Source organism: Streptosporangium sp. NBC_01469 (assembly GCF_036227305.1).
Taxonomy (GTDB): Bacteria; Actinomycetota; Actinomycetes; order Streptosporangiales; family Streptosporangiaceae; genus Streptosporangium.
Window position 1 is genome coordinate 9364092 of record NZ_CP109465.1, and the last position, 57671, is coordinate 9421762.

The following is a 57671-nucleotide window of genomic DNA, read 5'->3' on the forward strand; positions in this document are numbered from 1 at the left end:
CCTGCTTTGGAGCGGAGTTCCGGTCCGGTCAGCCGGGGATGAGTCCGGCGCTTGCATGGCGAGGATGCGAGCACAGCGCGTTTGCCCCGGTCAGGCCGGGCTGAGAAAAATTTCATGTCACCTCCTCCAGGACCTCTCGGTTACTCCTGGCTACTTCGCCCCTGCCCGTAGCTTCGGAATCTCCGGGCCCTCAGGAAGGGGAGCGCAGGACCAGGAGGCCCCTGCAATTGCGCCGGGTTCAGTGTGGTGGCGGTGTGAATGTTTGTCAGTGGGCTCGGCTTGGATGGGGCCGTGTATGTCTATGAGGTGACCCGTCAACTACCCGCGATCTCAATCGTTCGGGATCGCTCCCGAGCCATGGCCATGTTGGACGCCATCATGAGCCCGGAGTGGGAGTACCGGTTCTACTCGTTCGACTCCCGGTGGTCACCTGTCGAGGAGATGGCCTCGATGCGGGATGGGTGCGGCAATGACTACTCGATCGTCTTCTCACCAACGGGTGCGTATGCCCGCGGCTTCGATCATGAGTCGCCGATGAGCCCGTATCGGGTCACTCCCCCGGTTCCGTGGCCTGGCCTGTTCGACAGGGTGCCTGAGGCATTCCACCCCCTTGTCACAGAGCCCGCGTTCAGCGACCAGGATGGGACGCCGCAGGCAACGGTGTGTTTCTGGCGCGAGCAGGCTGATACGGAGTGGAGGTCTGGGGCCATCGAAGCCCTGCCAGAGGGCGTGAAGGACGATCGCAGCGCTGAGTGGCTGTTTGACGTCTTGGTTGATGGCCGGCCTGAGGCGTACCAGCAGTTCGCGGAGGACTACTACGAGGTCGCGGTGGACATCGAGGCCGTTCGTCATATCTATGCCTTACAGCCCCTCACCCAAAGTGTCGTGTCATCGCTGAATCCAGATGTCGACCTTTCCAGCCTTGAAGGAGACCTTGCCCAGATCGGATACCCCGTGTACGGGTGACGACCTGTCCGGAAAACGCGAGGCACATCACTCCGGACCGCCTGGCGCAACCAGACCCACGCCGAATCACCCGGAGCTCCACCGAACCCGTGAAACTTCGGCATGACCTCGCACACGTTCACGCGAACATGTGCGCTTTGCCGAAAGACTCGTTGGACGCGATGGCGACGGAGGCCTTCTCCTCGCGTTCGGTGAGGACCTGGAACAACAACCAACGTGTTAAATGAAGCGGGACTCACGCTCTGCTGTCAAGGGAGGCGTTCACCGGGCCGATCGGTCGAGAAGAGGCGGGAGCCGAGGAGTACGGCACGCGGCCAGACGGCGCGGCAGCAACGCGAACGCCCGCAAGGAAAGAAGAGCACGGGAACCACAGCATCCATCATGGACACGATCACCCAGTACGGCGACCGCGAGGCATATCGAGCACCATGGCCGAGTCGCCGAAGTCGGCCACGATCTTGAGCTGACCTCCGAGCGCCGTTACGTAAGCGGCCAGGGTGGCCACTTCGCTGATCACTCCGCTCTCGATCTGTGAGATGCGGGCCTGTGACACGCCCATCGCCTGAGCGACATCCTCCTGCCGCAGGCCAAGCTTGCGTCTGGCTTCAGCGAGTTGGTAGGCGCGCTGGCGAGCTACGAGCCCATCGCGGAGTTGGGCAACCTCCTGCTCATCGCTGGGCTGGACAAGCTCAGCACGCAGTTCCTCCCATGTCACCGCCTGATCGCTCATTGTTCCCTCTCTTTGAGGTACCGGGCAAAACGCACCTCTGCCGCTTTGATCGCCACGTCATACCAACCGCTCCAGTCGCCGGACTTGTCTCCGGCGACCAGGAACACTGCTTGACGCCAAGGGTCGAAAACGAAGAGCAGCCGCACCTCGCTCCGCCCGCTGGATCCAGGTCTCAGCTCCTTGAGGTTACGGATAGTCGACCCTTGAAGCGTGTCCACCAAGGGCCGCCCCAAACCGGGACCTTCCTCGGCGACCCGGTCCAAGGCCGCAGCGATCAGCAAGAGTGTCTGCCGATCCGCCTTCCGTAGCTCGTGAAGCCAGTCACGGACCTCTGGAACGATCACTATCTGCCAGTTCACTCCATCATAATAAATTTCTTATGTTGACCCAAGAGGAACTTTGGCAACTCAGCGTATCGCCAACGTCACAAATCTTGAGTCATGGGCCATGAGTGGATCAGGGGGAGAACCCGCCCGGAGTCGCCCACGTGGCCGGCTGACCCCGGGCGGCGACGCGATCGGAGTACTCTTCTCGTTCGATCACGATGCTTGCGGGTGCGCCTTCGCCGTGTTCGCTCAGCCCGGTCTGGCCTAGCGCCCCCGTCGAGAACACCTCGCGCCTCGTCGATCATCACAACGCGGTCATCACGGAAACCGCATATCGCGAGTAGATCCGCCCGGCGCACCTACAGGCGCGGAGGCGTTAGACGAAACCTTCAGGAGTTAGTCACCCAGTAGTCGCTCTCGCCCTTGCACCCAAGGTGAGGGAGGGGACGTTTCGCCTGGTGGACACTACTTACTGGTGGGCACTACTGGGTTCGAACCAGTGACATCTCGCTTGTAAGGCGAGCGCTCTACCGCTGAGCTAAGCGCCCGGGGAATCCCGTTGGACAGACGGGATAACACTTTACGCCACGCGGGGGGACTTCAGCACATCGAGAGACCACGTGGTTCCCGCGTCGGTGAAGCCGGCGGCGCGCCAGCCGAGGAGGGCGGCGCCGAGCATGCCGGCGGACATTCCGAGGGCGGCCTGGCGCAGGGGCGGGGCATCGCGGAAGGCGAGGCGTTTCTGGAGCCGCTCGGCCAGGGGGTCGGAGAGGAGGGGGCCCGCTTCCGCGAGGCCACCGCCAAGGACGATGGCGGAGGGGTCGAGGAGAAGCGTGTACGTGGCCAGGGCGAGGGAGAGCGCCTCGACCGCGTCGCCCCAGATCTCCGTGGCGAGAGGATCACCGGAGGCGGTCAGGGCGGCGACCTGCTCGGCGGTGACGGCGGTAGGGGCGACGGGAGCGGGGGCGACAACGGGGACGGGAGCGGCCTCCGTGGCGGGCGAGGTGGCGGCCGATGAGGTGCCGCGTGGGAAGGAGGAAGCGGGAGAGGAGGAGAAGGCGCGGGCGGAGTAACGGCGGGCCACGGCGGAGGCGGAGGCGTAGGTCTCCAGGCAGCCGAGCTGGCCGCAGGCGCACGGTTCGCCCGCAGGGAAGACCGGGATGTGGCCGATCTCGCCGCCCCAGCCGGCACTTCCGCCGTAGGGCTCGCCGTGCAGGATCGTGGCACCCGCGATGCCGGTGCCGATGGGCAGGAACAGGAAGTCGGAGAGCTCACGGCCGGCACCGAGGACGCTCTCGGCGAGACCGCCGGTACGGACGTCGTGTCCGAGCATGACGGGGACGTCCAGCGGGACGAGGTCCGTCGCCGGAACGTCGCGCCAGCCGATGTTGGCGGAGTACAGAGCCGCCTCGGCGGTGACCAGGCCGGGTACGGCGAGGCCGACCCCCTCGGGAGCGCCGCCTCCCGCGACGGCGAGGTCGTCGATGAAGGATCGGATCGTCGCGATGACGGCCGCCGGGCCCCTGTCGCGCGGGGTGGCGCGGCGGTCGGTGCGGATGATCTCGCCGGAACGGGTGACGAGGCCGCCCTTCATCGACGTTCCACCGACGTCAAGGGCAACAACGAAGGAGCTCATGCACCATCCAGCGGGTCGAAGGGGCGGGACCGAGCCCGACCCTAGCGCACGCCAGACGCGCCGGAATGGAGGGATCACCCCCATATGACCGGGACATCCGTGCGAGCCCCGCGGACCGCGCGTGACTTGGAGATCTCCCCCATATGACCGGGACGTCCATGCAGACCCCGCAGACCGCGCGGGACCTGGGGATCTCCCCCATGGCCGGGACCTCCGTGCGAGCCCCGCAGACCGCGCATCACCTGGAGATCTCCCCCATGGCCCGAAGGCACACGTGCGGCACGGCAGACCACGCGCCGCCCGAAGGGATCTTCCGCGCACGACCGGGACGCATCCGTGCTCCACGCCCGCGCCTGGAACCGCCGGGCCGGGCGGGATCGTCAGACGGGCGGGATCGTCAGGGGACCCGGCGCAGGACTCTGGCCAGGGCGGCCTCCACCTCGTCGGCCAGGCCGGGCGCGTGGGAGGCGACCAGTCTGCCGTCGCCTCGGGCGAGCCGTACCGAGCCGCAGGAGCGGCACTCCACCTCGCCCAACCGGCAGATGAGCGCGACGGAGCCGCACGAGGAGCAAGTGTCGAGGTCGGCTTCGTGGGTGCGCCGGCAGTCCGGGCAGATCAGCACCTGCGTCTCGTGGCGCACTCCGCGCGTCCACGGGCTGGAACCACGGATCGGGTCGGTCTGCCTGGCCCCGCAGGAGAAGCAGGGCATGATCGCCTCCGAGAGGTCGGACCGGCGGGCACCTCGCGAGCGGGCGTCCGCCGGATCACCGCTTAGGGAAGGTCGGCGAGCACCTTGCGGTACTCGGCGACGTCGCGGGCCTGCGGAATCGGGTTCACGACGCGCCAGCGGACCACGCCCTCGCCGTCGATGATGAAGGTCCCGCGTCCCGCGTAGCCCTTCTCGTCATCGAACACACCGTACGCCCGCGCGACCTGTCCATGCGGCCAGAAGTCGGAGAGCAGCGAGAAGGCATAGCCCTTCTGATCCGCCCACGCGCGGTGGGCGAAGATTGAGTCAACGGAGATCGTAAGAATTTTAACGTCTTCGGGCATGTCGACGACGAGCTCGTCGCGAACGGCGTCGAACTCGTTGCCGCAGACGCCGCTGAACGCCAGAGGGTAGAAAATCAGCACGATCTTTTTGCCCCGGTGCTCGGAAAGCTTGACCGGGGTGCCGTGCTGGTCCCTCAGCTCGAAGTCGGGAGCCTGGTCACCCACCTCGATCGCCATGAGCGGGGATCCTTTCCTCGGCTGACGGCAGGCGTCATCATCCTGCCGTACGGCCCGCGCGAGCCGTACGGCAGGGCGGACCCTTAGCGGCGCGCCTTGGGCGTCGCCAGACGCGTCCCCGACCAGTCGGGAGCGGCACTGATGCTGCTGGTCTGCGAGAGACCCGCAGTGGTGGCGTCTTCCCCGATGTCGCTCGGCTCCACGTGCCCGTCCCGGCCGGCTTTGGGAGTGAGCAGCCAGATCTGGCCGCCGTCGGTGAGGTTGGTCACCACGCTGCTCAGGGCGTCGAACAGATCGCCGTCACCATCACGCCACCAGAGCAGCACGACGTCGACGACGTCCTCGAAGTCTTCATCGACCAGCTCGTTACCGGTCAGCTCCTCGATGGAGTCGCGCAGATCGTCGTCGGTGTCCTCGTCCCATCCGACCTCCTGCACCACCTGACCCGGCTTGAGGCCGAGTCGTTCGGCCAGGCCGCGTTCGCCCTGCGCCTGACCCGCGGTCGCGCTCACGTTTGTCCCTCCTGCTTGAATGGCCCCGCAATCACACGGTGCTCAGAGTGCTTCGGCACAGTCCACACGCTGTGACCCTCAGTCGTCAACGGTCGCCACGGCAACGACTGGGCTACGTATGAATTAGTCCGACAAAAATGACAAACGGACCTGGCGTTCCAGATTGTCGACGTTGAGATCCACCACGGCGATGGATTGCCAGGTTCCCAGCGCGAGCCGTCCCGAGAGAACCGGGACGGTGGCGTACGGCGGAATGAGGGCGGGCATGACATGCGACCGTCCATGCCCTCGTGATCCGTGCGCATGCCTCCATCTGTCGTCGGCCGGAAGCAGACCCTCCAAGGCCGCGAGCAGATCGTCGTCGCTGCCTGAGCCCAGCTCCAGCAGCGCGACCCCCGCGGTCGCGTGGGGCACGAAGACGTTCAACAGGCCGTCGCCCCCACATGACCGGACGAAGCTCTCGCACTCGGAGGTGATGTCGTGCACCCGTTCCCGGGAACCCGTTACCACCTCGATCGTCTGAGATCTCACATACCGATCCTACGATCCATCGTGAGCTGCGATGACGACCGCACCCGGTCGCGGAGACGACGGGCGGTCCTCGCCGCCGCCCGATCTTCCCCCGGTACGGGGCCAAGATCGACGTGTCCGGCTCCCGGAATGTCCTCCCCTGGACCGTTCCCCGCCGGGAGAAGCCGGGGCGGGGCTTCGGACACGCCGGCCGGATGTGACGCGCGTCCGGGCCGCGGGGCCGGACGGCGGCCTCGTACGCGCCGGCTCCCGCCGGGGCCGCGATGATCGTGGAGACCGTCCTCCTCGTCCCGGCGTTCACCGGGCCGGATCGGTGGGCCGGGCACGGAAACAGGGCGGCCACGACGCGAAGGGGCTCGGCGCGGCCTTGGCCGAGATCTCCCTTTCCCGGCGGGCCGATGCCACCGATTCGCAAATTTTCCACCTCATGATGACAAGCCCGACCGGACTCAACCGGCGGGGGCTCGTCCGGGCGGGAGCCTCGCCGTGATCGCGTGCGGCCCGGGGACCGTTCGTAGCCCTCCGGTCCCGGCGCCGGTCACGGTACCGCTCACGGTTGGCGTGCGAATCGTTACCAGTTCGGCACGGAGCACCACGGGCCGGACGCCTTGTTTCCCACACGGGGAAGCGCGAGGAAGCCTCGGAGGCCCCCGCTCCGGCCGATCTTCCATGAGCCCCGTTCCGTCAGAACCGGGCCGCCTCCCGTGAGATCCGCGCCGTCCGAACCGGCCGCCTCCCGTGAGACCCGTTCCGTCCGAACCGGCCGCCTTCCGTGAGACCCTTTCTGTCCGAACCGGGCCACGTCGGCCCGGATCACCGTTCCGCCTCACGAACCGGGCGTCCTGCCGGTGCGCGGCCATCGGGTGGCGGACCCGGTGGCCGGGCGGGCGATCCGTCCTCCGCGTCCGGCGTATCCGACCCCGCGAAGACCCGATGAAGACCCGATGGAGGGCCTGCAGAGGGCGCGGCAGGGGACTCGGCAGGAGGAACGGTGCGAAAGATGGCGGGAAAGCAGCAGGAAACAGGGCGAAAAACGGTACGCGGGACGCCCCGAAGGGCACCTTCGGGGAGGATCATGCGTTGTATACGGTGAGGGTCCCGATCGCGCCACCCGGGCACGTCGGGTGGAGACGGGAGGGCACTCGGGGGACGATCTCCGAAGACCCTCTCAAAGGGACCCGAAGACCCCCTCTGGGGACCTCCGAAGGTCCTTGAGGGGTCTCCGAAGGCAGATGAGACGGCGGGTCTCAGATTCCCAGGGAGGGAGTCTGTAAAAAAGAGGGAACCTCGATGTAACCTTTGGTGGCGATTCGTCCTACCATCGGTGGTCTAGGCCACTTTCGTATCACTGCCAGCAGGGATCTCCTGGTTACCGGTAAGTAGAGATGCACTTTCCGGGGTAAGCGACCAGGATGGAAGACGACCTACACCAGACAAAAGTCCATCCTCGGAAGGCGAGACCCAGTGGCTTCCGGACGCCAGCGTTTCTCGATCATCAGCGACGGCCTACCAAGCCAGCTTCCTGATGTCGACCCCAGCGAAACCCAGGAGTGGCTCGAGTCGCTCGACAACGTCATAAAGACGGAAGGTCGCACTCGGGCCCGTTATCTGATGCTCCGGCTGTTGGAGCGCGCCCGCGAACACCAGGTCGGGGTGCCCGGCCTGCGCAGCACCGACTACATCAACACCATCCCGCCGGAGCGCGAGCCCTGGTTCCCCGGCGACGAGTACGTCGAGCGCCGGATCCGCGCCTACACGCGCTGGAACGCGGCCGTGATGGTGACCCGGGCCAACGCCCGCACCAACGTCGGTGGGCACATCGCCACCTACGCCTCCGCCGCGTCGCTCTACGAGGTGGGCTTCAACCACTTCTTCCGCGGCAAGGACCACGGCGAGTCCGGAGACCAGGTCTTCTTCCAGGGCCACGCCGCACCGGGCATCTACGCCCGCGCCTTCCTGGAGGGCCGTCTCAACGAGGCCCAGCTCGACGCCTTCCGCCAGGAGCTCTCGCACGGGTTCAAGGGCCTGCCCTCCTACCCCCACCCGCGCCTGATGCCCGACTTCTGGGAGTTCCCCACGGTCTCCATGGGTCTCGGCCCGATCGGGGCGATCTACCAGGCCCGGTTCAACCGCTACCTGCTTAACCGGAAGATCAAGGACACCAGCCGGAGCCATGTCTGGTGCTACCTCGGCGACGGCGAGATGGACGAGCCCGAGTCGCTCGGCGCGATCGGCCTGGCCGCCCGCGAGGAGCTCGACAACCTCACCTTCGTCATCAACTGCAACCTGCAGCGTCTCGACGGCCCGGTACGCGGCAACGGCAAGATCATCCAGGAGCTGGAGTCCTACTTCAGGGGCGCCGGCTGGAACGTCATCAAGGTCGTCTGGGGCCGCGACTGGGACCCGCTGCTCGCGGCCGACGTCGACGGCGTGCTGGTCAACAAGATGAACACCGTCCCCGACGGCCAGTTCCAGACCTACTCCGTCGAGACCGGCGGATACATCCGCGAGAACTTCTTCGGTGACGACCCGCGCCTGCGCAAGATGGTCGAGCACCTGTCGGACGAGGACATCCGCAAGCTGTCGCGCGGCGGCCACGACTACCGCAAGGTGTACGCGGCCTACAAGGCGGCCCGCGAGCACGTCGGCCAGCCGACGGTGATCCTCGCCCAGACCATCAAGGGCTGGACCCTCGGCAAGGACTTCGAGGCGCGCAACGCGACGCACCAGATGAAGAAGATGTCCAAGGCCGACCTGAAGGAGTTCCGCGACCGGCTCTACCTGCCGATCCCCGACTCCGCCCTCGAGGGCGACCTTCCCCCGTACTTCCACCCGGGCGAGAACGACCCCGAGATCCAGTACATGAAGGAGCGGCGCGCGGCTCTGGGCGGTTTCCTGCCCAAGCGCGTGATGCGTGCCAAACCGGTCACGCTTCCCGGCGACGCCGCCTACGCGCAGCTGAAGAAGGGCTCCGGCAAGCAGAACGTCGCCACCACCATGGCGTTCGTCCGCCTGCTCAAGGACCTCATGCGCGACAAGGAGATCGGTCACAGGTTCGTGCCGATCATCCCGGACGAGGCGCGCACCTTCGGTCTCGACGCGATCTTCCCGACGGCGAAGATCTACTCGCCGCACGGCCAGACGTACGAGGCGGTCGACCGCGAGCTGCTGCTGTCGTACAAGGAGTCGACCGAGGGTCAGATCCTGCACGAGGGCATCAGCGAGTCGGGGTCGATGGCCTCCACGATCGCGGTCGGCTCGTCGTACGCCACGCACGGCGAGCACATGATCCCGATCTACATCTTCTACTCGATGTTCGGCTGGCAGCGCACCGCCGACCAGATGTGGCAGCTCGCCGACCAGATGGGCCGGGGCTTCCTGCTCGGCGCCACCGCCGGCCGCACCACGCTGAACGGCGAGGGCCTGCAGCACGAGGACGGTCACACCCCGCTGATCGCCTCGACGAACCCGGCGGCGGTCTCGTACGACCCGTCGTGGGGGTTCGAGGTGGCCCACATCGTCAAGGACGGCCTGCGGAGGATGTACGGCGAGCAGCCGGAGAACATCTTCTACTACCTGACCGTCTACAACGAGCCCTATCTCCAGCCCGCCGAGCCCTCGGACCTGGACGTGACGGGCCTGCTCAAGGGTCTGTACAGGTTCGCCCCGGCTCCGGCCGTGTCCGGGCCGAAGGCCAACATCCTCGCGTCCGGCGTGGCCGGGCCGTGGGCCGTGGAGGCCCAGCGGATGCTGGCCGAGGACTGGGGTGTGGCGGCCGAGGTCTGGTCGGCCACCTCCTGGGCGGAGCTGCGCCGCGACGCGCTCGCCGTCGAGGAGCACAACATGCTCAACCCCGACTCCGAGAAGCGCGTGCCGTACGTCACGCAGGCGCTGTCGGCGGCCCAGGGGCCGTTCGTGGGCGTGAGCGACTACATGCGGGCGGTCCAGGACCAGATCGCCCAGTGGGTTCCCGGTGACTGGAGCTCGCTCGGCACCGACGGCTTCGGCCTGTCGGACACCCGGTCGGCGCTGCGCCGCCACTTCCACGTGGACGCGGCCTCGATCACCCTGGCCGTGCTCACCCAGCTGGTCAACCGGGGCGAGCTCGACCAGGAGGTGCTGGGCGACGCCATCTCCATGTACCACCTGAAGAACGGCGTGACCGAGGCCGCGGGCGCCGAGAGCAACGACACCCAGTCCATGGGAGTTTGATCGTCCCCGGGCGGGTTCTCCTTTTCATGGAGGGCCCGCCCGGTTAGTGTTAATCGCTCCCCCCGGCTACCGAATCCAGGGGGAGAGCGTTCCATGGCAAGAATCCTTAGGGCGGCCGCGACGGTCACGGCCCTGTCGACCGTGCTCTCCGCCTGCGGTGGTGGCCCCGGCGGGGGCGGTTCCCCCGGAGGCGGTCTTGTCGGAGGCGAGGTCGTCTCGGGTACCTCCCAGCCGACCCTCACCTCGACCGCCACCCCCGGGGAGGCGATCGCCTGGGGCCCGTGCACCGACATCAAGCGGCCCGGCGGCGAGGCCCCCGCGAAACCGAACCCCGCACAGCAGTGCGGGAAGCTCAGGGTCCCGCTCGACTACGCCAAACCGGACGGCGAGTCCATCGAGATGGCCGTCATCCGCGTCAAGGCCACGAACCCCGGCAGGCGGATCGGCTCGCTGGTCTTCAACTTCGGCGGCCCCGGCGCCTCGGGCGTCGACACCATGGCCCAGGCCGCCAAGGCCTTCGCCACCCTGAACAGCCGCTTCGACCTGGTCAGCTTCGACCCGCGAGGGGTCGGCCGCAGCGACGGTGTCAGGTGCGGCGACAACGCGGTGATGGACAGGTTCACCTCGATGGACACCCTGCCCGCCAACGAGACCGAGCGCGCCAGGAGCCGGGAGATCACCAAGGAGTTCGTGACGGCCTGCGGGCAGAGCTCGGGCAAGTTTCTGCCCTACGTCGGCACCGTGAACGCCGCCGCGGACATGGACCGCCTCCGCGCGGCCCTGGGCGAGAAGCAACTGGACTACTTCGGCATCTCCTACGGGACGCAGCTCGGCGCGGTCTACGCGACCAGGTTCCCGCGGAACGTGGGCCGGTTCGTGCTGGACGCCCCGCTGGACCCGGGCGTCTCCATGGCGACGCGCACGATGGTCCAGACGAAGGGGTTCCAGCACGCCTACGAGGCCTTCCTGAAGGACTGCGCGAAGCAGCCCCGCGAGTGCGAGATCGGCAGCGACGCGACGATCGCCAACAAGAACGTCATGAAGCTCATGGACGAGCTGAACGACAAGCCGCTCAAGGTCGGCGGGCGCCTCCTGACGCAGGGGCTGGCGGGCATCGGCATCGCCGCCGCGCTGTACTCGAAGATGACCTGGCCGCTGCTGGACCAGGCGCTGGGCCAGGCGATGAAGGGCGACGGGCGGATCCTGCTGGCGCTGGCCGACAGCTACAACGGCCGCCAGCCCGACGGGAGCTTCACGACGCTCATGAGCAGCTTCCCCGCGATCAGCTGCGTGGACACCGCGGAGCGGCCCACCCCCGAGCAGCTGACCGCGCTGGAGAACGAGACGCTGAAGGCCTCCCCGCTGTTCGGCGGCGCGGGGATGGGCCTGATCTGCTCGATGTGGCCGGTTCCCGGCAGCGACGCGGCCAAGCAGATCAACGCCACGGGCTCGGCGCCGATCCTGGTGATCGGCGGCACCGGCGACCCCGCCACGCCCTACGAGTGGGCTCCGAAGCTGGCGGGGGAGCTCAGGACGGGCGTGCTGGTGACCTACAAGGGCGAGGGGCACGGCGCCTACCTGTCCGGCAACTCGTGCGTCAAGAAGCTGACCGACGCCTACCTGATCGACGGGAAGGTCCCGGACAGGGGAATCATCTGCACCGGCTCGTGACGCGGTGGGGGCTCAGCAGGTCTCCAGGCGAGGCCTCGCGGTCTCGAAGCGGAAGCCGACCCTGCCCAAGTGGTTCTTGAGCAGGCGTTTCATGGTGCCGTCCGCGTACATCGACGTGATCACTTCGTTGATCTTCCGGCAGGCCACCGGGTCTCCTGGCCTGAGCGCGACGCCGTACCGCTCGGAGGTGAGCCTGAGGGACCCCTCGTTCACTGTGCTTTGCCAGAACATTACACACCCGGAAGGGCGGCGGACCTAAAGGTGAGTTAAGCGAATTCGCTTAAGGGGTGTTTAACAGGGTCTCCGCTATACCTGTTCCCATGCGAAGGGAATGGCGATGAACAAATATGTGACAGCGGTGGCGGCCATCTCCTTGGTGGCGCTGGCCGGGTGCGGGCAGACCGGGGGCGCGAAGGTCGCCTCCGCCGGAGAACCGGCCGCCTCGGCCACCCCCTCAGCGTCGTCGCAGGCCGACGGGCTGAAATTCGCCCAGTGCATGCGGGAGAACGGGGTCGACATGCCCGATCCCGAGCCGGGCGGTAACAACGTGATGCTGCGCGGAAAAACCGACGACGATACCCTTAAAAAGGCGTCCGAGACCTGCCGGAAATACAATCCGGTCGGCTCGGGAAAGAAAATGCTGAACGACCCGAAGACCCAGGACGCCCTCCTGAGGTTCGCCCGGTGCATGCGGGAGAACGGGGTCGACATGCCCGATCCCGAGCCGGGCGGTAACAACGTGATGCTGCGCGGAAAAACCGACGACGATACCCTTAAAAAGGCGTCCGAGACCTGCCGGAAATACAATCCGGTCGGCTCGGGAAAGAAAATGCTGAACGACCCGAAGACCCAGGACGCCCTCCTGAGGTTCGCCCGGTGCATGCGGGAGAACGGGGTCGACATGAAGGACCCCGACTTCTCCGGGGGCGCGGTCCGCATCGGCGGGGAGGGGATGGACCCGGAGTCACCGCGGACGAAGAAGGCCATCGAGTCCTGTCAGGAGCACCTGCCCGGCGGCCTCGGGAAGCGGCCGTGAGGCGGGGCGGGGTCCTCGCCGGGACGGCCGCGGCGGTCCTGCTCGGCGCGGGGGGCGTGACGGTGGTCGCGCTGACCGGCCAGGACGACGTCCCGGCGGCCGCCTCGGCGGCCCCGGCGCCACTGGCCGAGATCACCCGCTCGGATCTGGTGGACACCAAGGCGGTGGACGGCACGCTCGGCTACGCGGGCCGCAGGGAGTTGCCCAACCACGCTCCCGGAACGGTGACCCGGGTGAGGAAGACGGGCGCCGTCGTGCGCCGGGGCGGCTGGCTCTACCGGGTGGACGGCCGACCGGTGATCCTCATGTACGGCGACATACCGATATATCGCACTCTGTCCTCCGGAACGGGCGGCAAGGACGTCGAACAGCTGGAGCGCAACCTCAAAGCCCTCGGCCACGACCCCGGAACGGTCGACCGCGACTTCTCCTGGCGGACCGAACAGGCCGTACGGGAGTGGCAGGAGGAGGCGGGCCTGGCCGAGACCGGCACGGTCGGCGCGGCGCAGGTCGCGGTCGCCTCGGGTCCGGTCAGGATCGCCGGGGTGGCCGCCGAGGCCGGGACCACGGCCGGACGGTCCGTGGTGACCACGACGAGCACCCGCAGGGTCGTCCACGTCGACCTCGACTCCGACGACCAGCGGCTCGCCAGGATCGGCGCCCCGGCGACGGTGAACCTGCCGGGCGGCGGCCGGGGCAGGGGCCGGATCACCTCGGTCGGCACGGTCGCCGAGCCCGTGCGGGAGAACGGGCAGCCGACCGGCGAGTCCACGATCGACCTCGACGTCACCCTGGACGACCCCGGCGACCTCGGCCGCCTCGACCAGGCCCCCGTGATGGTAAACCTCCGCAGCGAGCGGCGCGCGGACGCGCTCTCGGTGCCGGTCGAGGCCCTGCTCGCCCTGCGCGAGGGCGGGTACGGCCTGCGGCTGGCGGGCGGCCGGACCGTCCGGGTCGAGACCGGCCTGTTCGCGGCGGGCCGCGTCGAGGTCTCGGGAGCCGGGCTCGCCGAGGGCACGAAGGTCGAGGTCCCGCGATCGTGAGCCGGAACCTCGAACGACCGTTCCTCCGCGCGGAACAGGTGCCCGCCGTACGGGCCGGGCGACACCCGGTGATCGAGCTGTCGGGGGCGGAGAAGAGCCACCCGGGCGGGGTCCGCGCCCTGCGGGGCGTGGACCTGCGCGTGGACGCGGGCGAGCTCGTCGCGATCGTCGGCCCCTCGGGGTCGGGGAAGTCGACCATGCTCCATCTGATCGGCACTCTCGACCGCCCCTCGGCGGGAACCGTCCGCATCGCCGGGCACGACGCCGGGACGCTCCCCGACAGGGAACTGTCCGCGCTGCGCGCCCGGCACATCGGATTCGTCTTCCAGCGGTTCCACCTGGCCGCCGGGGTGAGCGCGCTCGACAACGTCGCCGACGGGATGCTGTACGGCGGCACCCCGCGCCGGGAACGGCGGGAACGGGCCGCCGACGCGCTCGGGCGCGTCGGCCTCGGGCACCGGCTGGCCCACCGGCCGCACGAGCTGTCCGGCGGCGAGTGCCAGCGGGTCGCGGTGGCCAGGGCCGTGGCCGGAGGACCGTCGCTGCTGCTGGCCGACGAGCCGACGGGAAACCTCGACAGCTCCTCGGGCCGGGGCGTACTCGCGATCCTGCGCGAGCTCAACGCCTCCGGCACCACCGTGGCGATCATCACCCACGACGAGGAGGTGGCCGCCGCGGCCCCGCGCCGCGTCAGGCTGCGCGACGGCGTGATCGTCGCCGACGAGCGGTCCGCCGGCGTGAGCCGTGAAGGGGGCACGGCATGAGCTCCGGGACCGGGCGTGACCTGGTGCCCGGACGGCTCACCTGGGCGGACCTGCTGCGGGTGGGGGCGTCCGGGCTGCGGACCAGGCCGGGGCGGGTGGTGCTGTCGGCGCTGGGCATCGCGCTCGGCGTCGCCACCATGGTCTCGGTCGTCGGGATCTCCTCCTCCAGCAGGGCCAGGCTCCTCGACGAGCTTGACCGGCTCGGTACGAACCTGCTCATCGTCACCCCCGGCCGGACCCTCTTCGGCGCCGCGGCCGCGCTGCCCGAGAGGTCGGTCGCGATGGCCGCCGGGATCGGCCCCGTGACCAGCGCGAGCGCCACGGGAGACACCGGCGGGAGCGTACGGCGGACCGACGCGATCCCCCGGGAGCGCACCGGCGGCCTCGCCGTCCGGGCGGCCTCGCCGGACCTGCCGACCACGCTCCAGACCCGGGTCGAGCGCGGCGTCTGGCTCAACCGGGCGACGGGCGCGCAGCGGGCGGTGGTGCTCGGAGCGGTGGCGGCGCGGCGGCTGGGCGTGGGGAACGTGGGCGAGCAGGTCTGGATCGGCGGGCAGTGGTGGACGGTCGTCGGCGTCCTGGCTCCCTCGCCGCTCGCCCCGGAGATCGACCGGTCCGTGCTGACCGGCTTCGAGGCCGCCCGTACCCACCTCGGCTTCGACGGCCACCCGACCACGCTCTACACCCGCTCGGCCGACGAGGCCGTCGGCGACGTACGGGAGGTGCTGCCCAGGACCGTCAACCCGGAGAACCCCGAGGAGGTGGAGGTCAGCCGGCCGTCCGACGCGCTCGTGGCCAAAGCTGCGGCCGACGGGGCGTTCACCGGCCTGCTGCTCGGCCTCGGCGGGGTGGCTCTGCTGGTCGGCGGGGTGGGCGTGGCCAACACCATGGTCATCTCGGTACTGGAGCGCCGAGGGGAGATCGGCCTGCGGCGCTCGCTCGGTGCCACCAGGGGCCAGGTGCGCGCCCAGTTCCTGGCCGAGTCGCTGCTGCTGTCCGGCGCGGGCGGCGCCGCGGGGACGATGCTGGGGACGCTGGTGACGATCGGGTACGCGGCCGTGGGCGACCTGCCCGCGGTGGTTCCCCCCTGGGCCCTGGCCGGCGGTGCCGGGGCGGCTCTCCTGGTCGGGACCGTCGCGGGGATCTACCCCGCGATGCGCGCGGCCCGCATGTCGCCGACCCTCGCCCTCGGCACCGCCTGAGCGCCGCACCCCCTCCCCCGTGCCCCGCGTCCGCGCCTCGGGGCCGGGGGAAAGGGGCCGCCGACCGGGCAGGCACGGCCGGGGAGACACGGCCGGGGAGACACGGCCGGGGAGACACGGCCGGGGAGACACGGCCGGGGAGACACGGCCGGGGAGACACGGCCGGGGAGACACGGCGGAGAAGGAGCAGCCGGGGCGGGCCGATGCACGGGCCGGTGCGTGGGCCGGGGTCCTTTATCCGTTGTTTAGCCGCGGGAAAGCAGGATGACGCCCATGCGAGTGCTCATTGCGGAGGACGAGCGGGTGCTCGCCGACATCGTGGCGACCGGCCTGCGGCGGGAGACCATGGCCGTGGACGTCGTCTACGACGGCGACGCGGCGCTGGAGCGGGCGGCGGTCAACGACTACGACGTGATCGTGCTGGACCGGGACCTGCCGGTGCTGCACGGGGACGAGGTCTGCCGCCGCCTGGTCGCCGGCCGGATCCCCGCCAGGATCATCATGCTGACCGCCGCCGGTGACCTGCGCTCGAAGGTCGAGGGCCTGTCGATCGGCGCCGACGACTACCTCACCAAGCCCTTCGACTTCCCCGAGCTGGTCGCCCGGCTGCGCGCGCTGGCCCGCCGGTCCCCCCAGTCGGTGCCGCCGGTGCTGAGCAGGGCGGGCATCACCCTGGACCCCGGCCGCCGCGAGGTCTTCCGCGACGGCCGGTACGTGGCGCTGAGCCCCAAGGAGTTCGCGGTGCTGGAGATCCTGATGCGCGCCGACGGCGGCCTGGTCAGCGCCGAGGACCTGCTGGAGAAGGCATGGGACGAGAACATCAGCTACTTCACCAACTCGGTCAGGGTCACCGTGATGACCCTGCGCAAGAAGCTCGGCACCCCGCCGGTGGTGGAGACGGTGACCGGGTCGGGATACCGGCTTTGACCTCGCGGCGCATCTCGGTGCGGCTGCGCCTGACCCTGGTCTACGGCAGCCTGTTCTTCGGGGTGGGGGTCGTGCTCGTCGGGGTCAACTACCTGTTCGTGCAGGACGTGCTCTCCCGGCCCTCGAAGGCGGTCGTCCAGAAGCTCCCCGAGGCGGTGGCGGGTCTGAGAACGGCGCAGCCGTCCGTGGTGTCGCTGCCCAAGGACACGGTCTTCCTGCGGGCCATCAGCGACGTGCGGGCCCAGTACCGCGAGGACGTGATGGGGTCGATGCTCCAGTGGTCCCTGCTGGCGGTCGCCGTCGTCGGGGTGGCCGGGCTGGCGATCGGCTGGATCGTGGCCCGCCGGGCGATGGCCCCGCTGCAGACGATGACCGAGGCGGCCCGCCGCCTGTCGGAGAGCACCCTGCACGAGCGGATCGCCCTGGGAGGTCCCCGCGACGAGATCCGGGACCTGGCCGACACCTTCGACTCCATGCTGGAACGCCTCAGCCGCGCCTTCGACAGCCAGCGCAGGTTCGTCGCCAACGCCTCCCACGAGCTGCGCACCCCCCTGGCGATCAACCGGGCGCTGCTCCAGGTCTCCATGACCGACCCCGGCCTGCCCAGGCAGGTCAGGACGGTCGGCGCCGAGCTGCTGAACGCCAACGCCCGCCAGGAGCGGCTGATCGAAGGGCTGCTCCTGCTGGCGCAGAGCGAGCGCGAGCCCGCGGAACGCCTGCCCGTGGACCTCGCCGAGCTCGCGGAGAGCGCCATGACCTCGGCCCCCGAGACCACCGCCGACCTGCGCCCGGCCCCGGTGGAGGGTGACCCGGTGCTGCTGGAACGGATGATCGGCAACCTGCTGGACAACGCCGTGAAGTACAACGACGAGCGCGCCCTGGTCGTCCTGCGCACCCACAGGGACCGATGGGGAAGCGTCGTCACCGTGGAGAACACCGGCCCTGTCGTCCCCTCGGGCCGGGTCGAGGATCTCTTCGAGCCGTTCCGCCGTCTCGACCGCGACCGCACCGGCTCGGCCGGGGGCGCCGGTCTCGGCCTGTCCATCGTCCGCGCGATCGCCCAGGCCCACCGCGGCTCCGCCGAGGCCCGCCCCCGTCCCGGCGGGGGGCTGGTGGTCACCGTACGGCTGTGAACCCGGCGTCGGGGCGGGCCGGTGCGGCTCGTCCCGCCACCCCGCGCGGCACCGGCGATTCCCCCGAAGATCTGGATGACCGGTTGAACAGACAAAACCGCATCGATACCCTGTGGCGACGCATCTCATTGGAGCTCGATGGCCGCACGACCACAACACCCACTGGCCTCACCGCAGAACCCCTCCGGCAAAACGCCACCCAAGTCCTCGGGTTTCAAGGCCTCCAGGGCGATCACCATCACCGGGATCGGTGTCGTGTCGCTGCTCCTGGTCGGCTACTGCTCCGCGCAGGAGGACTACGAGGAGGTGGGCGCCGAGTGCGTCGACCTCAACAGCCGCCTGCCGGACGGCACCTACGCGGTCGTGGACGAGGACTTCTGCGACGACGACCAGCACTACTACGGGGCACGAGGCGCCTACGGCTGGTACTACGGCGGCGTCAGGTCCGGCACCCACATCCGGCAGGGCACCACCGTGCGCCCCTCGGACGTCCAGATCACCAGCCGTAAGGGCACGGTGATCCAACGGGGCGGCTTCGGCGGGCGCGGCGGATCGGGCGGCGGGAGCTGATCCGGCGCCGATGAGCAAGCCGATGAGCAACAGGTGAGCAGGAGATGAGACGCGAGACCTCGCTCCCCCGCGACGACTGGGAGAGCGTCATCGAGGGCCACGGCCTGGCCTACCACCGTTCGGCCCACCCCGAGGGCCTCGACCGCCCGTACTGGGACGAGACCGTCCAGTACGTCTTCTCCATGGACGAGGTCCTCGACCTGGAGAACCAGGTCGAGGAACTGCACCGGATGTGCCTGCACGCCGTGGAGCACGTCGTCACCAAGGGCCGCTACGCCGACTTCGCGATCCCGCAGTGGGTGGCCCCGGAGATCGCCGCGTCCTGGGAGCGGAACGACCCGCACCTGTTCGGCCGTTTCGACCTGCGCTACGACGGGACCGGCCCCGCCAAGATGCTGGAGTACAACGCCGACACCCCCACCAGCCTCCTGGAGAGCTCGGTGGTGCAGTGGTTCTGGCTGCGCGACCGCTACCCGGACGACGACCAGTGGAACTCCATCCACGAGCGGCTCATCGCCAGGTGGCAGCAGATCTCGACCGGCCTGCCCACCGGGCCCACGCACTTCGCCTGGACCAACATGGACGAGTCAGGCGAGGAGGTGATGACCCTCGCCTACCTGCAGGAGACCGCCGACCAGGCCGGGCTCAAGACCGTCGCGGTGGCCATGGAGGACATCGGCTGGGACGACCTCAACCTCCGCTTCGTCGACATGGAGCGCAGGGTGATCCGCTCGCTCTGCAAGTTGTACCCGTGGGAGTGGGCCGTCGCCGACCCGTTCGGGACGCGGGCGGTGCGCCAGCAGGTCTCGACGACCTGGATCGAGCCGCTGTGGAAGATGCTGCTGTCCAACAAGGCGCTGCTCGCGGTGCTCTGGGAGCTGTATCCGGGGCACCCGAACCTGCTGCCCGCCTATCTCGACGGTCCCCGCGACCTGTCCTCGTACATCGTCAAGCCGCTGCTCGGCCGCGAGGGCGCCAACATGCGGATCGTCAGCCCCGGCGAGCACGTCGAGACCCTCGGCGGCTACGGCGCCGAGGGATACGTCTACCAGGAGTTCCAGGCGCTGCCCCTCTTCGAGGGCTGGCGTCCGGTGCTCGGCGCCTGGGTCGTCCACGACGAGGCGGCGGGTGTCGGCATCCGCGAGACCTCGGGGTTCATCACCGACGACACGTCGTCATTCGTCCCGCACCGCATCGAACTCTGAGTCCCGGAAAGAGAAACAACACATGAGTCCCACCCCCGTGCCGACCACGCCCGTGCCCGTCATGCCCGGCGCCGAGACGCTCTCGCTCATCGAGACCCTCGGGCGCGGCGCGCTCGCGATCGCCTCGTACGCCGCGCTCGGCGTGATCCTGCTCATCATCGGCTTCTACGTGATCGACCTGGTCATCCCCGGCAAACTCAGCAGGCTCATCAAGGAGGAGCGCAACCCCAACGCCACCCTGCTCACCGGCTCCGGGCTGGCGGCCGTCGGGCTGATCGTGGCGGCCTCCATCTGGTCCTCCGGCGGCGCCCTGCACGAGGGCCTGCTCGCGACGCTGGTCTTCGGCCTGGTCGGCATCGCCGTGCAGACCGTGGCGATGATCGCGTTCGACAGGGTGGCGGGCATCTCGGTGCGCGAGCTGGTCACGGAGGCGGAGCTCCAGCCGGGCGCCCGGCTGCTCGCGGTCACCCACCTGGCCATCGGGCTGATCACCGCCGTCGCGGTCGTCTGAACCCGCGTACGGCCGCGCCCGGCGCGCCCCCGTCCCGCGCGTCCGCGTCCCGGTGGAAACATGGGATACGGACGCGCGGGACGGGGACGCGGCCGGACGCGCGGGACCCGGTCGTGCGGGACGTACAGGATCGGGAGGCGCACGCTGTCCGGAACCGCGGCTGGCGCATCTCGTGCGACCTGGCACTCTTAGTGGCGTGAGGGAGCGGAGCGAGCGAGTGTTCAGGCACAGCGACGTCGTGACCGGGAAGGACGGGAGGGATCCCGACTCCGACCGGGTCCGGGAGGACACCACGCGCCGGCTGGAGCGGGCCATGGGCACACTGGGCACGGCCGCCATGTCCCGCATGGACGACCGGCTGATGTGGTTCCGCGCCCTGTCGGCCGAGGACAGGTCCTGGGTCGGGCTCGTCGCCCAGGCCGGGATCGCCGCGTTCGTGGAGTGGTTCCAGCACGCCGGCGAGGGCCGCCCGACGCCCAGCATCGAGTTCTTCGGCACCGCGCCCAGGGAGCTGAAGCGGTCCATCTCGCTGCAGCAGACCGTCGACATCGTGCGGGTCGTGGTCGAGGTGGTCGAGGCGCAGACCGGGGAGCTGGCCGCGCCCGGCGGGGAGGACCAGCTCCAGCAGGCGATGCTCCGCTACACCCGCGACGTCGCGTTCGCCGCCGCGCAGGTGTACGCACGGGAGGCCGAGGCTCGCGGGGCGTGGGACGCGCGGCTGGAGGCGCTGATCGTGGACGCCCTGGTCAGGGGCGAGGTCGACGACGGCCTGCACTCGTGGGCCGCCGCGCTCGGCTGGACCTCCGCCCCCGTCGTGGTGCTGGCCGGGCAGACCCCGGACGACGACCCTCAGGCGGTCATCGACGCGCTGCGCGACCGGGGCCGCAGGTCGGGCCTGGACATGCTGGCCGGGGTGCAGGGCGACCGGCTGATCGTGATCGTGGGCGGGGCGGACAGCGTCGCCGCGGCGGCCAGGCACGTGGTGCCGCGTTTCGGCGCCGGTCCGATCGTGATCGGGCCCGAGGTGGCCGACCTGCACTCGGCCGCCAGCTCGGCGCGGGCGGCGATGGCCGGGCTGCGGGCCGCCGCGGGGTGGCCGGACGCGCCCAGGCCTGTCCACGCCGAGGACCTGCTCGCCGAACGGGCCATCGACGGCGACGGCGACGCCAGGGCACAGCTGATCGAGAACGTCTATCTGCCGCTGATCGGCACGCCGCTTCTCGACACCCTCGCGACCTACCTGGAACAGGGCACGTCCCTGGAGGCGACGGCCCGCCTGCTGTTCGTCCATCCGAACACGGTGCGCTACCGTCTGCGTAAAATCACAGAGTTGACCGGCTATCAGCCGACCGAGGGACGATCCGCCTTCACCCTCCAGGTGGGGCTGATTCTCGGGCGTCTGTCCGAAACGCCGGTGACCTAAAGCCCTTTACTTAATCTCCACGAAACTCCCACTGTAGGTTCCCTACAAAGAAGTGGGGACAAACTTCGTCTGGATCTCCATCCATGTATTGAACCTCTACAGGGCAGGCTGGATTTTGTGCTCGTCATCGTCGCTCCGGGCCAGGGTGCCCAGACTCCAGGCTTTCTCAGTCCATGGCTCGAACTACCGGGCGTGGCCGATCGGCTGACCGCTTGGTCGGAGCTGGCCGGCCTCGATTTGATCGCCTACGGGACCACCGCCGACGCGGACGAGATCCGTGACACCGCCGTCGCGCAACCACTCCTCGTAGCCGCCGGGCTGGCCGTCGCCGAGGTGCTCGGGGCCTCCCCCGACCTCGTCGCCGGGCACAGCGTGGGCGAGTTCACCGCCGCCGCGCTGGCCGGGGTGATCACCCCCGAGCAGGCCGTCGGCCTCGTCCGCGAGCGCGGCCAGGCGATGGCCAAGGCCGCGACGATCACCGAGACCGGCATGTCGGCCGTCCTCGGCGGCGTCGAGGAGGAGGTCCTCGCGGCCATCGCCGACAAGGGGCTCACCCCCGCCAACATCAACGGCGCCGGGCAGATCGTGGTCGGCGGCACGCTGGAGCAGCTGGCGGCCTTCAAGGCCGAGCCGCCCGCGCGGGCCCGGGTGATCGCGCTGTCGGTCGCCGGCGCGTTCCACACCGCGCACATGGCCCCCGCGGCCAGCCGCCTGCGCGAGGCCACCGCGGGTATCACCCCGGCCGACCCCGTCGTCACGCTGCTGTCCAACAGCGACGGCTCGGCGGTCACGAGCGGCGCCGAGTTCATGGAGCGCCTGGTCACCCAGGTCGCCAACCCGGTGCGCTGGGACGCCTGCATGGCCACGATGGCCGAGCGCGGCGTCACCACGATGATCGAACTTGTCCCCGGCGGCACGCTCACCGGCCTGGCCAAGCGTGCTCTGCGCGGGGTGACGACCGTCGCCCTGAAGACCCCCGACGACCTGGAGGCCGCGCGAGCCGCCCTTGAGTCACCTGAGGAGCGGTGATCGACGAATGAAGATCTCACAGGGCGCGCCCGGCGCGAGGATCCTGGCCTTCGGCCACTACCAGCCTTCCAACGTGGTCACCAACGACGACCTGTCGGCGACCATGGAGACCAACGACGAGTGGATCCAGAGCCGCGTCGGCATCAAGGAGCGCCGGATCGCCCCGGACAACGAGTCCGAGATCGACCTGGCCGTGCAGGCGGGCGGCAAGGCCCTCGCCGCGAGCGGCCTGGCGGTCTCCGACATCGACCTGGTGATCGTCGCCACCTGCACGCTGGAGACGCAGATCCCCAACGCCGCCGGCCGGGTGGCCACCCGGCTGGGCATCGACGCCCCCGGGGCGTTCGACGTCAACACCGCCTGCTCGGGCTTCTGCTACGCGCTCGCGCTCGCCAACGACGCGATTCGCGCCGGCTCGGCGACCAACGTGCTCGTCGTCGGCACCGAGAAGCTCTCCCAGTGGATCGACTGGACCGACCGGGCCACCGCGGTGATCTTCGCCGACGGCGCGGGCGCCGCGGTCGTCGGCCCCTCCGACACCCCGGGCATCGGTCCCGTGGTGTGGGGCAGCGCCGGCGACAAGTTCGACGCGATCATCATCAAGGACCGCGACTCCTTCCTGCACCAGGAGGGCCAGACCGTGTTCCGCTGGGCGACCACCGCGCTTCACCCCGTCGCCAAGGAGATCTGCGAGCGTGCCGGGGTGGACCCGGCCGACCTCGCGGCCTTCGTACCCCACCAGGCCAACCTTCGCATCATCGAGGCGATCGCCCGCAAGCTCGGCGCGGACAACGCCGTCATCGCCAAGGACATCGTCCTGGCGGGCAACACCTCCGCCGCCTCGATCCCGCTGGCCCTGTCCCGGATGATCGAGCGCGGCGAGGTCCAGTCGGGCGGGCTCGCCCTGCTGCTGGGCTTCGGCGCGGGCCTGACCTACGCGGGCCAGATCGTCGAGATCCCCTAAAGCTTCCGCGCGGCCCCGCCGCACGGGATACCAGAAGAACCACGATTCCAAGGAGAACACGCGACATGGCTCTGACCGAGCAGGAGATCCTCGCCGGCGTCGGCAAGATCATCAACGAGATCACCGGGATCCCGGCCACCGAGGTCACCCCGGAGAAGAGCTTCGTCGACGACCTCGACATCGACTCGCTGTCCATGGTCGAGATCGCCGTCGCCGCTCAGGACGAGTTCGGCGTCGAGATCCCGGACGACCAGCTCAAGCACCTCAAGACCGTCAAGGACGTCATCAACTTCATCCAGAACTGAGACGTCCCGGCTCTTTCCCCAGATCAGTTTGACCAGCGATTCACAAGGAGCGCAGCAGTGAGTACAGACCAGGTACGTGTCGTCGTCACCGGGCTCGGCGCGACCACGCCCCTCGGTGGAGACGTCGCCTCGACCTGGTCGGCGCTCCTCGCCGGTCAGTCGGGGATCAGCAACATCACGGCCGACTGGGTGGACTCCGTCCCGGTGAAGTTCGCCGCCTTCTCCGCCGTGGACCCGACCGAGGTCCTGCCCCGGCCGGAGTCGCGGCGGCTGGACCGGGCCGAGCAGTTCGCCCTGGTCGCGGCTCGCGAGGCGTGGGCACACGCCGCGATCGACAAGGTCGACCCCGAGCGGCTCGGCGTCGTCGTGGGCAGCGGTATCGGGGGCATCACCACGATCCTCGCCGCCTACGACACCTTCAAGGAGAGGGGCTGGCAGCGGCTCTCACCGTTCACCGTGCCCATGCTGATGCCGAACGGCGCGGCGGGCTGGATCGGCATCGAGGTCGGCGCGCGCGCCGGCGTCCACGCCACGGTGAGCGCCTGCGCCACCGGCGCCGAGTCGATCGGGTACGCCATCGAGATGATCCGTTCCGGCCGGGCCGACGTGGTCGTGGCCGGCGGCACCGAGGCGGCCATCCACCCGCTGAACATCGGGTCCTTCGCGGCCATGCGCGCCATGTCCACCCGCAACGACGAGCCGCAGCGCGCCTCCAGGCCGTGGGACAAGGGCCGCGACGGCTTCGTCCTCGGCGAGGGCGCCGGCATCGTCGTGCTGGAGTCCGAGGAGCACGCCCTCGCGCGCGGCGCCACGATCTACGCGGTGGCCGCCGGGGTCGGCTACTCGGCCGACGCCCACCACATCGCCCAGCCCGAGCCGAGCGGCGCCGGGGTCATGCTGGCCATGCGCCGCGTCCTGGAGAACGCCGGCCTCACCGGCCAGGACATCAAGCACGTGAACGCGCACGCCACCTCCACCCCCGCGGGCGACGTGGTGGAGACGAGGGCGATCAAGGAGGTCATCGGCGACCACCCGCTGGTCAGCGGCACCAAGTCGATGACCGGTCACCTGCTCGGCGGTGCCGGCGGCATCGAGTCCGTCTTCACCGTCCTCGCACTGCACGAACGACGCGCACCCGGAACGATCAACGTGGACGACCTCGACGACGGTGTCGAGGTCGACATCGTGCGCGGCGAGCCCCGCGCCCTTCCCGGCGGTCAGATCGCCGCGATCAACAACTCCTTCGGGTTCGGCGGGCACGACGTCGCCGTGGCCTTCACCAGCATCTGACAAGGGGCTCGTGATGACTGTGCTCGACAACGGGGTGGTGAGCGAGGACTCCGATCAGGAGCCTCTTGATCCCCGTGACCCTCAGGCGCGTCTCTCCGCTCTGCTCGACGAGGGGTCGATCCAGCTGATCTCGCCGGTCGACCGCAGTGGCATCCTCGCCGCGACGGGCCGCGTGGAGGGTGTGCCGGTCGTCGCGTTCGTCAGTGACGCCCGCGTCCAGGGCGGTGCGATGGGCAGCGAGGGGTGCGAGCACATCGTGCACGCCTACGACGTCGCGGTCCGCGAGCGGATTCCCGTCATCGGCGTCTGGCACTCCGGCGGCGCCCGCCTCGCCGAGGGCGTGGAGTCGCTGCACGCGGTCGGCCGCGTCTTCGCCGCGATGACCCGCGCCTCCGGCGTGGTCCCGCAGCTGTCCGTGGTCGTCGGCCCCGCCGCGGGCGGTGCCGCGTACGGCCCGGCGCTGACCGACATCGTGATCCTGGCCGACGAGGGCCGCATCTTCGTCACCGGCCCCGACGTGGTCCGCAGCGTCACCGGCGAGCAGATCGACATGGCCGCCCTGGGCGGCCCCGAGCCGCACAGCAAGCGCAGCGGCGTCGTGCACGTGATCACCAAGACCGAGACGGACGCCTACGTGCAGGCCCGCCGCCTGGCGGTGCTCCTCGGCCACCAGGGCCGGGTGCGCGCCGAGGTCGAGGAGGTCGACTTCTCCGGCCTGCTGCCCGACAACGTGCGCCGCGCCTACGACGTGAAGCCGCTCGTCACGGGCCTGCTCGACGAGCCGGGCGTGGAGCTGCACGCCAAGTGGGCACCCAACGTCGTCACCACCCTGGGCCGCCTCGGCGGCCGGACCGTGGGCGTGGTGGCCAACAACCCGATGCGCCTGGGCGGCTGCCTCGACTCCGCCTCGGCGGAGAAGGCCGCACGGTTCGTCCGGATGTGCGATGCCTTCGGGGTGCCGCTGGTCGTCCTGGTGGACGTGCCCGGCTACCTGCCGGGCGTCGGGCAGGAGCACGACGGCGTGGTCCGCCGCGGCGCCAAGCTCCTGCACGCCTTCGCCGAGGCCTCCGTGCCGCGGATCACCCTGGTGACCAGGAAGGCCTACGGCGGCGCCTACGTCGCGATGAACTCCCGCTCGCTGGGCGCGACCAAGGTGTTCGGCTGGCCGACGACCCAGATCGCGGTCATGGGCGCGGTCGCCGCGGTCCGTGTCCTCAAGCGCCGCGAGCTCGCCGCCGCCCCCGAGGAGGAGCGCGCCGCCCTGGAGACCAGGCTCGCCGAGGAGCACGAGATCCTCGCCGGCGGCCTCGACCGGGCCATCGAGCTCGGCGTGGTCGACGAGGTCATCAAGCCCGAGGAGACCAGGGGCGCCATCGCCAGGGTCCTGGCCCAGGCGACCCCCGCCAGGGGGGCCCACGGCAACATCCCCCTCTGACACCCCGACTTCCGACGAGCCCCCACCGGTCCCGCCGGCGGGGGCTCGCCCGCTTTCCCGCCGCCCTTCCCTCGCCGAGAACCTCCCCTTCGGAAATCTCCCTTCGGGAACCTCTCCTCGGGAACCTCTCCTCGGGAACCTCCGCTCGGGAGCCTCTCCGCCGATCCCCTCCGCCCGGGAGCCCTCACCGCCGGGAAGTCCTCCGCTCTTCCCCCGCGGAGGGAGTCCTCCACACGGTGACGCCGCCCCCGGAGCCGGACGGTCACGGCCCGGGAGCCCGCGGGAGCCTCCGTACGAGAGGCGCGGGGTGGTAGAGCGTCGCCAGGTGGGTCAGCTCGATCACCACCGCGGGAGCCTCCGTACGAGAGGCGCGGGGGCCGAGGGGCTCGACGGGCCGCGAGGACACCGCCGCGGGTCACCTCCCGGGGCGGAACGGCCGCCGGGCACGTTCCAAACCCGTGTCCGGGACGGCCCTCCAGCACGAGGGGGCGGACGCGACCCGCAGGAGACGCCCGATCAGACGGCGGCGTGCAGCCAGCGGACCGGAGCGCCCTCGCCCGCGTAGCGGAACGACTCAAGCTCGGCGTCCCACTGCCTGCCCAGCAGGCGGTCGAGCTCCTCCTCCAGCACCACGCGGCCCTGGCGGGCCATCAGCATGGCCGAGCGCAGCCGGTCCTCCGGGACCAGGATGTCGCCGTTGGCCCCGACCACGGCCGTGAAGGCGCCGAGGGAGGGGGTGTAGGCGTGCCTGGTCCCGTCGGCACCCGGCGAGGCGTCCTCGGTGATCTCGAAGCGGATCCGCTGCCAGCCCATCAGCGACGAGGTGATGGCCGCCGCGGTACCGACACGGGCCTCCCACTCGGCCTGCGCGCGCACGTGACCGGGCGCGGCGGGCTGCGGAGTCCAGGTCAGATCTACGGGCACGCCAAGGACACCTGCGACCGCCCATTCAATATGAGGGCACAGCGCAGGCTGAGCTGAGTGGACGTAAAGCACGCCACGAGCAGACACCGGACCTCCCGTTTCGTACGAGGTGCGCCTTCCCCAACGGCCTCGTACCAGGATGATCACAAGTGACTGAAGGAGAGACTACCGTCGGTCGTGACGTCGCACCAGAGGGGGGTCATACCGAGATGTTGTGCCGCGGGCACTTGGCCAGGGCATCCTCGGGAATGAAGAAAACCCCGCGAACTGGTGAGCGCCCCCGGAGGACCAGATGAATACCGGTATCGAACGGGTCGAACCCATCCCCGGTTCGCCCGCCCTGATCAGGAAGGGCCAGATGCTGACCGACGCCTCGGGCCTCGCGACCACCGCCCGCTGGGCCGACGCGGTCACCGAGATCGGGGGGATCTACCGGGTGCGGCTCTCGCCGGGCGTGGACGTCTGCGACCTGGTGGCGTCGGTACGGGCGCGGGGCGTGCGCGCCTCCCCCAACCACATCCTGACGGGCCAGCCGCTCTACTTCGGGGGCCCGGCCTCCCGGCCCTTCCCCCGCGCCGCCCTCCCGGCGCCCGAGCCCGTCCCGGCCGGGAGCGCGGCGGACGCCGTGACGGTGGCGCTGGCCGACACCGGCCTGGCGGAGCACCCGTGGTGGCAGGAGAGCCCGTGGTTCCTGGAGCGGGGCCGGGAGGCCGACGAGGTGCCCGACTCCGACGGCGACGGCGAGATGGACCTCCAGGCGGGGCACGGCACGTTCATAGCCGGGCTGGTCCTGCGGTCCGCCCCGCTGGCGCGGCTGCGGCCGATCCGGGTGCTGGACGGCCACGGCGTCGGGGACGAGGCCGGGCTGCTGCGCCTCCTGGAGCGACTGCGGGCCGAACCGCCCCGGGTGCTCAACCTGTCCTTCGGCGGGCACACCTTCGACGACCACCCCTCCCCGCTCGTGGAGGCCGCCCTGGAGGGACTGGCCGGTACGGTCACGGTGGCCTGCGCGGGCAACACCGCCTCCGACCGCCCCTTCTGGCCCGCCGCGTCACCCGGGGTGATCGCCGTCGGGGCGCTGGACGCGGACGGGAGGGCGAGGGCCCCGTTCTCGGCGTACGGCCCGTGGGTGGACGCGTGCGCCCGCGGCGAGTGGCTGTCCAGCACCTTCCTCGAACACGGGCCGTTCAACGGCTACGCGCGCTGGAGCGGGACCTCCTTCGCCACCGCCCTGGTGAGCGGGGCGATCGCCGCGGCGTGCGCGGACCGGCCCTCCCCCGAGGCCGTGAAGCACGTCCTCGACCCGGCGGGGACCAGACGGATCCCCGATTTGGGAGTCGTCGTGCCCATGCCCGGCTAAAGTCTCACCCAAAGTCTTCGCGTGAACACGCAGAGTGTTCTTCGTGGTCCTGGAGGTGCCGGTGAGCGACCAGCGCACGATCGACGCCGTCCCGGTGGACGACCAGGCGGCCTGGGACGCGCTGGTCACCCGTTTCACGGGGCTGCTGTGGTCGGCCGTGCGCGCCTACGACCTGAGCCCGGCGGACGCCGCCGACGCGGTGCAGGGCACCTGGCTGCGGCTGCTGGAGAGCCTGCACACCATCCGCGACCTCGACAGGATCGGTCCCTGGCTGTTCACCACGGCCAAGCGTGAGGCGTCCCTACTGAGCCGGCGGCACCGGGGCGAGCGGCTGGTCGCCGACCCCGGCGAGCACGCGAACGCCGAGCACGCGCGGCTCGCCCCGGCCGGCGCCGGGCACGCGCACGCCGATCCCGCGCTGACCGTGCTGAGCGCAGACGAGGGCCGCCGCCTGTGGCAGGCCGTCGACGAGATGCACGAGCCGTGCCGATCGCTGTTCCGGCTGATGGCCACGGCCCCCGACGCGGGCGTGCATCAGCTGGCCGGGCGCCTGGGCATGCCCAGCGGCAGCTACGGCCCCACCCGGGGCCGCTGCCTGAACCGGCTCCGCACCATGCTCACCGCCCGGGAGGCGACACCGTGACGCGACATCCGACGGCGATCGACGACGAGTCCCTGATAGCCGCGCTGCGCCTGGCCTCGGGGAGTGACCCGGTGCCCGCGCGGGTGACGGACGCCGCCCGCGCGGCCTTCGGCCTGCGGCTGCCCGACGCCACCACGGCCCGCCCCGTGGCCACGCCCGTACCGCGAGGCGTCCGGTCCGCCGAGGAGCCCCGGCTGCTGAGGTTCACCGCCGCCGAGCTCACGGTGGAGCTGGAGATCACCTCCCTGGACGGCCTGGTCGACCTGGCGGGCCAGGTCACCCCCTGCCCCGAGGCGGGCACGCTGGTCGAGATCCGCACCCTGCACCTCACCGAGTCGCGCGCGCTGTCCCCGACGGGCCAGTTCGCGGTCACCGGCCTGCCGCCGGGCTGGTTCAGCGTGGTGTGCCGCCGGCCCGGGGACTCCCCCGTGGTCACCAGCTGGACCCGGATCCGCCCGTAGGTGACCCTCGACGAGGCACTCGCCGACGCACTCGCCGACGCCGAGCACGCGGTCGACCTGTCGGGCAGCGACCCGGCCCGCGCCCTCGCTCTCGCCCGCACCGTGCTGGCCTCGCTTCCCGCGTCCTGCCGGGCGGGTGCCCCGGAGGGCGGCGCGGCGGCTCGCCTCGCGGGGTGCGGGCACTGCGAGGCCGAGGCGGTGGCGCACCGGGCGCTGGCGGTGGCGGCGCGCGAGCTGGGCGACCTGCCGTTCGCCGAGGAGCGGCTGCGCCGGGCGGTGCGGATCGCGCTCTCGGCGGGGCTGCCGCACCGGGCGGCCCAGGCGCGGCTGTCGCTGGTCCACGTCCGTACGGAGCTGGGCCATCCGGAGCAGGCGCTGGCCGTCGCCGCGGACGCCGAGCCCGGCCTGACCCCGGCCGAGGTGGGCAAGCTGGGCGTGCACCGGGCCGTGGCCCTGGCGCGGCTCGGCCGCTACCGCGAGGCCGTCGACCACTGTGACCGGGCCGTGCCCGTTCTCGGCGGCGACGTCAGGTTCCTGGCCGGGGCGATGCTGAACCGCGGGCTCGCCCGGGTGTTCCTCGGGGAGTTCGGGGCGGCGGAGGCCGACCTGAGCCGGTGCGCGGAGCTGGCGAGGGACGCGGGCCTGGAACACGTTCTCGCGCTCGCCGAGGGCAACCTGCCGTTCCTGGCGGCGCGGCGCGGTGACCTGCCCGCCGCGTTCAGCGCCTACCGGCGCGCCGAGGACATCCTGGTCGGCTACCCCGAGCGGCTGGCGACGGTGCGCTGCGACCTGGCCGAGGCCCTGATCGCCGCCCATCTGCCCGGCGAGGCGCGGGTCCTGCTGGAGATGGCGGTTCCCGAGCTGGCGGCGGCGGGCGCCGGGACGGCGCTGGCCGAGGCCCTCCTCCTGCTCGCCAGGGTCGAGCTGCGCACCGGTGATCCGCGCCGCGCCCGGGAGAGCGCGGAACTGGCCGCCCGCGAGCTGGCCGCGCAGGGGCGGGCGGTCCTGGCGCCGGTCGCCGAGGAGATCCTCCTGCGGGCCCGGCTCGCGCTGGACCCGCCCTCGGCGGAGCTGCCCGCGACGATGCTCTCGTGTGCCGACGCCCTCGACGCCGCCGGGCACCGGGACACCTCGGCGGCGCTCAGGCTCACCTCCGCCGAGGTCTCGCTCGGTCTGGGCGACCGGCCGGCCGCCGAGCACCAGCTCGCCCTCCTCGCCCGCTCGGGCCGCGGGGTGGTCGCCCTCCAGGCGACGGCGCTGCTGCGCTCCCTGGCCGGAGACCGGCGGGGGGCGTTCGCCGCGGTGCTGGCCGGTCTGGCGGAGGTGGGCGCCGGGACGAGGACGTTCGAGGATCCGGTGGTACGCGCGCACGCCGCCAGGGCGGGTGAGCCGCTGGCCGGGTTCGGGCTGGCCCTGGCCATGCGGACCGGGCGGGGCCGCGCGGTCCTGACCTGGGCCGAGCGGTGGCGGGCGGTCACCGGAGGTGCCGGACGGCCGCTCGCGCCCCGCCCGGCCGCGCTGCGGGCGGCGCTCGGAGAGTCGGTCCTGGTGGAGTTCGTCCGCCACGAGGGCGATCTGGTCGCCGTCGTGGTCACCCGGGACCGGGTGACGCTGCGCCGCCTCGGCCCGTTCCCCGCCGTCGCCGAGGCCACCGTCCGCCTCCGGTACGGGCTGCGCAGGACGCACCTGCTCGACGGGAGGGCCCCCGAGCCCGGCGCGGAGGCCGCGGAGCTGGAGCGGCTCCTCTTCGGCCCGCTGCGCGACCGGCTGGGCGACCGGCCGCTGGTGATCGTGCCGACCGGGACACTGCACACCCTGCCCTGGCCGCTGCTGCCGATGAACGCCGACCGGCCGGTGACCGTGGCGGCCAGCGCCGCCGCCTGGCTGGCCGGGCGGCGGGCGCCGGCCGTACGGGACGGGAGGGTGGCGGCGGTGCCGGTGGCGGTGGCCGGACCGGGGCTGCGGTACGCGGAGGCCGAGGCCCGCATGGTCGGCGGGTGCCATCGGGGTACGGAGCGGGTGGCGGCGCGGCGGGCGGAGGTGATGGCGGCGCTGGAGCGGGCCGACGTGGCCCACCTGGCCGCGCACGGGATGTTCTCCCCGCGCAGCCCGCTGCTGTCGAGCATCGACCTCGACGACGGCCCGCTGATGGCGTACGACCTGCTGCGGCTGCGCACCCCGCCCGGCCTGGTGGTGCTGTCGGCGTGCGACGCGGGGATGGCGCACGCCCCGGCGGACGGGGCGCCCCTGGGGCTGGCGGGCACGTTCCTGTCGATGGGGACGCGGTGCGTGGTGGCCAGCCTGGTGCCGGTGCGCGACGAGGAGACGCTGACGCTGATGACCGCCTTCCACGGGGCGCTGGCCGCCGGTGACCCGCCCGCGCGGGCGCTGGCCGTCGCGAGCGGGAAGACCGGCGTGGCGGGCTTCGTCTGCTTCGGCTGCGGGGATCGGCCGCCGACGGCCGGCCGCGAGTGACCGGTCGCTCAAGGCGGCCGGCCGGGAGGATCAGGTCGCCCGGGACGGCCGGCCGTGGAGAGGCGGTGGCCCGGGGCGGTCAGCCCGTGGCGACCGGCCGGGAGGGGTCGGTCACCCAGTCGGACCACGACCCGACGTAGAGCGCGGCCGGGATGCCGGCCACCTCCAGGGCCAGCACCTCGTGCGCGGCCGTCACTCCGGATCCGCAGTAGGCGCCGACCTCCACCCCGGGGACGACGCCCAGGGTGTTGAAGCGTTCGCGCAGGAAGTCGGGCAGGTGGAAGCGGCCCGAGGGGTCGACGTTCTCACCGGTGGGGGCGCTGACCGCGCCCGGGATGTGCCCGGCGACCGGGTCGATCGGCTCGACCTCGCCCCGGTAGCGCTCGGCGGCTCGGGCGTCGAGCAGCACCCCGTCGGCGGCGAGCTCGCCGGCCCGCGCGGCGTCGAGCACCGGCATCCCGCCCGGCCGCGCCTCGAAGTCGCCGGGCTCGGGACGGCTCTCCTCGACGGAGACCGGCCGGCCCTCGGAGGCCCAGGCGCGCAGCCCGCCGTCGAGGACCCGCACGTCGGGGTGGCCGAAGTAGCGCAGGAGCCACCAGGCGCGGGCGGCGGCCGCGCTGGAGTCGGCCCCGTCGTAGACGACGACGCTCCGGGAGCCGGACACGCCGAGCCGGCGCATCGCCTGCTGGAACGCCTCGGCGGAGGGCAGCGGGTGGCGGCCTCCCCTGCCCCCCTCCCCGGCGTGGGCCGCCAGGTCGGTCTCCAGGTCACAGAAGACGGCGCCGGGGATGTGCCCCTCGCGGTAGGAGTCGATCCCGGCCGGCCCCGTGGGCAGGACGGCGAGCTTCCAGCGCACGTCGAGGACGCTCACCCCGGCCAGGCCCGCCAGCTCGGCGGGAGTGATCAGCGGGTTCATCGGATACCTCCAGCGTGGAGCCCCCCGGCTTCGGCCGTGGGGAGGATGTCAACGGGTGCTCGTCTCCAGGAGAGGAACGTACTGCTCGGCGGGTGTCAGCGAGCCGTGGCAGCCGATGAACCCCGCCTCGTGCGGCTCGGCGACCGAGGCGACGATGGCGCAGTCGGTGTACGGGACGGCGAGGACGTCGCCGATCCTGGGCAGCCATTCCCGGCGGACCTCCGGCCCGAACCAGCCGGACTCGACCGCCTCCTCCCTGGATACCACCCAGGCCTTCCCGGCGAGAACGTCGCGCCAGGTGTCGAGAACCGCCGCCGAGGCGCCGGGGGCGGCGTAGAGGTGGCGGGCCCTGCTCTCCCCGCCGAGCAGGGCGAGGCCCTCGCGCAGCGCGGGGAGGGCGTCGACGTCGACGCGGTCGGTGACGTTGATCATGCCGTGGTCGGCGGTGACGTACATCGCCGAACCCGGCGGGAGCGTCTCCGCCAGCCGCTCGGCCATCCGGTCGACCAGGGCGAGCCGGCCGAGCCAGGCCGGGGAGCCCCAGCCGGTGACGTGGCCGGCGGAGTCGAGGTCGCCGTAGTAGACCGAGACGTGGGCCCGGGGCTCGGCCAGCGCGTGGCGGACCCCGGCGATCCGGTCGTCGACCTCGTCGGCCCCGACGAAGCGCACGCCCCGGTAGACGGCCCTGTTGAAACCGGTGGTCTCGAACTTGGCCGGGCCGACGTAGCTGACCGGGACGCCGGCCGCCGCCGCGCGCTCGTAGACGGTCGGGGCCGGCTGCCACTCGCCGGGCTCGACAAGGGGGCCGGGGGTGGTCCAGCGCAGGCAGTTGAGCAGGTAACCGGCGCCGGGCACGGCGAGCTGGTAGCCGAGCATGCCGTGCCCGCCCGGCGGCAGGCCGGTGCCGAGGGCGGCCAGGCTGGTCACGGTCGTGGCGGGGAAGCCCGCGGTGAGCACCCCGCCGGGCATGGAGGACAGGAACGGCGCGACGCCGGGGTGGGCACGGAGCAGCTCGGCGCCCATGCCGTCGACGAGGAACAGCAGGACCCGCTCGGCCGGGGCGAGATCCAGCGGGTTGTCGCCGTCCACCCCGACCGCGGCGAGCAGCGAGGAGGAGAGGTCCGCGAGCGAGGCCGTCCCGTACGCGGGGATCAGGGGGTTCACGAGGCGGTGCGGGCGGTGGCCTCCGACAGTGCCTTGGCGAAGGCCAGCACGTGGGAGACGGCCTCCGGCCCGTCGGCCGCCTCGCTCACCCGCAGGGAGAGGTCGTCGGCCGTGATCGCGCCGGTGTATCCGTGGTCGGCCTCGCAGTTGTCGTCGCCGCAGGTGGCCGGCTCCAGGTCGACGTGGGAGATGGCTCCCCAGCCGATGGTGAGCGTGACCTCCGTGGGCGGCACTCCGGGCACGTAGGAGGCGGGGTCGGGGACGACCCGGGTGACCGCGACCGACTGGATCCGGCTGAGGCGCACGGCCTCGGTGGTCGTGGAGGCGTGGGACGCCGAGACCCCCTCCACCGGGGGGTGCTCGTCGGTGTGGCAGACGAGCAGCCGGGTGGGTGAGAGCACCAGCACGGTGACGTGCCTGCGCACCTCCATGGCCGGGTCGAAGGTGGCCTCGTGATGCACGACGTAGGCGCCCACCTGCTCCTTGCCGAGCGCGGACTCGACCGCGTCGGCGACCAGGTCGGGATAGTAGCCACTGCGGTCGATGGCGTCACGCAGGCCGGCGGACGAGAGTCGGGTTTCCCTCATGGGTCCATCCTGCCCTGTCCGGGGCAGCGCTTTCACCGGGAGCACCTGAGCTTCGGCCGGCGGTGCAAATCGTGATGCGGTCCGCCATCGCCTTTTTCCGGCCGTGAAAGCGCCATCGGGGGCGGTCCGGGTGCCTCCGGGTAGCCGTTCCTGCCGGTGACTTTCCCCTCCGATCGGTTTGGCGCGATCCTTTCGGGGTTACCGGGAGCAGTGGTGGGGGTGGCGTGCGCGCGGCGTCCCGCGGGCAGCGGTAACGGGCGATTCCACGTATTTCTCACCTTGTTTCACATATCTCGGATTGCTTTTCACCGCTTCCGAATTGGAAACGGTGAATCCCTACCGGAATCGGGGGCGAGGGAATATGACCGGCGAGGATCCGGATTCAGTGGAACGGGCCGGGCCGGCGCGGCCGGACCCGCCGGGACGGGGCGGGCCGGCGCGGCGGACCGGCCTCTCGCGCCTCGCGGCGGCCCTCCCGGTGACCATCGTGACGGCCGCCATGACGACCGCGGCGGCGACCGCCGTGAGCCCGCCCATCTCGGCGGACTTCCCCGGTGACCTGGTCCTCACCACGGTTCACGACGGCCCGTTCGAGGCCGGCGGCACCGGCACGTTCTCCATCGACGTCACCGCGAGCCCCGGCTCCGCCGGGATCACCCGTCCGACCGAGGTCACCTACCACTTCCCCTCGGGCCTGACCCCGGTACGCGCCTCGGGCACGGGCTGGAGCTGCCGGATCACGGCCGGGGTCGTCGACTGCGACACGCGCGACCTGGCCGCCCCCGGATTCCAGCTTCCCCGGATCACGGTCGGCGTGGCCGTGTCGCGGAACGCCTCGGGGACGCTGACCGCGTCCGGCAGGGCCGTCCACGTCGACGGCATGGACGGCATGGACGGCATGGACACGGTCGATCCCGGCCAGGAAAGCAGCCCGGAGACCGCCATGGAGACCGGTCCCGCGCCCGCCACCGTCGCCAGCACGGTCCAGATCGTCCCCGCGCTCCGGCGGACGGGTTAGCCGAGGCGCCGGGGACCGCCGTCGGGGCGCGGGCCCTCGTGGCTGCGAAGTACGGCGCGGGCGCCCAGCACGATCGCCCCGGACTCCCCCACCAGCACCGGGTCGAGGGTGAGCCGCGCCACCTCGGGGAGGTCGTCCGCCAGCCGCCCGAGCCGGATCAGCAGGTCCTCCAGCGCCTCGACGGCGACCGGCGGGTAGCCGTACTCGCCGAGAAGAAGGGGCGCGGCGCGCGGCGACCTCACCAGCGCCACGGCGTCCTCCCTGGTCAGCGGGGCCAGACGGTACGCCTCGTCGCGCAGCAGCCGCGCGGTGATCTCGCCGAGCCCGAAGGAGACCACCGCGCCGAAGGCGGGGTCGTCCATCACCCCGGCCACGGTCGGCACCGCGGGCTGCGGCGCCATGCGCTGCACCGCGAGCACGGCCTCGGGTTCGAGCTGGCGCGTCAGGTCGGCGTAGGCGTCGCGCACCCCGTCGGGACCCGACAGCCCGAGACGTACGGTCCCGGCGCGCTTGGCCGCCTCGGGGCCCGCGGCCTTCAGCACGACCGGCCAGCCGAGCCTCGACGCCACCTCGACGGCCTCCTCCGGTGACTCCACCGTCTCCGACGGCCAGACCTCCACCCCGTAGTGGGCGAGCAGTTCCGAGGCGTCGATCTCGGCCGGGGCGTCCGTGAGCGTCGCGAGCACGAGGTCACGCGCGGCGCCGGCGTCGACGCCCTCGAGCTCCTCGGGCAGTCCCGCGGGCTGCTCCAGCCAGCGCGCGTGCCGCACGACGTGGGCGAGCGCGCGGACCGCCTCCTCCGGCGCCGCGTACGAGGGGATGGAGCCCCGGCCGGGTACGGCGCCGACCCGCAGCTCGTCGAGCATGCCGATCTTGCCCTCGAAGGTGGCCAGCACCGGTTTGCCGCAGTCGCGGGAGGCGCGCAGCAACTCGGCGGCGACCTCCGCCCCGTTGCCGGGGATGGGCGGCATGTAGATCGCGACCACGGCGTCCACGTCCGGGATCACCGAGGCCAGCGCCGCGCCGAACTCCTCCGCGCAGGCCCGCGCGCCGAGGTTGACCGGCGGCCGGGGCTCCAGGCCCACCCGCACGCAGGCGTCGGCCGCCAGGAGCGCCATCGCGTCGGAGTTGCTGACCAGTCCCACCCTGGGCCCGGCGGGCAGCGGCTGGTAGGCCAGCAGCTGCGCCACGTCGAACTGCTGGATCAGGTCGTCGACCCTGATCACCCCGGCCTGCTCGAACAGCGCGCTGAGCGCGGTGTCGGGCAGGCCGAGCACGGGCGCGGCGTGGCCGGTGGGCACGTCCTGGGTGGTGCCGCCGCTCTTGACGACCACGATCGGCTTGCGGCGCGAGATGCGCCGCGCGAGGCGGGCGAACTTGCGGGGGTTTCCCAGCGACTCCAGGTAGAGCAGGATCACGTCGGTCCGCGGATCCTCCTCCCAGTACTGGAGCAGGTCGTTGCCCGACACGTCGGCGCGGTTGCCCGCCGAGACGAACGAGGAGATCCCCATGCCGCGCTGGGCCACCCGCTGCAGCAGCGCGGTGCCCAGGGCGCCCGACTGGCTGAAGAAGCCGACCCGGCCGAGCCCGGGGAGGGTGGCGGCGAGCGTGGCGTTCAGCCGTACCGCGGGGTCGGTGTTGGCGACGCCGAGGCAGTTGGGGCCGACGACCCGCAGGCCGTACGCGCGGGCGATGCGCACCAGCTCGTCCTGCCTGGCCCGGCCCTCGGCGCCGGTCTCGCCGAACCCCGAGGAGACCACGATCAGCCCGCGTACCCCCTTCTCCGCGCACTCCTTGACCACGTCGATCACCCCGTCGGCGGGTACGGCGAGCACGGCGAGGTCCACCTCGCCGTCGATGGCCGTCACGCTCGGGTAGGCCCGCACCCCCGCGACGGCCCGCGCCTCGCGGTGCACGGGGTAGACCGGGCCGGTGAAGTCGGCGCCGAGCAGGTTGCGCAGCACGGTCTGGCCGACGCCGCCCGGTTCGCGGCCCGCTCCCACGACCGCCACCGAGCCCGGTGAGAGCAGCCGTTCGATGGAGCGGGACTCGGCGCGGTGCTCGCGGGAGGCGGTCACCTCCTGGGCGGTCTCGGTCGGGGTGAGGTCGAGGGTCATCCTGACCACGCCGTCGGCGAAGCGGCTCTGCGCGGTGTAGCCGACCTGCTTGAGCACCGCCATCATCTTCTGGTTGGCGGGTAGCACGTCGGCGACGAAGCGGGCGATGCCCTTCTCCCTGGCGGTGGCGGCCAGGTGTTCGAGGAGCACGGAGGCGACCCCGCGGCCCTGGTGGGCGTCCTCGACGAGGAAGGCGACCTCGGCCTCACCGGGCTCGATCCGGTCGTAGCGGATGACCGCCACCATCTCGGTGCCGATCGTGGCGATCAGCGCCACGCGGCTCTCGTAGTCGACGTTGGTGAACCAGGTGATCTCCCGCTCCGACAGCCGCGGCCGGGGGCCGAAGAAACGGAAGTAGATCGACTCGTCGGACAGCCGGCCGTAGAAGGAACGCAACCGGTCGGCGTCGGCGGGCCGAATCGGGCGTACATGGGCGGTGCCACCGTCCGACAGGACGACGTCCGCCTCCCAGTGGGCGGGATACTGAGCAGCCTCCACAGTCCCGAGAGTAGACGCGAATCTCACATGACAGACCACCTGGACGAATTCACGCAACGCTTGTGCATCGACTATGGTCCGGTGTCCGGTCAAGACCCCATACGCTGGCCGGAAGCTGTTAAGTTTTTCGCGGTTAGAGGCACGACCAGAGGTATGGCTTGAAGCATGTCTAGAGGCACGTCGGCATCGAAGAAGGTGGTGACATCATGACGCGGGTGGTCGTGGTGGGCGATCTCATGACCGACGCGGTCGCGCGGGCTCGTTACCCGCTGGCCCGGGCCAGTGACACACCGGCGATCGTCACCATGCACGGCGGTGGTTCGGGTGCCAACATCGCCTCCTGGCTCGCCGTCGAGGGCACGGAGGTCGCCTTCATCGGGCGACGCGGCGCCGACATCACGGGCCGTAACCGCGACATGGAGCTGATGGGGTACGGCGTCGACGCCCGCCTCGTCATGGATCCCGAGCGCCCGACCGGCACCTGCGTGGTGCTCGTCACCCACAAGGGCGAGCGGACCATGCTGTCCGACCCCGGCGCGAACGCGGCCCTGTCCCCCGAGGACCTGCCCCGCGACCTGTTCGCCCAGGGCGGGCACCTGCACCTGTCCGGCTACACCCTCATCAACGAGGGTTCCCGCGACGCCGGTATGGCCGCCCTGGAGATGGCCCGCCGCTCGGGGATGTCCGTCTCGGTCGACTGCTCCTCCTCCGCCCCGCTGGAGCGCACCGGCGCCGAGCCCTTCCTGGAGTGGACGCAGAGCGCCAAGCTGCTGTTCGCCAACTCCGACCAGGCGAAGGTCCTGACCGGCCGCGACGACCCGGCCGCCGCCGCCAAGGTCCTCACCGCCTGGTTCCCGCAGGTCGTCGTGAAGCTCCGCGACGAGGGCGCGCTCTGGTACGCCAACAACCGCCCCGACCCGATCAGGGTCCCCGCCGAGACCGTGGAGCGCGTGGTCGACGGCACCGGTGCCGGTGACGCCTTCACCGCGGGCTTCCTGCCCGCCTGGCTGGGCGGCAAGCCCCCGGCCGAGGCCCTCGCCTCCGGCTGCCACCTGGCCTCCCGGGCCATCTCGCACCTGGGTGCCCGGCCGCGCCTCTGACCCGCCCGCGCGGGTGTCTCTCCGGATTCTCCGCTCCAGCCGGAGATCCAATACTGTGGCCGGACCACGTTCGCGGAGACCCCCTGGAGTGACGCATGCCGGAGCCCCGCCCTCTGCGGCCGGGTGACCCGGACCTGGTCGGCACGCCCGCCTACATGGCGCCCGCGCAGTTCCACGAGCAGGAGGTCGGACCGGCGTGCGGCGTGTTCGCCTGGGCCGGGACCATGGCGTTCGCGGCGACCGGGCAGTCGCCGTTCGGGCTGGGCAACCTGCCCGTGGTGATGCGCCGGATCCTCGTCACGGAACCGGACCTGTCCGGCGTGCACGTCAGCCACGCCTTCTCCGACCACGTCGATCTCGGGCTTCCCTGAAAACCCGCACCTTCCCGAGGGCCGCACCTTCCCGAGGCCCGCGTTTTTCCGAGGGCCGCGTTTTTCCGGAAGCCCGCGTTTGGGGAACCCATGCACGCGGGCCCTCTCGCCGCGTGGCACGCCCCCGCGCGTCGTGCCGGGCCCGTCCGCCGCTCGGCTCGCGGCGGTCCGGGCGCGCCGGACGCTCGTCCCTAGCTGGTGACCGCGAGGGCGAGGGGCAGCACGGCGGGGGCCCCGGCGTGGCGGAGCATCGCGGCTCCCAGCGTCATCGTCCAGCCGGTGTCGACCAGGTCGTCGACGAGCAGGACCGGACCTCCGGCCCCGGCGACGGCCGCGCCCAGGGCGGCGGGCATGGCGAGGGTGCCCCGGATCGCCTGGACGCGCTGCGCGCTGTTGAACTGCCGTCCGGGCGGGCCCGCCCGGTAACCGAGGTCGCCCAGATAGGTCAGGCGCCCCACCTGGGCCAGCCGCTCGGCCAGGCTGCGGACGAGCCGGGGGCGGCTTTCCGAGGGCACCGCGACGACGCCGACCGGGCGCTGGGCCCACTCCCAGGACGACAGCACCTTGATCACGGCGGCGAAGACGTCGTCGGGGACCGGCTCGTCGGGGGCGCCGTCGGCGAGGAGGCCGCGCAGGCGGTTGCCCCAGCCGATGTCGGTGAGCCTGCCCAGCACCCTCCCGGGCTCGGCGCCCAGCTCCGGCTTGATCCGGCCCTTGAGATCGGCCAGCCCGGTCGGCCACTGCCTGCGGGCCTCGATGTCCACCCCGGGCCGCTGGAGCCGGTCGGCGGCCGACCGTACGGCCCGCTCGTCCACCTCGGGCGAGCGGTGGGTGCCGGTGCAGTTGTCGCAGCGCCCGCAGGGGGCGGCGGTGTCGTCGTCGAGGCGACGGCGCAGGAACTCCTCGCGGCAGCCGGTGGTGTCGAGGTAGTCGAGCATGGCCCGCTGCTCGGCCTCCCGCTCGGCGGCGACCCTGGCGTAGCGCGGGGCGTCGTACGCCCAGGGCTCGCCGGTGGACTCCCAGCCGCCCTTGACCCGGTGCACCGCGCCGTCGACGTCGAGGACCTTCAGCATGGTCTCCAGGCGGCTCCGGCTGAGGTCCACCCGGTTCTCCAGGGCGGCCGTGGACATCACGCCGCCCTCCTCCAGCGCGGCCAGCACGGTGCGCACGACGGGCTCGGGCGGGAAGGCCAGCGAGGCGAAGTAGGCCCAGATGTCGCGGTCCTCCGCGCCGGGCAGCAGGATCACCTCGGCACGCTCGACCCCTCGGCCCGCACGGCCGACCTGCTGGTAGTAGGCCACCGGGGACTGGGGAGCGCCGACGTGCACGACGAAGCCGAGGTCGGGCTTGTCGTAGCCCATGCCCAGCGCGGAGGTCGCGACCAGCGCCTTGATCTTGTTGTCGAGCAGCGCCTGCTCGGCCGCGAGCCGCTCGGCCTGCTCGGTCTGCCCGGAGTAGGCGACCACCTCGTGGCCCTGCTCGCGCAGGTAGGCGGCGATCTCCTGGGCGGCGGCCACGGTGAGCGTGTAGACGATGCCGGAACCGGGGAGCTCGTGCAGCGTCTGGGCGAGCCAGGCCAGGCGCTGCTCGGCGCCGCGCAGGCGCACGACCCCGAGATGGAGGCTGTCGCGCTCCAGCGCGCCGCGCAGCACGAGCGTCTCCTCGCCCATCTGCTCGGCGACGTCGCGGGTGACCCTGGCGTTGGCCGTGGCGGTGGTCGCGAGGATCGGCACGCCCTCGGTGAGCTCCTCGAACAGCGTGCGCAGCCGCCGGTAGTCGGGACGGAAGTCGTGGCCCCAGTCGGAGATGCAGTGTGCCTCGTCGACCACGATCAGGCCCGCGCTCTCGGCCAGCTCGGGCAGCACGTGGTCGCGGAAGTCGGGGTTGTTGAGCCGCTCGGGGCTGACGAGCAGCACGTCGACCGCGCCCTCGGCGACCTGGTTGTAGATCTGCTCCCACTCCTCGGGGTTGGCCGAGTTGACCGTGACCGCGGTGATCCCGGCGCGCTCGGCGGCGGCGATCTGGTTGCGCATCAGGGCCAGCAACGGCGACACGATGACGGTCGGCCCCTCGCCCAGCTCGCGCAGGAGCGCGGTGGCGATGAAGTAGACCGCCGACTTGCCCCAGCCGGTGCGCTGCACCACGAGCACCCGGCGCCGGTCCATGACCAGTGCCTTGATGGCCGCCCACTGGTCCTCGCGCAGCCGGGCGTGCTCCCCGGCGAGCGCCCGTAGCCGCTCCTCGGCCTCTTCGCGCAGCATCAGCTCTTCGCTCACCCGGTCATTGGTACCAGGTCTCGCCGACTGTTTTCCCCCGGTACGGCACACACGTGCCGCACATGCCGTACCGAGAGGGGTGTGGAGCCCGGCGCGCGCCCTCACCGGAGAGGGGTGGATCGCCCGGCGCGTCCCGTGCCGGAGGGGGTGCGGGGGATTCGCCGGGAGAGGGTGCGAGGGTCCGTCGGCGAGCTTCCCGGCCCCCGGCGGGCGAGCGGCCGGGGCACCTCCGGAGGGCGGCGGGCAGGCGGACGAGGGCCGCCGGGAGGCCCGGCGGGCGGGTGGCCGGGGATTCATCCGGAGGCCCGGCGGGCGGGTGGCGGGGGGCCGTCCGGAGGCCGCAGCCCGTTTCGTCGGCGCCACCGGACGTGCGGTGCCGGGAGCTGGGGACATGATGGGCTCCGCGCCGTGATTTGATGCATCCACTATGGACGTCACCACCTGGTACCTCGAACAGACCTCCCGCTCGGACCTGCTGCCCGCCAAGCCGCCGTCGGTCGAGGTCGACATCGTGCGCGCCGAGCTGCCCTCACCCGAGTTCAGCCGGTTCCTCACCACGGCCGTCGGCGGAGACTGGCACTGGACCAACAAGCTGCCGTGGACCTGGGACGAGTGGGCGGACTGGCTGGCCGGCGGCGTGGAGACCTGGGTGGCCTACCACCGCGGCACCCCCGCGGGCTACGTCGAGCTCGTCCCCCAGGAGGACGCGGCGGTCGAGATCAACTCCTTTGGTCTCCTCGCGTGGGCGATCGGCAAGGGCATCGGCGGTCACCTGCTGGAGATCGGCGCGGCGAGGGCCTGGGACCTGGCCGACCGGCAGCCGGAGCGGGAGCCGACCCGGCGGGTTTGGCTGCACACCTGCTCCCTCGACAGCCCGGTGGCGCTCGCCAACTACCGGGCGCGCGGTTTCAGGGTCTACGACACCAAGGTGAACGTGCCCGGCGACGAGCACGAGGGCGAGACCCCCGGCCCCTGGCCGGGGGCGGGCCCCCGGACTCGGGGATTCTCCGCCGCCTCCGGCACCCCGCCGGAACGGCCCTAGCACCCGCGGGCAGGCCGGAAGGCCCGGAAGTGTCGGATGGGCTGGGTATGGTATCGAGTCTCGGTACGATGCCCGGTCGCCCCCGTCACCGGTCTCCCGCCGGACATCCCGGCCAAGGCTCCCCGGGGAGCCGGCGCCAACGGTTGGACCACGAAGACAGAAGGAGGATGCGCCTCCCCCCGGCCTGACGGCCGGGGCGCGCGCGCAGGAAATCAGATGGCTCGACGGACGACCACACCCCCGACCGACGAGGGCTTCGAGGAGCGGATCGTCGACATCGACGTTTCCACCGAGATGCGCACCAGCTTCCTCGAATACGCATACTCGGTCATCTACCAGCGGGCGCTGCCGGACGCCAGGGACGGCCTCAAGCCGGTCCAGCGCCGGATCCTCTACTCGATGAGCGAGATGGGCCTGCGGCCCGACCGGGGCCACGTCAAGTCGTCGCGCGTCGTCGGCGACGTGATGGGCAAGCTCCACCCGCACGGCGACACCGCCATCTACGACGCGCTGGTCCGCATGGCCCAGCCGTTCTCGATGCGCCTGCCGCTCATCGACGGGCACGGCAACTTCGGCTCCCCCGACGACATGCCCGCCGCGATGCGCTACACCGAGGCCCGGCTGGCCTCGGCGGCGATGGCCGTGGTCCAGTCGATCGACGAGGACACGGTCGACTTCAAGCCCAACTACGACGGCCAGGAGACCGAGCCCACGGTCATGCCGTCGGCCTTCCCCAACCTGCTGGTCAACGGTGCCACCGGCATCGCGGTCGGTATGGCCACCAACATGGCGCCGCACAACCTCGTGGAGGTCGTCGCCGCCGCCCGCCATCTGATCAAGAAGCCGGACGCGACGCTCGACGACCTGATGCGGTTCGTCCCCGGCCCCGACCTGCCCACCGGCGGCACGATCATCGGCCTCGACGGCATCCGCGACGCGTACACCAAGGGCCGGGGCACCTTCCGGATGCGCGCCAAGTGCGCCATCGAGCAGGTCAGCCCCCGCCGCAAGGGCATCGTCGTCACCGAGCTGCCCTTCAACGTCGGCCCCGAGCGCGTGGTCACCAAGATCAGGGAGCTGGTCACCGCCAAGAAGCTCCAGGGCATCTCCGACCTCAAGGACCTCAGCGACCGGCACAAGGGCCTCAGCCTGGTCATCGAGATCAAGAACGGCTTCATCCCCGAGGCCGTGCTGGAGGAGCTCTACCGGCTCACGCCGATGGAGGAGACCTTCGGCATCAACAACGTCGCCCTGGTCGACGGCGAGCCGCGCACGCTGGGCCTGCGCGAGCTGCTCCAGGTCTACGTCGACCACCGCATCAATGTGGTCCGCCGCCGCTCGCTCTACCGCCGGCGCAAGCGCGAGGAGCGCCTGCACCTCGTCGAGGGCCTCGTCGTCGCCCTGCTCAACATCGACGAGGTCATCCAGGTCATCCGCTCCTCCGACAACTCCGCCCAGGCCCGCGAGCGCCTGACGGAGGTCTTCGAGCTCTCGGAGATCCAGGCCAACTACATCCTCGACACCCCGCTGCGCCGCCTGACCCGCTACGACAAGCTGGAGCTCGACCGCGAGAGCCAGACCCTGCGCGACGAGATCGCCGAGCTGACCGCGATCCTGTCCTCCGACGACAAGCTCCGCAAGGTCGTCTCCGACGAGCTCGCCCAGGTCTCGAAGACCTTCGGTACCCCGCGCCGTACGGTGCTGCTGGAGTCCTCGGGGGTCGTGAGGAACGTCTCGGCCCCCCTGGAGGTGGCCGACGACCCCTGCCTGGTGCTGTTCTCCTCCACCGGCCTGCTGGCCCGCACGTTCGACGCCTCGCCGCTCGCCGGTGACGGTGACCGCTCGGCCCACGACGTGCTGATCTCCGCCGTGCGGAGCACGGTCAGGGGTGAGGTGGGCGTGGTCACCAACCAGGGGCGGATGATCCGGGTCCAGGTGGTCGACCTGCCCACGCTGCCCCGCTCGGCCAACCCGCCGTCGCTGTCCGGCGGCCACCCGGTCTCGGAGTACGTCACCTTCAACCCGGGCGAGACGGTCGTCGGCATCGGCTCGCTCGATCCCGACGGGCCCGGCCTGGCGCTGGGCACGGTGCAGGGGGTGGTCAAGCGGGTCGTCCCCGACTACCCGGCCAACCGCGACGACTTCGAGGTGATCACCCTCAAGGAGGGCGACACCGTGGTGGGCGCGGTGGAGCTGGAGAGCGAGGACCACGATCTCGTCTTCATCACCTCCGAGGCCCAGTTGCTGCGCTACTCCGCCTCCGTCGTCCGCCCGCAGGGCCGCCCCGCGGGCGGCATGGCCGGTGTACGGCTGGACGGCGACACCACGGCGATCTGGTTCGGCGCGGTCGATCCCGCCCGCGAGTCACAGGTCGTGACGATCGCCGGTTCCTCGACGGCACTGCCCGGCACCCAGATCGGCGGCGCCAAGGTCTCCGACTTCGCCGAATACCCGCCGAAGGGCCGGGGCACCGGCGGGGTCCGCGTCCAGCGGTTCCTCAAGGGCGAGGACGTCCTGCTGCTCGCCTGGGCGGGTCCCGGCCCGGCCCGCGCGGTCTCGGCCGTCGGCAAGCCCGTGCCTCTCCCCGAGGAGCTGGGCCGCCGTGACGGCTCCGGTGTACGGCTCACCCACACCGTGTCGGCCGTGGGCGGCGCCCTTGGCGCCGGAGACGGCGAGCAGGGCTCCGGAGCGGCTCCCGCCCCGGAGGCGTGACCCCCGCGAACGAAACCCCGGGAGCCCCCGCCAGGACGGCGGGAGCTCCCGGGGCCGGGTACGGCGGGCCCGGGGAGGCCCTGAGATCACGCGAGGCGGTCAGCGGACCGCGGGGCCTTCGGGAGACACCTCCGGCCGTAAGACCCTGTGTCGTGAGGCTTCCGTCCGGACCGTAAGGCCCTGACATCACCCGGAGGCCGGTCGATCGCGAAGCCGAGATCACGGCGAGAGGCCCGATCGGCACGGAGGCCCTGAGATCGCGCAGGACGGTCAGTCGACGCACAGGCAGAACGGGTGTCCGGCGGGGTCGAGAAAGACCCGGAAACCCTCGTCCTCGCCCGGCTGGTACGGGTGTTTGGACGCGCCGAGCGCCAGCGCCTCCTTTTCGGCCTCGTCGAGGTTCTCAACCGTCAGATCGAGGTGGAACTGCTGGGACCGTTCGGTGGTGGGCCACTCCGGCGGCCGGTAGTCGGGGACCCGCTGGAAGCAGAGCCGTCCGGGCCTGCCCCCGGTGACCACCACCCAGTCGTCCTCGACGCTGGCGATCTTCCAGCCCAGGAGGGCGCTGTAGAAGTCGGCCAGTTGCTTGGGGTCTGGACAGTCGAGGACGATCGACCTCAGCTGTGCGATTCCCATGCTTCCTCCCAAACTCGGCACCGATGAAGATCCTATGGCGGTGTCACCGGGAGCTTCAACGGCGTTCCGCGCCGATCGGACCCGGGGCACGCGGGGCGCCCCGGCCCGGTGCCATGAGCGCGGCCGCGGCCCGGCCCGCCTTTCCTCGACGGGCGGGCCGAAACCCGGCATCTCAGGTGAGCGCGCCCTGGAGCGCGAACCGGATCGCCATCAGCAGCTGCCAGGGCTCACCCGACTCCCAGAAGCGGACGACCCTGGCCACCCTGTCCGTCGGCTCGAACTCGCCGGTCCCCTGCGGGCCGAAACACCCCGCCTCCGCGAGGACGGCCACGAACGGGTCGTCGTCCTTCAGTGACCGGGTGTAGACCGCCGCGTCGAGCAGGGCCAGTGCCGAGCGCGCGTTGCGCCCCCCGTCCCTGGCCTCGACCCGGTCGAGCTTCCGCCTGCCCTGGTCGCGAAGATAATCGGCCAGCGATTCGGTCCTGCTCATCAGCCTCTCCACACTTCCGGACTCTGGGTGACGACATCATGACCCAGGGCGACAGGCAGTGGTGGGATCTTGGTGAAGTCCTCACCCGGTGCGGCCCCGGCAACGCTCGCGAAACCGGCATGAAGCATCATTGGTCCGTTGATTGCGCCGACCGAGGGATGCGTACGTGAGTGCTTTTGACGACCTGCTGGCCGCCAACGAGGAGTTCTCCGCCACGTTCACCAATGCCGAACTGACCGGCAGGGCCGCCCGTGGCCTCGCCGTGGTCACCTGCATGGACTCGCGGATCGATCCGCTGGGGCTCTTCGGCCTGAAGCCGGGGGACGCCAAGATCCTCCGTAACGCCGGGGCCCGGGTGACCGACGACGTCCTGCGCACGCTTGTCCTGGCGGTCACCCTGCTGGGGGTGGAGCGGGTGCTGGTCATGCCGCACACCGACTGCGGCATGAACAAGGTCACCGACGACGAGGTGCACGCGATCGCCGCCCGGCGCGGCGTCGACACCCGCAGCCTGGACTTCCACACCGTCCCCGACCAGGACGCGGCGCTGCGCCACGACCTCGTACGGATCAGGACCAGCCCGTTCCTGCCCGTGGGGATGCCGGTAGGCGGGGCCGTCTACGACGTGCGCACCGGCAAGCTGATGCCTGTCGAGATCTGAGCATCGGGATCCGGCCCCGGCACGGGAACCGGCCGGGGCCGGGGCCGGATCCGGTTTCACGATTCCACGGCGTTCGCCGGCGTTCGAAGGCTGCGGGCATGACGGATGGCTCGCCCGCACATCCGGTCGGCGGCGGCCCGATCACCTGACCGGCGCTCCGGATCCCGCCCAGGGCTGTCCCCGCCGGAAAGTCACCCGGCGGGGATGATCACGCGTCGATGTGGTCGCGGTCGATCTCGGCCGCGCTGCTCACGATGAACTCCCGGCGCGGGGCCACGTCGCTGCCCATCAGGAGGGCGAAGATGCGCTCGGCCTCCTCGATGTCCTCGATGCGGACCCGGCGCAGGGTGCGGTGGCGGGGCTCCATGGTCGTCTCGGCCAGCTGGTCGGCGTCCATCTCACCCAGGCCCTTGTAGCGCTGGATCGGGTCCTTCCAGCGCTTGCCCCGGCGCTCCAGGTCGCGCAGCATCCGCTGCAGCTCGGCGTCGGAGTAGCAGTAGACGTACTTGCCGTGACCGCGGGTGGGGTTGATGACCTCGATGCGGTGCAGCGGCGGCACGGCGGCGAAGACCCGCCCGGCCTCGACCATCGGCTTCATGTAGCGGTGGAACAGGGTCAGCAGGAGGCAGCGGATGTGCGCCCCGTCGACGTCGGCGTCGGCCATCAGGATGACCTTGCCGTAGCGGGCGGCCTCGATGTCGAAGGAACGCCCTGAGCCCGCGCCGATGACCTGGATGATCGCGGCGCACTCGGCGTTCTTGAGCATGTCGGCGACGGACGCCTTCTGCACGTTCAGGATCTTGCCCCGGATCGGCAGCAGCGCCTGGAACTCCGAGTTTCTCGCCGCGCGGGCGGTGCCCAGCGCCGAGTCGCCCTCGACGATGAACAGCTCGCTGCGGTCGACCTCGTCGCTGCGGCAGTCGACCAGCTTGGCGGGGAGCGCCGAGTTCTCCAGGGCGGTCTTGCGGCGCTGGTTGTCGCGGTGCTCCCTGGCGGCGATGCGGGCCTTGGCCGCCGCGACGATCTTCTCCAGGACCGCGCGGAGCTGCGGCTTGGCGTTGCGCGACGGGTTGGCGAGCAGCTCCTTGAGCTCTCGCGAGACGACGTGAGCGACGATCCTGGAGGCCGCCGAGGTGCCCAGGACCTCCTTGGTCTGCCCCTCGAACTGCGGCTCGGGCACCCGGACGGTCACCACGGCGGTGAGACCCTCCATGATGTCCTCGCGGGTCACCGGGGCGTCGCCGTTCTTGAGCAGGCGGGTCTCGCGCAGCTGCTCGTTCAGGGTGCGGACGAGGGCGCGCTCGAAACCGTTGACGTGGGTGCCGCCCTTGGGGGTGGCGATCACGTTGACGAAGGAGCGGACGGTGCTGTCGTAGCCCTTGCCCCAGCGCACCGCCACGTCGACGGTGAGCTCCCGCTGGACCTCGGTCGGGGTCATGTTCCCCAGGTCGTCGAGGACCGGGACGGTCTCGTGGAAGTGGCCGGTGCCCTGCAGGCGCAGCACGTCGCAGACGGCCTCGTCGCGGGCGAGGAACTCGGTGAACTCCGAGATGCCGCCGTCGAAGTGGAACTCCTCCTCGACGGCCTCCTCGCCGCGGCTGTCGCGCACGGCCAGGGACAGGCCGGGGACCAGGAACGCGGTCTGGCGGAGGCGGACGTGGATCTCGTCGAGGGAGACCTCGGCCTCGGGCAGGAAGATCTGGTGGTCGACCCAGAAGCGCACGCGGGTGCCGGTGACGTTCTTCGCCACGGCGCCGCCGTCGCGCAGCCCTGACTTCTTCTTGAACTTCGCCTTGGGGCCGTCGCCGTCGAAAACGCCGGGCACGCCCCTGCGGAAGCTGATCTCGTGGATCCGGCCGTTGAGGTCGACCTCGATGTCCAACCGCGAGGACAGGGCGTTGACGACGGAGGCACCGACGCCGTGCAGGCCGCCCGAGGCGCCGTAGGCGCCGCCGCCGAACTTCCCGCCCGCGTGGAGCTTGGTGTAGACGAGCTCCACGCCCGCCAGGCCGCTCTTGGGCTCGACGTCGACCGGGATGCCCCGGCCGTCGTCGCGGACCTCGATGGAGCCGTCGGGGTGCAGCTCGACCTCGATGCGGCTGCAGTAACCGGCCAGGGCCTCGTCGACCCCGTTGTCCACGATCTCCCAGAGGCAGTGCATGAGACCGCGACTGTCGGTCGACCCGATGTACATGCCTGGACGCTTGCGGACGGCTTCGAGACCCTCCAGCACCGACAGGTGGCGGGCCGTATAACCCGTCTCCGCGCTAACTGCGGTCACGCCCACTCCCACTCTGTCGAACACGTGTGCGCAGCTTACCGTTCTTCCCACCACGACGCGTACAAGCTTGCCATCCGGCGGGCTCGGGCGTTACATCCGGCGTGATCATCATTACTTTCGGACACTTTCCGCTCTGGGCGTAGCAGGGGGTCGGTTGGGAACGTTCGTATCGGGTTAGATGTTCTCTCAAGTGACTGACGCCAGATCCTCCACCTCAGGGGATGACCTGAAAGGCGATACGTGACTGGAACCCTCGCCCCCGCCAAGCAGCTCACAGCTGCTGACCGCTGTGACCGGTGCGGCGCCCAGGCTTACATCCGCGCGACCCTGCCCGTAGGTGGGGAGCTGCTGTTCTGCGCCCATCACGGGCGTCAGCACGTGGCCGTGCTGAGAGACAAGGGCGCCAACATCCAGGACGAGTCCGCTCGTCTCAGCGACGCCCCGGCCTCGGCAGGCAACGACGAACGATAACCAGACGAATGGAGCCATCATCGGACCCGATAGTGATATCGGCCCGCCACCGTGAAGCCCTGCCGCTCGTAGAGCGCCCTGGCAGCGGTGTTCGACTCCACTACGACTAAATATGCCCGCTGTGTGCCCTGCGCCCGTGCATGCGAGAGCAGGGCACGCAACACCTTCCATCCATGGCCCCTGCGCCGCGCGTGCGGCACCACGGCCATGGAGTAGATCCCGAACCACTCCCCCTGGACCACGCCCCGCCCGACGGCCTCCCGGCCGAGCGAGGCGTATACGGCCGGCACGCCGGTGAGGATCCGCGCGGCCGTCACCAGACCGTCGCCACCGAACCTCCCGTCCACGCTCCACCAGGCGTCCAACCACGCCTGTGAGGGCGCCTCAGCGAGCTCGACCTTCTCTCCAGGCCCCGGCCCTCCCCGCCCCTCCGGCCCCCCGTCCCCGGGTGAGAGGCGCGCAGTCATGATCAGTGTGGGATCCACCACCCTGTAGCCGCGCGCCCCCAGCGACGCGTCCAGACCAGGCGCGGCACCGCCTCCCACAGAGAAGACACAGGGCAGCCCGCGGTCGGCGTAGAACTTCTCGGCTCCCTCGACGGCCGCCTCCAGGTCCTCCGGCTCGCCCAGCGGCAGCACGGAGTTGGCCCGCTTGGTCACCCCGTCCGCGGCGCGCAGCGTCCAGCCCCCGGCGTCCACCCGATGGAGCGCCGGCCAGGCCTGGTCGACCAGCCGGTCGAAGACCTCATCGATCATGCTGAAGGATCCTAACCCCCCGATCGCCCCACTACGCTCGGCGACTGTGCTGATTCTGCTGCCTCCGTCCGAGGGAAAGGCCGCGCGGGGCGACGGCCCCGCCCTCGACCTGCCCCGGCTGAGCTTTCCCGCCCTCGGCTCGCCCAGGGAGATCGTCCTGAACGCGCTCACCGCGCTGTGCCGGGAACCGGCCGCGCGGGACGTCCTCGGCCTGTCGCCGGGGCAGGCCGGTGAGGTCGGCGTGAACCTGCTCCTGCGGACCGCGCCGACGCTGGCCGCGGCCGACCTGTACACCGGTGTGCTCTACGACAACCTCGGCCTGGCCTCGCTGTCCCCCGAGGCCGCGGCGCGGGCCTCGGAGCGGCTGCTGATCTTCTCCGGCCTCTGGGGCCTGCTGCGGCTCGGCGACCGCGTGCCGCCGTACCGGCTGTCGATGGGGGTGCGGCTGCCGCCACTCGGCGGCCTGGGCGCCTTCTGGCGCCGGTCGGTCACCCCCCTGCTCGACGCCGAGCCCGGCCTGGTCGTGGACCTGCGCTCCAGCACGTACGCGGCGGCGTGGCAGCCGGGCGGCCGGGCGGTGGCGGTACGGGTGTTCAGGGACGGGAAGGTGGTCAGCCACATGGCCAAGGCCACCCGCGGCGTGATCGCCCGCTCCCTGCTGGAGGGGGGCGTGGATCCGGAGGGTCCAGAGGAGCTCGCCAAGGTCCTGGACCATCTCGGTCACTCCGTCACTCTCTGTGAACCGCCCACGGGGAAACGGTCGTGGACACTCGACGTCATGGTGTGATGTCCCGCGGGCTCCCCTCCCGTGGCCGTACCGGGGACGCGGCGGGCGTGCCGAAGGACCTCGGCCGGGTTCACGCCGCGACGAGGTGGAGCCGCCCGCAGGCCCGCTGGAACTGCTGGGTGGGATCGCCGAGGTAGGACCACGGCAACCTGCTGACCCTGCCTCCCGTCCGCACCAGGTGCCCGCGCGCGGGCCGCCGCAGGTCGGCCAGGTAGAAGGCGGCCCCGAACAGGTTGTGCGCCTCGATCGACCGGGGATGGCCGTCACTTCCCAGCCAGCGGCCCGAGTGTGAGACGACCTCGCGCAGCGCCCCGTCGGAGAACCAGCCGCCGCGCGACATCGGCGACCGCTCGGCGGACACCTGCTCGAAGTGGGCCAGCGGCACCAGGGACGCCATCGGATCCCCGTCGGGCGCCCGCGAGACGGCCTGCCTGGCGAACTCCAGCATCTCCTGGGCACTGCCACCCCAGGCGGGGGACAACGTCATGAGCCGGGCCACGTTGGCCGGGAACAGCGTCGGATAACGGCGAACGGCCTCGTACCAGACCGCGTCCTTCTCCTGGCGCGGCCGGTCGAGGCCGAGGTAGAGCCACATGATCGATTCCCAGGGCACCGGATCGGACGGCGCGAGGGACGCCGCGGTGAAGAGCGGCGTCCTGGCCGACTCCATCGCCTCCTGGAAGGCCTGCACGCGCTGCGCCTGCACGGCCCGCGCCTTGACATCCGGCTTGATCGTCCAGGCTTCCTCGATGCGGGTGCGCCCGAGCCAGAGCCAGAGGTCGGGGTTGGCCCGGTCACGGGCCGTCAACGCCTCTATGGCACGGCTGTGACCGACGGCCGCCCTGGCCAGCGCCTCGATCCTGAGCGCACGGCTCTCCGGATCGCCGCGGGCCGCGCCGATCGTGATCGTGCCGGCTTCGAACACCTTCCGGCGTACCGCGGCGACCGCCTCGTCGAGCATCGCGTCCGCCCACGGACGATCGATGATCACCCGCAGTCCCCGGGCGCGAATCCTGTCAGCTTCGGCCACACCCATGAGGCGGCAGCCTAGGAGCCCGTTTCACACGGTGTGCTACCGACCTGTTACACCCGCGTTAACGACAAAGGGCCCGCACCATATGGTGCGGGCCCTTTGTCAGGAAGTCTCAGTCAAGGTAGTCGCGCAGGACCTGGGACCGGGACGGGTGGCGGAGCTTGGACATCGTCTTGGACTCGATCTGCCGGATGCGCTCGCGCGTCACCCCGTAGACCTTGCCGATCTCGTCCAGCGTCTTCGGCTGACCGTCGGTCAGGCCGAAACGCATCGAGACCACGCCCGCCTCGCGCTCGGACAGCGTGTCCAGAACGGAGTGGAGCTGCTCCTGCAGAAGCGTGAAACTGACCGCGTCCGCGGGAACGATGGCCTCGGAGTCCTCGATGAGGTCACCGAACTCGCTGTCCCCCTCCTCACCCAGCGGGGTGTGCAGGGAGATCGGCTCGCGACCGTACTTCTGGACCTCGACGACCTTCTCGGGGGTCATGTCGAGCTCGCGCGCCAGCTCCTCCGGGGTGGGCTCGCGGCCCAGGTCCTGGAGCATCTGCCGCTGGACGCGAGCCAGCTTGTTGATCACTTCGACCATGTGGACCGGGATGCGGATGGTCCGCGCCTGGTCGGCCATGGCGCGGGTGATCGCCTGCCGGATCCACCACGTGGCGTAGGTGGAGAACTTGTAACCCTTGGTGTAGTCGAACTTCTCGACCGCGCGGATCAGGCCCAGGTTGCCCTCCTGGATCAGGTCCAGGAAGAGCATTCCGCGCCCCGTGTAACGCTTGGCCAGCGAGACCACGAGACGGAGGTTGGCCTCCAGCAGGTGGTTCTTGGCCCGGCGGCCGTCCTCGGCGATCCACTCCAGCTCGGCGCGAACGTCGACCGGGAGCTTCTCGCCGTCGGTGCCGAGCTGTTCCTCGGCGAACAGACCGGCCTCGATGCGCTTGGCGAGCTCGACCTCCTGCTCGGCGTTGAGCAGGGGGACCTTGCCGATCTGCTTGAGGTAGTCCTTGACCGGGTCGGCGGTGGCGCCGGCGGCGGCGACCTGAGGCACCGGGGCGTCATCGTCGTCATCGGTGAGGATGAGGACCTCGTCCTCGTTCACCTCGACGGCCTCGACCTTGGGCTCCTCCTCGACCTCGGCCTCGGCCTCCACTTCGACCTCGGCTTCCACCTCCACCTCGACCTCGACTTCGACCTCGGCCACGGCCTCCAGGTCGAAGTCCTCGATCTCGACGTCCTCGAGCTCGATGACCTCGTCGTCGTCACCGGTGACCGGCTTCGGCGCGGACGCGGGAGCCGGGACGGCGGCCCCGGCGGGACCGGCCTTCCTCGGCGGCGGGGTGGGAACCGGCTTCTTGGCGGCCGGGGCGACCTTCTTGGCCGGGGCCACCGGCTTCTTGGCCGCGGTCGCGGCGGGCTCGGAACCGCTGACGACCGCGGTGACGGTCTCCGGCTGCTCCTTGGCCGCGGCAGCGGTCTTGGTCTTCTTGACGGCGGCGGGCGCGGCCGGGGCAGTGCGGGGCTTCTTGGAAGTGCGGGGCTTCTTGGGAGCCGCGGAATCCTCGGCAGTCAGCCGTACTGTGATGCCCTCTTTGCTGAGGCTTCGCAGGATTCCAGCGACCTGCGCCATCGGAATGTCCGCTTCCTCGACGGCCTTGCGGACATCCTCGGACTCGAGGAACCCCTGCGAGCGCCCCCGCTCCATCAGCTGCTGAATGACGGGCTCGTTCAGCTCGGATGGCTTCGAGCGAGTCGAACTTGCAGGCGACACGAACACCTCTCGAAGGAAAGCGTGACGAGAATGGACCCAGATGCCCAACTAGGGGCAGTTTTACCTCTAGTTGTGATTAAAGGCCGCGCGAACCGCGACGTACCTGTCCAGCATTGTGGCATGACACCGTGATCCATACGGCCGCCTCCTGGCGGTTGCCCTCCACCCTAGGCCGACCAAGAGAGTAGTGCGTACGGAAGCGAGGCACCGATACCCGAAAGCAACCGTTATGACTGTTTCATTCAGTCACTCTTCGTGGCGAGGGGAACGTGGATCGCGAGCACCGTGACATCGTCATCCTGCTCATATCCAGACAGCATGCGATCGACAAGAAAATCTAGCAACATGTGGGGGCTTCCCACCACTTCGGCCGGCGCTTCGGTCACAACAGAGCAAAGATCAGCAAGCCCGGCATCGAGGCCACGCTTGCGGTTCTCGACCAGACCATCCGAATACAGGACAGCGGTGTGGCCCGGCGGCACGCAGAACCTGAACTGCCGTCGGCTCGTGGGCCAGCCCAGCGGGGTGCCCGGCTCGCCGTCGCACAGCAGCGGCACGCCCTGCGGGGAGACCAGCAGCGGCGGCGGGTGACCGGCGAGCGCCAGCGTGCCCTCCCCGGTGCCCGGCTCGACGACCATGTAGGCGAGGGTCGTGACCTGCTCCTCCTCCTCGGTGGCCTCGAAGACCCTGTCGAGGCCGGTGAGCACCGCCGCGGGCGGCGGGTTGGTCAGCGCCAGGGCCCGCATGGCGTTGCGGATGCGGCCCATCCCGGCCGCGGCCTTGACGCCCTTGCCCATGACGTCGCCGACCACCGCCGCGACCCGGCCGTCCTGGAGCACGAACGCGTCGTACCAGTCGCCGCCGACCTGCACGTGGCGGCTTCCCGAGCGGAACCGCTGGGCGAGGACCAGGCCCCGGACCACCGGCAGGCGGTCGGGCAGCAGGCTGCGCTGGAGCGTCTCGGCCGTGCGGTGCTCGCGCTCGAACAGGGTGGCCCGCTCCACGGCGAGGGCGCACTGTCCCGCGAGCGCCTCCAGGAACACCCCGTCCTCCTGGGAGATCTTCTGCGGGCGGGTGAAGGAGAACCTCAGCGCGCCGAGCGCGCGCCCCGCGGCCAGCAGCGGCAGGCCCACCCAGGCCCGCTCGTCGCTGTGGGCGATGAATCCGGTGATCGTCTCGTTGTCGCCGCCCGCGTCGACCAGCTGGGACTTCAGGCTCTCCGGCGACTCGGCGAAGACCGGACGCCGGCTGTTGACCGCCATGGTCATCACGCTGGAGTGCGACAGCGGGATCTCCTCGCCGGGCGCGCCGGGGACGTCGGGGATGCCTCCGCTGTTGACCAGCTTCAGTGCGGCCCGGTCGACGTCGAGCAGCGCCACGGCCGAGCGGTCGGCCGCCAGCGCCGTACGGCCCACGTCGATGATGACCTGGACCACCTGCTCGACGGTGAGCGCCTCGGCGAGCATCGCCGTGGCGCCCTGCAGGCGCGCGGTCCGCAGGGCGGCGGCGCCGAGCTGGTCGGTCAGCCGGCCGCGCATCTCCTCGGCCTCGCGCTGCGGGGTGACGTCGGTGTTGGCGCCCACCCACTCGACGACCCGGTTGTGCCGGATGATCGGGACGGCGCGCACCTCGAAGTGCCGGTAGCCGCTGGCCCGGGTGCGGACCCGGTAGCTCCACTCGAACATGATCCGGCCGCGCAGCGCCTCGCGCCACGCCTCCTCGGTGTGCGGGCGGTCGTCGGGGTGGACGGCCTCCAGCCAGCCGTGGGTGAGGTATTCCTCAAGCCCCTGGCCGGTGATGGCCCGCCACTGCGGCGCGTCCTCCTCCACGGCGCCGTTGGGCGCGGTGATCCACACGAGCTGGGACTGGGCCTCGACCAGCGAGCGGTAGCGCTCCTCGCTGCGCCTGAGGTCCTCCTCGACCTGCCTGCTGTCGGTGATGTCGACGCCGACCAGGCAGATCGCGCGGAGCGTGCCCTTGTCGTCGTGGATCGGGGAGAAGGTCAGCGACCAGTGGTGGGTCTCGCCCTCGGCGGTGCGCACGCGGATCCGCTGGTCGCCCTCCACCTCGGCCCCCGCCACGATGCCGCGGACCGAACCCTCGATCAGTGCGGTCAGGTCGGCGGAGAGCAGCTCGCCGGGGGCGCGGCCGACCAGGCGCTCGGCGGGCAGGCCGACCACGTCGGCGAAGACCTCGTCGACGCGCTCGAAGCGGCCACCGGGGTCGAAGAACGCGAAGGCGAACGGCGACTGTGACAGCAGGCCCTGCAACAGGCCGGAGTCTGAGATGTCCACACCCGACTCCCGGGGACGGGGCACGGAGGTTTCGGCGCTCATGGTCGGCACCTCCGTCGCGTGCCAGGGTCTCCCACGAGGCACATCTCCAAACTTGCGAATTGGCGTAGCGCGGCTCCGGGGGACCGGATCCTGGAGTACATCATCGGCGATGGGCAGGTGCGGACGGAAGCCCCGCCC

General features: G+C 71.2%; 52 protein-coding genes and 1 tRNA gene. 30 read left to right on the top strand and 23 right to left on the bottom strand.

The window, feature by feature from the left end; all coding sequences use genetic code 11:
• The first annotated feature begins 357 nt into the window (after positions 1-357).
• The gene (locus OG587_RS40805) at positions 358-966 is read left to right on the top strand and encodes a hypothetical protein (RefSeq protein WP_329084197.1); all 609 of its coding nucleotides are present in this window, start codon (positions 358-360) and stop codon (positions 964-966) included.
• 391 nt (positions 967-1357) lie between these two features.
• Here the strand turns inward: OG587_RS40805 and OG587_RS40810 are convergent, their stop codons facing one another.
• From OG587_RS40810 to OG587_RS40845, 8 genes are all read right to left on the bottom strand, one after another.
• On the bottom strand, positions 1358-1696 hold the full coding sequence (locus OG587_RS40810; RefSeq protein WP_329084198.1) for a helix-turn-helix domain-containing protein: 339 nt from the start codon (positions 1694-1696) through the stop codon (positions 1358-1360).
• Positions 1693-2055: a type II toxin-antitoxin system RelE/ParE family toxin gene (locus tag OG587_RS40815; RefSeq protein WP_329084199.1), complete on the bottom strand. Its 363-nt coding sequence runs from the start codon at positions 2053-2055 to the stop codon at positions 1693-1695. The genes OG587_RS40810 and OG587_RS40815 overlap by 4 nt, the downstream gene beginning before the upstream one ends.
• Positions 2056-2495: 440 nt before the next feature.
• Positions 2496-2570: transfer RNA gene (locus tag OG587_RS40820), tRNA-Val, on the bottom strand.
• Between the two features lie 32 nt (positions 2571-2602).
• Entirely contained in the window at positions 2603-3658 is a 1056-nt protein-coding gene (locus OG587_RS40825; RefSeq protein WP_329084200.1) for an ROK family protein, read from the bottom strand.
• 397 nt (positions 3659-4055) lie between these two features.
• Positions 4056-4367, bottom strand: a complete 312-nt coding sequence (locus OG587_RS40830) for a hypothetical protein (protein ID WP_329084201.1) — start codon at positions 4365-4367, stop codon at positions 4056-4058.
• Between the two features lie 62 nt (positions 4368-4429).
• A complete protein-coding gene (locus tag OG587_RS40835) occupies positions 4430-4888 on the bottom strand; it encodes a peroxiredoxin (protein ID WP_329084202.1) in 459 nt (152 codons plus the stop codon).
• A gap of 83 nt (positions 4889-4971) precedes the next feature.
• The gene (locus tag OG587_RS40840) at positions 4972-5400 is read right to left on the bottom strand and encodes a DUF3052 domain-containing protein (RefSeq protein WP_329084203.1); all 429 of its coding nucleotides are present in this window, start codon (positions 5398-5400) and stop codon (positions 4972-4974) included.
• Positions 5401-5523: 123 nt separating this feature from the next.
• Entirely contained in the window at positions 5524-5931 is a 408-nt protein-coding gene (locus OG587_RS40845) for a secondary thiamine-phosphate synthase enzyme YjbQ (protein ID WP_329084204.1), read from the bottom strand.
• Positions 5932-7395: 1464 nt separating this feature from the next.
• Here OG587_RS40845 and aceE point away from each other — a divergent pair.
• Positions 7396-10143, top strand: a complete 2748-nt coding sequence (aceE, locus tag OG587_RS40850) for a pyruvate dehydrogenase (acetyl-transferring), homodimeric type (RefSeq protein ID WP_443075338.1) — start codon at positions 7396-7398, stop codon at positions 10141-10143.
• Positions 10144-10236: 93 nt separating this feature from the next.
• Entirely contained in the window at positions 10237-11814 is a 1578-nt protein-coding gene (locus OG587_RS40855) for an alpha/beta hydrolase (protein WP_329084205.1), read from the top strand.
• A gap of 12 nt (positions 11815-11826) precedes the next feature.
• Here the strand turns inward: OG587_RS40855 and OG587_RS40860 are convergent, their stop codons facing one another.
• Positions 11827-12027: a transporter substrate-binding domain-containing protein gene (locus tag OG587_RS40860; protein ID WP_329084206.1), complete on the bottom strand. Its 201-nt coding sequence runs from the start codon at positions 12025-12027 to the stop codon at positions 11827-11829.
• 124 nt (positions 12028-12151) lie between these two features.
• Between OG587_RS40860 and OG587_RS40865 the strand changes: the two genes are divergently transcribed.
• The 15 genes from OG587_RS40865 to OG587_RS40935 all read left to right on the top strand — a co-directional run bounded on the left by OG587_RS40865 (position 12152) and on the right by OG587_RS40935 (position 26651).
• Entirely contained in the window at positions 12152-12850 is a 699-nt protein-coding gene (locus OG587_RS40865) for a hypothetical protein (protein ID WP_329084207.1), read from the top strand.
• Complete coding sequence (locus OG587_RS40870; RefSeq protein WP_329084208.1) at positions 12847-13893, top strand: peptidoglycan-binding domain-containing protein; 1047 nt, start codon at positions 12847-12849, stop codon at positions 13891-13893. Before OG587_RS40865 ends, OG587_RS40870 begins: the two co-directional genes overlap by 4 nt.
• A gap of 68 nt (positions 13894-13961) precedes the next feature.
• Positions 13962-14657 carry an ABC transporter ATP-binding protein gene (locus OG587_RS40875; RefSeq protein ID WP_329094156.1) on the top strand — a complete coding sequence of 232 codons (696 nt, stop codon included), beginning with the start codon at positions 13962-13964 and terminating at the stop codon, positions 14655-14657.
• Entirely contained in the window at positions 14654-15859 is a 1206-nt protein-coding gene (locus tag OG587_RS40880) for an ABC transporter permease (protein ID WP_329084209.1), read from the top strand. The genes OG587_RS40875 and OG587_RS40880 overlap by 4 nt, the downstream gene beginning before the upstream one ends.
• A 273-nt stretch (positions 15860-16132) precedes the next feature.
• The gene (locus tag OG587_RS40885; protein WP_329084210.1) at positions 16133-16786 is read left to right on the top strand and encodes a response regulator transcription factor; all 654 of its coding nucleotides are present in this window, start codon (positions 16133-16135) and stop codon (positions 16784-16786) included.
• Positions 16783-17919 carry a sensor histidine kinase gene (locus OG587_RS40890; RefSeq protein WP_329084211.1) on the top strand — a complete coding sequence of 379 codons (1137 nt, stop codon included), beginning with the start codon at positions 16783-16785 and terminating at the stop codon, positions 17917-17919. Before OG587_RS40885 ends, OG587_RS40890 begins: the two co-directional genes overlap by 4 nt.
• Positions 17920-18057: 138 nt before the next feature.
• Positions 18058-18489 carry a hypothetical protein gene (locus tag OG587_RS40895; protein ID WP_329084212.1) on the top strand — a complete coding sequence of 144 codons (432 nt, stop codon included), beginning with the start codon at positions 18058-18060 and terminating at the stop codon, positions 18487-18489.
• Between the two features lie 44 nt (positions 18490-18533).
• Positions 18534-19694 carry a glutathionylspermidine synthase family protein gene (locus tag OG587_RS40900; RefSeq protein WP_329084213.1) on the top strand — a complete coding sequence of 387 codons (1161 nt, stop codon included), beginning with the start codon at positions 18534-18536 and terminating at the stop codon, positions 19692-19694.
• A gap of 22 nt (positions 19695-19716) precedes the next feature.
• Positions 19717-20205, top strand: coding sequence for a DUF350 domain-containing protein (locus OG587_RS40905; RefSeq protein WP_329084214.1), 489 nt, complete (start codon positions 19717-19719; stop codon positions 20203-20205).
• A gap of 313 nt (positions 20206-20518) precedes the next feature.
• Positions 20519-21628: a PucR family transcriptional regulator gene (locus OG587_RS40910; protein WP_329094158.1), complete on the top strand. Its 1110-nt coding sequence runs from the start codon at positions 20519-20521 to the stop codon at positions 21626-21628.
• Positions 21629-21745: 117 nt separating this feature from the next.
• On the top strand, positions 21746-22657 hold the full coding sequence (locus OG587_RS40915; protein ID WP_329084215.1) for an ACP S-malonyltransferase: 912 nt from the start codon (positions 21746-21748) through the stop codon (positions 22655-22657).
• Positions 22658-22664: 7 nt separating this feature from the next.
• Positions 22665-23621, top strand: coding sequence for a beta-ketoacyl-ACP synthase III (locus OG587_RS40920; protein WP_329084216.1), 957 nt, complete (start codon positions 22665-22667; stop codon positions 23619-23621).
• A 65-nt stretch (positions 23622-23686) separates the two neighbouring features.
• Positions 23687-23926: an acyl carrier protein gene (locus tag OG587_RS40925; protein WP_329084217.1), complete on the top strand. Its 240-nt coding sequence runs from the start codon at positions 23687-23689 to the stop codon at positions 23924-23926.
• Between the two features lie 57 nt (positions 23927-23983).
• Positions 23984-25216, top strand: coding sequence for a beta-ketoacyl-ACP synthase II (gene fabF, locus OG587_RS40930; RefSeq protein ID WP_329084218.1), 1233 nt, complete (start codon positions 23984-23986; stop codon positions 25214-25216).
• Positions 25217-25229: 13 nt separating this feature from the next.
• Entirely contained in the window at positions 25230-26651 is a 1422-nt protein-coding gene (locus OG587_RS40935) for an acyl-CoA carboxylase subunit beta (protein WP_329084219.1), read from the top strand.
• Between the two features lie 262 nt (positions 26652-26913).
• Here the strand turns inward: OG587_RS40935 and OG587_RS40940 are convergent, their stop codons facing one another.
• Positions 26914-27057: a hypothetical protein gene (locus OG587_RS40940; RefSeq protein ID WP_329084220.1), complete on the bottom strand. Its 144-nt coding sequence runs from the start codon at positions 27055-27057 to the stop codon at positions 26914-26916.
• Between the two features lie 110 nt (positions 27058-27167).
• Entirely contained in the window at positions 27168-27662 is a 495-nt protein-coding gene (locus OG587_RS40945; protein WP_329084221.1) for a DUF3145 domain-containing protein, read from the bottom strand.
• Positions 27663-27867: 205 nt separating this feature from the next.
• Between OG587_RS40945 and OG587_RS40950 the strand changes: the two genes are divergently transcribed.
• Genes OG587_RS40950 through OG587_RS40965 form a run of 4 tightly spaced genes read left to right on the top strand, consistent with a single transcriptional unit; the run spans position 27868 to position 32514 of the window.
• On the top strand, positions 27868-28935 hold the full coding sequence (locus tag OG587_RS40950) for a S8 family peptidase (protein ID WP_329084222.1): 1068 nt from the start codon (positions 27868-27870) through the stop codon (positions 28933-28935).
• A 34-nt stretch (positions 28936-28969) separates the two neighbouring features.
• Positions 28970-29578, top strand: a complete 609-nt coding sequence (locus OG587_RS40955; RefSeq protein WP_329084223.1) for an RNA polymerase sigma factor — start codon at positions 28970-28972, stop codon at positions 29576-29578.
• Positions 29575-30039 carry a hypothetical protein gene (locus OG587_RS40960; RefSeq protein ID WP_329084224.1) on the top strand — a complete coding sequence of 155 codons (465 nt, stop codon included), beginning with the start codon at positions 29575-29577 and terminating at the stop codon, positions 30037-30039. Before OG587_RS40955 ends, OG587_RS40960 begins: the two co-directional genes overlap by 4 nt.
• Entirely contained in the window at positions 30040-32514 is a 2475-nt protein-coding gene (locus tag OG587_RS40965) for a CHAT domain-containing protein (protein ID WP_329084225.1), read from the top strand.
• A gap of 79 nt (positions 32515-32593) precedes the next feature.
• On the opposite strand, the gene OG587_RS40970 is transcribed toward OG587_RS40965, so the two are convergent.
• From OG587_RS40970 to OG587_RS40980, 3 genes are read right to left on the bottom strand one after another with little or no spacing between them, the layout of a single operon-like run.
• Positions 32594-33430, bottom strand: coding sequence for a sulfurtransferase (locus OG587_RS40970; protein WP_329084226.1), 837 nt, complete (start codon positions 33428-33430; stop codon positions 32594-32596).
• Between the two features lie 48 nt (positions 33431-33478).
• On the bottom strand, positions 33479-34594 hold the full coding sequence (locus OG587_RS40975; RefSeq protein ID WP_329084227.1) for an alkaline phosphatase family protein: 1116 nt from the start codon (positions 34592-34594) through the stop codon (positions 33479-33481).
• The gene (locus OG587_RS40980; RefSeq protein ID WP_329084228.1) at positions 34591-35181 is read right to left on the bottom strand and encodes a DUF5998 family protein; all 591 of its coding nucleotides are present in this window, start codon (positions 35179-35181) and stop codon (positions 34591-34593) included. The genes OG587_RS40975 and OG587_RS40980 overlap by 4 nt, the downstream gene beginning before the upstream one ends.
• A gap of 478 nt (positions 35182-35659) precedes the next feature.
• On the opposite strand from OG587_RS40980, the gene OG587_RS40985 reads away from it, so the two are divergent.
• Positions 35660-36199, top strand: coding sequence for a hypothetical protein (locus OG587_RS40985; RefSeq protein ID WP_329084229.1), 540 nt, complete (start codon positions 35660-35662; stop codon positions 36197-36199).
• Here the strand turns inward: OG587_RS40985 and OG587_RS40990 are convergent.
• Positions 36196-38814 (bottom strand): bifunctional acetate--CoA ligase family protein/GNAT family N-acetyltransferase, encoded by a 2619-nt coding sequence (locus OG587_RS40990; RefSeq protein ID WP_329084230.1) that lies wholly within the window; start codon positions 38812-38814, stop codon positions 36196-36198. The two genes, OG587_RS40985 and OG587_RS40990, sit on opposite strands and share 4 nt — an antisense overlap.
• Before the next feature lie 206 nt (positions 38815-39020).
• Here OG587_RS40990 and OG587_RS40995 point away from each other — a divergent pair, with 206 nt between their 5' ends.
• Positions 39021-39914, top strand: coding sequence for a carbohydrate kinase family protein (locus OG587_RS40995; RefSeq protein ID WP_329084231.1), 894 nt, complete (start codon positions 39021-39023; stop codon positions 39912-39914).
• A gap of 95 nt (positions 39915-40009) precedes the next feature.
• Entirely contained in the window at positions 40010-40285 is a 276-nt protein-coding gene (locus OG587_RS41000) for a hypothetical protein (protein ID WP_329084232.1), read from the top strand.
• A 191-nt stretch (positions 40286-40476) separates the two neighbouring features.
• On the opposite strand, the gene OG587_RS41005 is transcribed toward OG587_RS41000, so the two are convergent.
• Positions 40477-42546, bottom strand: coding sequence for a RecQ family ATP-dependent DNA helicase (locus OG587_RS41005; RefSeq protein ID WP_329094160.1), 2070 nt, complete (start codon positions 42544-42546; stop codon positions 40477-40479).
• A 442-nt stretch (positions 42547-42988) separates the two neighbouring features.
• Here OG587_RS41005 and OG587_RS41010 point away from each other — a divergent pair, with 442 nt between their 5' ends.
• Both OG587_RS41010 and OG587_RS41015 read left to right on the top strand, forming a co-directional pair.
• Positions 42989-43603, top strand: coding sequence for a GNAT family N-acetyltransferase (locus OG587_RS41010; protein WP_329084233.1), 615 nt, complete (start codon positions 42989-42991; stop codon positions 43601-43603).
• 216 nt (positions 43604-43819) lie between these two features.
• On the top strand, positions 43820-46315 hold the full coding sequence (locus OG587_RS41015; protein ID WP_329084234.1) for a DNA gyrase/topoisomerase IV subunit A: 2496 nt from the start codon (positions 43820-43822) through the stop codon (positions 46313-46315).
• Positions 46316-46585: 270 nt separating this feature from the next.
• Here OG587_RS41015 and OG587_RS41020 read toward each other — a convergent pair whose 3' ends face one another.
• A complete protein-coding gene (locus OG587_RS41020; protein WP_329084235.1) occupies positions 46586-46951 on the bottom strand; it encodes a VOC family protein in 366 nt (121 codons plus the stop codon).
• A gap of 172 nt (positions 46952-47123) precedes the next feature.
• The gene (locus OG587_RS41025; RefSeq protein ID WP_329084236.1) at positions 47124-47441 is read right to left on the bottom strand and encodes a hypothetical protein; all 318 of its coding nucleotides are present in this window, start codon (positions 47439-47441) and stop codon (positions 47124-47126) included.
• A gap of 166 nt (positions 47442-47607) precedes the next feature.
• On the opposite strand from OG587_RS41025, the gene OG587_RS41030 reads away from it, so the two are divergent.
• Positions 47608-48102 (top strand): beta-class carbonic anhydrase, encoded by a 495-nt coding sequence (locus OG587_RS41030; protein WP_329084237.1) that lies wholly within the window; start codon positions 47608-47610, stop codon positions 48100-48102.
• Positions 48103-48310: 208 nt separating this feature from the next.
• Here OG587_RS41030 and OG587_RS41035 read toward each other — a convergent pair whose 3' ends face one another.
• Positions 48311-50383, bottom strand: a complete 2073-nt coding sequence (locus OG587_RS41035; protein ID WP_329084238.1) for a DNA gyrase/topoisomerase IV subunit B — start codon at positions 50381-50383, stop codon at positions 48311-48313.
• A gap of 240 nt (positions 50384-50623) precedes the next feature.
• On the opposite strand from OG587_RS41035, the gene OG587_RS41040 reads away from it, so the two are divergent.
• Positions 50624-50854, top strand: a complete 231-nt coding sequence (locus OG587_RS41040; protein WP_329084239.1) for a DUF7455 domain-containing protein — start codon at positions 50624-50626, stop codon at positions 50852-50854.
• Between the two features lie 17 nt (positions 50855-50871).
• Here the strand turns inward: OG587_RS41040 and OG587_RS41045 are convergent, their stop codons facing one another.
• Positions 50872-51609 carry a GNAT family N-acetyltransferase gene (locus OG587_RS41045; protein ID WP_329084240.1) on the bottom strand — a complete coding sequence of 246 codons (738 nt, stop codon included), beginning with the start codon at positions 51607-51609 and terminating at the stop codon, positions 50872-50874.
• A 46-nt stretch (positions 51610-51655) separates the two neighbouring features.
• Between OG587_RS41045 and OG587_RS41050 the strand changes: the two genes are divergently transcribed.
• Complete coding sequence (locus OG587_RS41050; protein WP_329084241.1) at positions 51656-52396, top strand: YaaA family protein; 741 nt, start codon at positions 51656-51658, stop codon at positions 52394-52396.
• Positions 52397-52466: 70 nt separating this feature from the next.
• On the opposite strand, the gene OG587_RS41055 is transcribed toward OG587_RS41050, so the two are convergent.
• The 3 genes from OG587_RS41055 to OG587_RS41065 all read right to left on the bottom strand — a co-directional run bounded on the left by OG587_RS41055 (position 52467) and on the right by OG587_RS41065 (position 57533).
• Complete coding sequence (locus tag OG587_RS41055) at positions 52467-53387, bottom strand: hypothetical protein (RefSeq protein ID WP_329084242.1); 921 nt, start codon at positions 53385-53387, stop codon at positions 52467-52469.
• Between the two features lie 154 nt (positions 53388-53541).
• Positions 53542-55197: an RNA polymerase sigma factor gene (locus OG587_RS41060; RefSeq protein WP_329084243.1), complete on the bottom strand. Its 1656-nt coding sequence runs from the start codon at positions 55195-55197 to the stop codon at positions 53542-53544.
• 242 nt (positions 55198-55439) lie between these two features.
• Positions 55440-57533: a SpoIIE family protein phosphatase gene (locus tag OG587_RS41065; RefSeq protein WP_329084244.1), complete on the bottom strand. Its 2094-nt coding sequence runs from the start codon at positions 57531-57533 to the stop codon at positions 55440-55442.
• Positions 57534-57671: the final 138 nt, after the last annotated feature.

Bases quoted from the DNA above. Each gene is read 5' to 3' on its own strand.
- OG587_RS40805 (WP_329084197.1), top strand. From the start codon at position 358: ATGGCCATGTTGGACGCCATCATGAGCCCGGAGTGGGAGTACCGGTTC.
- OG587_RS40810 (WP_329084198.1), bottom strand. From the start codon at position 1,696: ATGAGCGATCAGGCGGTGACATGGGAGGAACTGCGTGCTGAGCTTGTC.
- OG587_RS40825 (WP_329084200.1), bottom strand. From the start codon at position 3,658: ATGAGCTCCTTCGTTGTTGCCCTTGACGTCGGTGGAACGTCGATGAAG.
- OG587_RS40830 (WP_329084201.1), bottom strand. From the start codon at position 4,367: ATGCCCTGCTTCTCCTGCGGGGCCAGGCAGACCGACCCGATCCGTGGT.
- OG587_RS40835 (WP_329084202.1), bottom strand. From the start codon at position 4,888: ATGGCGATCGAGGTGGGTGACCAGGCTCCCGACTTCGAGCTGAGGGAC.
- OG587_RS40855 (WP_329084205.1), top strand. From the start codon at position 10,237: ATGGCAAGAATCCTTAGGGCGGCCGCGACGGTCACGGCCCTGTCGACC.
- OG587_RS40865 (WP_329084207.1), top strand. From the start codon at position 12,152: ATGAACAAATATGTGACAGCGGTGGCGGCCATCTCCTTGGTGGCGCTG.
- OG587_RS40880 (WP_329084209.1), top strand. From the start codon at position 14,654: ATGAGCTCCGGGACCGGGCGTGACCTGGTGCCCGGACGGCTCACCTGG.
- OG587_RS40885 (WP_329084210.1), top strand. From the start codon at position 16,133: ATGCGAGTGCTCATTGCGGAGGACGAGCGGGTGCTCGCCGACATCGTG.
- OG587_RS40895 (WP_329084212.1), top strand. From the start codon at position 18,058: ATGGCCGCACGACCACAACACCCACTGGCCTCACCGCAGAACCCCTCC.
- OG587_RS40900 (WP_329084213.1), top strand. From the start codon at position 18,534: ATGAGACGCGAGACCTCGCTCCCCCGCGACGACTGGGAGAGCGTCATC.
- OG587_RS40905 (WP_329084214.1), top strand. From the start codon at position 19,717: ATGAGTCCCACCCCCGTGCCGACCACGCCCGTGCCCGTCATGCCCGGC.
- OG587_RS40910 (WP_329094158.1), top strand. From the start codon at position 20,519: ATGGGCACACTGGGCACGGCCGCCATGTCCCGCATGGACGACCGGCTG.
- OG587_RS40920 (WP_329084216.1), top strand. From the start codon at position 22,665: ATGAAGATCTCACAGGGCGCGCCCGGCGCGAGGATCCTGGCCTTCGGC.
- OG587_RS40925 (WP_329084217.1), top strand. From the start codon at position 23,687: ATGGCTCTGACCGAGCAGGAGATCCTCGCCGGCGTCGGCAAGATCATC.
- OG587_RS40935 (WP_329084219.1), top strand. From the start codon at position 25,230: ATGACTGTGCTCGACAACGGGGTGGTGAGCGAGGACTCCGATCAGGAG.
- OG587_RS40950 (WP_329084222.1), top strand. From the start codon at position 27,868: ATGAATACCGGTATCGAACGGGTCGAACCCATCCCCGGTTCGCCCGCC.
- OG587_RS40970 (WP_329084226.1), bottom strand. From the start codon at position 33,430: ATGAACCCGCTGATCACTCCCGCCGAGCTGGCGGGCCTGGCCGGGGTG.
- OG587_RS40980 (WP_329084228.1), bottom strand. From the start codon at position 35,181: ATGAGGGAAACCCGACTCTCGTCCGCCGGCCTGCGTGACGCCATCGAC.
- OG587_RS40995 (WP_329084231.1), top strand. From the start codon at position 39,021: ATGACGCGGGTGGTCGTGGTGGGCGATCTCATGACCGACGCGGTCGCG.
- OG587_RS41000 (WP_329084232.1), top strand. From the start codon at position 40,010: ATGCCGGAGCCCCGCCCTCTGCGGCCGGGTGACCCGGACCTGGTCGGC.
- OG587_RS41005 (WP_329094160.1), bottom strand. From the start codon at position 42,546: ATGCTGCGCGAAGAGGCCGAGGAGCGGCTACGGGCGCTCGCCGGGGAG.
- OG587_RS41010 (WP_329084233.1), top strand. From the start codon at position 42,989: ATGGACGTCACCACCTGGTACCTCGAACAGACCTCCCGCTCGGACCTG.
- OG587_RS41015 (WP_329084234.1), top strand. From the start codon at position 43,820: ATGGCTCGACGGACGACCACACCCCCGACCGACGAGGGCTTCGAGGAG.
- OG587_RS41020 (WP_329084235.1), bottom strand. From the start codon at position 46,951: ATGGGAATCGCACAGCTGAGGTCGATCGTCCTCGACTGTCCAGACCCC.
- OG587_RS41025 (WP_329084236.1), bottom strand. From the start codon at position 47,441: ATGAGCAGGACCGAATCGCTGGCCGATTATCTTCGCGACCAGGGCAGG.
- OG587_RS41045 (WP_329084240.1), bottom strand. From the start codon at position 51,609: ATGATCGATGAGGTCTTCGACCGGCTGGTCGACCAGGCCTGGCCGGCG.
- OG587_RS41065 (WP_329084244.1), bottom strand. From the start codon at position 57,533: ATGAGCGCCGAAACCTCCGTGCCCCGTCCCCGGGAGTCGGGTGTGGAC.